Here is a 55,110-nt window from a genome sequence, read left to right on the forward strand (position 1 = left end):
GCTCTCGAGGGGGCGGGCGGGGGCGTTTGCCCCCGCCCGGCGGGCCGGCCCTAACGGGCCGCCCCGCCTAGCCCTGCCACTTCCTGTCGCGCAGGATGTAGGCGAAGCTGGGCTCGTTGCCGGCGTTGGGCAACTTGTACACGTCGGAGTCGGAGTACTCTTTGGCAAGCTCTCCCACCGTGATGCGGTTGCCGGTATAGAGGTTGTCATAGGAGCGGTCCACATCGTAACCGATGGCGGGCGCTTCGAAGCTCTCGATGCCCTTGTCCAGGTCGCCGAAGAAGCGGGCGCGGCCGCCGCACTGGATGACGCACTGGGGCAGGCCGCCGGCAGCGGTGATCTGGTCGCACAGAGTGCACTTCTCCACCACGCGCTCCTCCTCATTCAGATAGCGCACGCCGTAGGGGCAGGCCATGGCGCAGAACTGGCAGCCGATGCACTTCTCCTTGTCCACCTGCACGGTGCCGTCGGCCAGCTTGTGGCTGGCCTCGGTGGGGCACACGCTCACGCAGGCGGGGTTCTCGCAGTGCTGGCACTGCACCGGCAGGTAGTACATCTCCACGTCGTTGGTTTTGGCATAGCCGTCCTTCTTCACGGGGCCGATGCGCAGCACCTTGTTCCAGTAGCTGCCGATGGGCACGTTGTTCACGGCCTTGCAGGCCACCATGCAGGCGAGGCACCCGACGCAGCGGTTAAGGTCGGTGACGATAGCGTACTGGGTCATGGCTTAGGCCTCCTCTCGAATCTGGTAGTTGGGCAGCCAATCCTTCAGGCGCGGGTCGGAGGCATCGTAGATGATCTCGGTGCCGTCCTCGGGCGCGCAAGGCACCACCTTGCCGTCGGGACAGTTCTCCGGCGTTGCCTTGTAAATCTTCACCGGCACGCCGCGCATGTGCGAACTTCCGATGAACTTGTCCTGACCGTAGGGGTTCCAGATGCACTCGATGTTGGAGAGCAAGCAGCCATGGGTGGGTGCCGGCAGCTCCGGGAACCACCAAGCGTGCTCGGCGTTGGCCCAGCCGGGAGCGATGCCGTGGTAGAGGTCCACCACCTGGCGCACCTTGCCCCACTCGGTTTCGATCCAGGCCCAGTCGCCCTGCTCCAGCCCCAGCGCCTCGGCGTCGTCGGGGTTGAGCTCCAGGCGCGGCGCCGGCCACAGCTCGCGGCACCAGGGCAGTTGGCGATGCTCGCTGTGGAAGTACACCGGGATACGGCGGCCGGTGGTGAGGATGATCGGGTACTCCTCCAGGTCGATCTGGCCGCCCTGGGCAGAGCTGGCCGGCGGCTCGTAGTTGGGCATCATTTCCTTGATGACGTCGAACTTGCCGGGCTCGTACTCGTTGGCCATATCCAGGCACAGGGTTTCAAAGGCCATCGACCAGAACTGCACCAGGCCGTTGGGAGTGGGGCAGCCGAAGTTGTTCACCGGCTCGCCGGTGGCGGGGTCGGTGGACCAAGGGGCGGCGGTGCAGGCGTCCTTGCCCATGCGCATCCAGCCGGTTTCGAAGCGGCGGTAGGTGCCCCAGCGGTTCGGCTCGATTTCCTTGGCGTTGATCCAGCCGTTCTCCTGGAAATCATCGCGGAAGTCCTCCCAGTGCTCCCACTTGCAGCCGGGGTACTTGTCGCTGAAACCGGACACCTCGTTGTGGGCCTGGAACCAGTCCTCCAGGCGATCGTCGTGCAGGTATGCGCCCGGAGCATCGCCCTTAATGTTGGTCCAGGTGCCGTTAGGATTGCCCTTCTTCTCAAGCGCCTCGAAAATCAGGCGGTTGATGTCGTAGTCGAACTTGGTGTCGGCCGGAGGCTCGATGGCGCGCTGGGTGAGGCCGATGCCGCCGGAAGCGCCCTGGGATACGCGGATGCAGTTCAGCTCGGTCCAGTGCTGGCAGGGCAGGATGATGTCGGCCATCTCGGTGCCGGGATGGTGGAACATGTTGATGTCCACCCAGAAGTCCAGCTGCTGCAGGGCTTCCCAGGCCAGCGTGGCGTTGGACATGTTCATGAAGGAGCCAGACTCGTTAATGCCGCCGCGCAGACGGTACTCGCCGTTGCCCAGGCAGGCCTCCCAGATGAGGGTGGCGTCGGCCCATTCGCCGTAGTAGGGCAACATGGGGAATTTGCCTGCGCCGATCATCTTGCCATGCACTTCCCGCTTGTCGGGGATGTTCATGGGGTCTACGTCCACGTCCGACAGGTAGAACGGAGGGCACATAATCTCGCCGGTGAGGGCGCCCATGCCCTTCAGGGTGTATTTCACTTCCTCGGGCATGTTGGTGCCGGGAGCGGCAGTGGACTGCTCGTCCACCGGCGTACGGGACAGGCCGCGGTTGCCGGCGGGGCCGTCGAAGTTGCCGGAGGTGTACATGAGGTTGATCACCGCGCGCACCGTTTGGGTGCAGTTGCCAATCTGGTCGGGGGCGAGGTTCAGGTGAATGCCACCGTTACCGTAGTTCTGACCCTCGGGGCGGGTGAGCCATACCACGCAGGACTCCTCGATGAGCTGCGGGTCAAGGCCGGTAATCTCAGAGGCCCACTGGGGGGTGCAGTCCTTCACCGAGTTGGCAAGGTAGCTCCACACGGGGCGGGCGATGTGCTTGGTGCCGTCCGCCAGCGTCACCTCATGCTCGCCGAACAGGTCGAAGTCTATGCCGGCCTCTTCCAGCTCCCAGTAGGAAATGGGCGGCAGATAGCCCTCTTGGGACGTGCCCTCGTACACCACTTCCATCTGGTCGCGGGTGGGGGCCACGTGGTTGCAACCTTCCCATTGGGTAACGTCGGCGTCCCAGTACACCAGGCCGCCTTTGCCGTCGTTGGCCTTCTGGTTCCAGGCGTAGAACTTGTGGGGGCTGCCGCCCTCCACCAGGTCGCACTCCTTCAACAGACGGGTCTTCAGCTTAGTGCCGATGAAGTCTTGCAGCGGCGGCACCTGGATGGGGGACGTGAGGTCGAGGTACCGACCGCCCGTGGGCTCCATGTCCTCCACTACCAGCAGAGAGGCGTCGGTCCAGCGCTTCACAAACTCCCAGTCCACCAGGTCTTTCTCAATCATGATATGCTGCCAGGCGAGCGCCAGCGCCCCGTCGGTGCCGGGCTCGAGGTTCAGCCAGTAATCGGCCTCCTTGCCGGAACCGGACAGACGCGGGTCGACGCAGATGTGGGTCTCGGCAGCGGTCATGCGGTCCACCAGGTTGCGGCAGGAGTCGTCGTAGTTGGAGTTCTCCGGCGCGGTGCCCCACTGCACGTACACCCGTGGTCCGTCGCGCAGCGCCATCCACGGCGCGCCGTCAACGGAGGAAATCCAGCCCATCAGACGACGGGGGCCCTTGCAGATTTCCGAAGCCACGTGGGCATTGGGGGTTTGGAACAGCCACTTGTAGAACGCGTAGGGGCCGTACACCCACTGGCGCGACGTGCCGCACATGTTGAAGATGCACTCGCCGCCGTACTGATCGATCAGCTCTTGGAACTTAGTGCCGATGGTGTCCATGGCCTCGTCCCAGCTGATGCGCTGCCAACCGGGCTCTTCGCCCTTGGGGTTAGTGCGCTTCAGCGGATGGTAGATGCGGGACGGATGATAGGCCGCCTGAATGGAGCTCTGCGATTTGCCGCAGCAGTTGCCGGAGCTTTGGAACGACGACTGATCGCCCTCCACCTTCACCGCGCGCCCGTTCTCGACGGTCACCCACACGCCGCATTCCATCTTGCCGCAGCCGCGGCAGCAGGTGCGGACGCGCTTGATCTCGCCTCCGCGACTGGGGGCCTCGGCATCCTCGGCCAAGGCAACGTGAGGTGCCGCCGCAAGCGCCCCGGCAACCACAGTGGCAGCCGACAGCTTGGCGAAAGCGCGACGGGTTAGATTGAGTTTTCCCATTCCTCCTCCTTCTCTTTACACCTCTTACTAACAATGCGAAGAACTAGAAAGGCGGCCCGCGGACCGTGCCGTCTGCAGCAGAGACGTGAATCACCGGGATGCAAGAAAAACCGATGCGACTCTTTTTCCCTGCGCGCCGCGACCCCATATCGCGAACTCCCGAAACGTACTCCCCTTTTCTTCGCGTGGCATCAGAATGCCAAAACCGTCGCCATGGCGCATCATGCATTTTTGCTTGTTTGACGATTTTATTACAGAGACAGGGGAGCCCTTGCCTCATGCATTATTCATGATTTCCCCGCTAGAAGCCTCTTTTTTTTACATTTACCCGCGGCTACTTCCCGTCTGCGCCCGGAATGACACCTCGGCGCGCTATAATGCAGCAGTTACGTTCACTTAAAGCCAGGGGGGCTTCGCAACAATCATGGGGATGCGGGAAAAGGCGAAAGAGCGCCTGCAAGAGGTGCCGCTTATAAGCCTGTTCAATTTGCGTATGCTGGGCTTCGCCCTTATCCGCGCCTGGGTGTACCTCATGTTTTTGGGGGCGGCTACCAGCGTGGTGACGTGGAATGGCGACCCGCTGCCCCCGGCGGCGTTTTTAGGTTCCACCCTGTGCTTGTGCGCGCTTTTATTCTCCTGCGCCTTCATCCGCAAGTACAACGTGTTTATCACCGGCACCAAGGTCTTCCGCATCGCCGGACCCATCTGCACCTGCGTGGGCACCTTGTGCCTGGCCAGCGCCACCCTGCCCGATGCGCCCCAGGTGCCGCTGTGCGTTTTGGGCGCCGTCACTACCGGTATCGGGTCGGGCATCATCGATTTGGGCTACGGCGATTTGTACCGCGCCGTACAGCCCATGCGTACCACTCTCGAAGCGCCGCTGGCCTTCCTGTTGGCCGCCGTGGTCTACTTGGCGGTGCAGTTTCTGCCCCCCGTCGCCGATGTGCTCATCGTGGCGGCGCTGCCGGCCGTGAGCGGCTACATCCTGTTCGTGCACTTCCAGGTGTGGTCCCCCAAGCACGAGTTCGCCGTGCTGCCGTTCAAAATCCACCTGGGGGCCTTCTCGTGGAAGATCGGCGCCTGCGCCTGCCTCATCGGCATCGCCGACGGCGTGGTGCGGGCGGTGTTCCTATCCACCAGCGATACCACCGTGCAGGACTTCTACCGCTTTCCCCTGGTGTGGGCCGGCATCATCACCCTTGCGATCATATACGGCTGCGCACTTTTCTCCCGCGAGCGCGGCTTTAAGCCCATGTACCGCACCGTGATGTTCATCATGGCCATCTTCTTCATGCTGCTGCCGGTGTTCACCGGTCATTCGGAAATCGAAAGCATCATCGGCCTGGCCGGCTACGGCACCTTCAACGTGCTCATTTGGATTTTGCTGGCGGACATCACCTCCACCTACCGCCTTTCCGGCATCATGGTGTTCGGCATGGGCTGGGGCATGGTTACCCTGGGGGTGCTGCTGGGCACGCAGCTGGGGCAAATCGTGTGCCTGGGCGCCCCGTTCTCGCCGCAGCTGCTCAGCCTCATCGCGCTGCTGGCCACGGTGGCCATCCTCATTTCCTATATGTTCGTGTTCAGCGAGAGCGACCTGGAGTCCATGGCCACTTCCGAAGAGGAAGACGGCGGCAAGGCGGTGGCGGCGGGCCAGGGGCACCCCAGCGAAACCAGCGACGGCGTGCGGCGCCAGCGGTTCCAAGACCGCTGCAACGACGTAGCCTCGCAGTTTGGCCTCACCGAGCGGGAAACCGAGATCATGGTGCTATTCGCGAAGGGGCGCAGCGCCGCCCGCATTCAGGAGGAACTGTTCCTCTCCCGCGGCACTGTAAGCACCCACCTGCGCCATGTGTACCAGAAGCTGGATGTGCACTCCAAGCAAGAACTGCTCGACGTAATCGAGGGTACTGGATAGCTGACACATGACGTTATCCCCGTCCCCTGTCAGCCCCTAAGGCTCGCCTTCGCCGTACTTCGTAGGGCAGAGATTCTATCTCTGCCTAAACCATCAGCCGCACTTGCTCACCTGACCGAAGCGGCCCCCTCAACTCCTACAGGACAATCGCCACCACCAGGATGGCCACGCTCACGGCCAGGGCGATGTAATCGCGGGCGGCCAGCGGGTACTGTTTGAAGCCGCTGTCACGGGTGCGCAGGTGGAAGCCCCGCACCTCGGCGGCGATGGCGGCGCTGTTGGTTTTGCGCACCGAGCTCACCAGCAACGGCACGCACAAAGGCACCATCAGGCGAACCTTCTTCACCAGCGAACCATCGAACTCCACCCCGCGGGCGGTTTGCGCCTCCATGATGCCGGCCATGTTGTTCATGAACACGGGGATGAAGTGCACGGTGCTGGTGAAAGTGAAGGCGTACTTGTAGGGCACGTGCAGCTGCTTCACCGCCGAGTTGGTGATGTCGCTCATCTTGGTGACGTAGAACACCAAAAAAAGCGGGATGGAAGCGGTCATCAGCCGAATGATTACCGTGAGGGCCGCCAGCAGGCTGCCGGTACCGATGAAGCCCCAGGGCAGCGGCACCAGCTGGGCGCCGCGGGGGGTGGTGAGCAAAATGACCGCCGCCAGGATTACCGAAAACGCCAGCACCCCTTTGCAGAGCCCCACCGTTTCCCGCATCATGTGGCAGCTGGCGGCCAGCGCCAGGGCGGCGACGAACAGAAGCGCCAGAAACGCCAGATTAGTGGTGCAGAAGCAGGCGATGGCCAGAATCACTGCGCAGATCAGCTTCACCGACGGGTTCATGCGGTGCAGAAAACTGGTGCCGGGCACGTACTCCAAAAACTTCGCCATGGTTACCGACCCCCTTCCGCGGCGACACCCTCCAGGGCTTCCGCCAACTGTTCTACCGTGTTCGCATCCGCCACCGCGACCGGGCAATCAGGCACCTGCTGCTGCAGCCCCATGGCCACGGCTGTGGCCTGGGGCGGAATGACGGAGGCCCGCTTGAGCACCTCTTGGTTGCGCAGCACCTCGAAGGTGGGGCCGTCGGCTACCACGCGCCCATCGGTCATGGCTATCACGCGGCAGGCGAAATCCCCCACCACCTCCATGTCGTGGCACACCATCACAACGGTGGTTCCTTGAGCGTTCAGCTGGGCCACCGTTTCCATCACCTTCTGGCATTCGCGAAAGTCCAGGCCGGTAGTAGGTTCGTCCAGGATGACCGTGGGGGGCTTCAGCGCGATGATCGAGGCCAGCGCCAGCAGCTGCCGCGTGCCCCGGTTCAGCAGGTAGGGCTCGGCGTCGGAGTCGAAGCCGAAGCGGGCGATGATCTCGTCCACCTGCGCCTCGGCGTCGGGCCCTTGCTCCCCCAGCACCTGGAAGCCGAACAGCAGCTCTTCCCGCACGCTGTTGCAGCAGATTTGCCGGTCGGGGTTTTGAAACAGGAAGCCCACCTTGCGGGCGATTTGGCTGGTTTTCAGCTGGCTGGTGGGCACGCCGTCCACCAGCACCTCCCCCGCCGTGGGCTTCAGCAGCCCATTGGCCAGGCGCATGGTGGTGGATTTCCCCGCGCCGTTGGTGCCCACGAAAGCCACGAAATCGCCATCGCGGATGGTGAAGCTGACGTCCTTGAGCACCGCCAGCTCCCCATCGTAGGAAGCGCTCACATTCTTGAACTCGATCATATTCGCCCTTCTTTGTTCCAGCGTCCAGCACGCGTCCCAAATCCATCGGGTCGCGCACGTCTCCTCCCAACACGCGGCCGGAGACCTATCGGGCTGCGCCCCGTCTCCGACGAACACGCGACCGGAGGCCCGTCGGGCTGCGCCCGCCTCCGATGAACTCCCAACCGGGGTTCGTAGGGCAGAGATTCTATCTCTGCCTAACGGAGGGCCCGCATGCGTTTGCAACCCAGGCAGACATAGAATGTCTGCCCTACGAATCTACCTGCAATCCTTCGCCTTACGCCCCTGCTCCGGCAAGCACTTCGCGGCACACGTCTGTGGCGGCGGCCACGTTGCGCACGGCGGGGCCGTTGTAGAGGCCCGCCCCCTTCAGGCGGTTCACCAACGTGGTGGAGCGGGGGCAGTTCACCCCCAACGCCAACAGCTCGTCCGAATGGGCCAGCACCGTCTCGGGCGCATCGGCGAAGCGAATCTGCCCGTCGTCCACGATCACCAGCAAATCGGCGTACTCCGAAAGCAGCGCGATCTTCTGCTCCACCACCACAACCGTGGTGCCGTTTTCCCGCGCGTAGCGGGCCAGCAGCCGAAACACCGCCTCCGATGAAGCGGGGTCCAGCTCGGCGGTGGGCTCGTCCAGCACCAACGCTTTCGGCCGCAACGCGATGATGGAGGCCAGCGCCACTTTCTGCTTCTGACCGCCGGACAGGCTGTCGATGGGACGGTTCAGCAACTCGATGATGCCCATGGCCGCAAGCGCTTCGTGCACGCGACCGGGAATTTCCTCCTTCGGCACGCCGAAGTTCTCCAGGCCATAAAGGATTTCGTCTTCCACCACGGCGGACACCATCTGCGAATCGATGTCTTGGCACACCGACCCCACCAACGCCGAAAGGTCGGTGAGGGAGGCCTCCACCGTGTCCAGCCCCTCCACCGTCACGCTGCCGTAGAAGTCGCCGGGATAGCAGTGGGGAATGATGCCGTTGATGGCGTAGGTGAGGGTGGACTTGCCGCTGCCGGCCGCCCCGGTGATGCCGCAAAAGCAACCGTCCGGAATGGCCAGCGTGATGTCGCGCAGCACCGGCGCCACTCCTTCGCGGTACTGGAAACTGAAATCTTGGAACTGGATCATGATTGCCTTTCCTCTTTTTCGAGTGTGTCAAGGGGACGTTCACTTTTGACACATCGATTCTCGGTTCGAAAAAGAACGGACCAACGGATGTGTCAAAAGTGAACGTCCCCCTGACACCCCCGCCGTGTAAGGGTTAGCGCTTCAGCACCTTCTGCAGGGGCAGGGCCAACACCTGCACAAAGATGCAGTTGAAAGTGGCGGTACCCAGCACGATGGCCACGTAGGCGGCCAGGGCCACGAAGAAGTCGCCCCCCACCGAGATGACGTTGATGTAGGAGGACAGGGCCGCGAAGGTAAGGCCGGACACGCAGGTGGAGAGGAAAGTGGTCACCAGCGGGTTGAGGTCCAGCTTGCCGCCGATTTTCAGAGGCACGTGGATGAGGGCGCCGCACACCAGGGCCCCCAGCAGCTCGGAGGGAATGTTCAGCAGCGGCGTGGCGTTCAGCATGGGGATTTGGCACACCAAACCGGCGATGAGGCCGATGGCGGCCGACTGGGCCAGGTTCGGGCGAATGAGGATAATGGCCAGGCAATAGGCGGCGATGATGAAGTTCGGCTTCATGCCGAAGGCCCCCAGCAGGGTGCCCAGGGTGAGCTTCAGCACGGCGCCGGCCGCCAAAAGCACTGCTACCAAAATGAGGTCTTGCACCCCGAAGCCCTTTTTCTCCTGCTTGGCCACTTCCCGTTTGGCGGCGGCGGTGCGCGGTGCGCCCTTGGGGGCGGTTTCGGCGGCGTCCATCGCGATGGTGTTGTTCTCGGTCATGATCGGTCCTTTCTCGGGCTTTTGCCCTGTTCGCGCCCGCCGCGCGGGCTTCTTCCGTTTTATCAACGAGTACCGATCCACCGACCTACCTTTTGCGAGCTGGCCCCAAAAACAAAAAAAAATCTGCCCTTGGATAAAGGACAGATTTCTGAGATCTGCGGTGCCACCTTTATTGGCCTGCCGAAGCAGACCCCCTCGCGAACGTGCCATCACACGTTCTGCCTTTAACGCAGGCTCACGGTCCAGATACTCGGCCTTGCGGCCTTTCCCCTTTCCCTCGGCGACCCATTTATCATCCAGCGTTCCTGCAGAACTCCCAGCCTAGGTTCCGCTCTCTGTGAGTGCTTATGATGACTTGACTTTCGCCTCATCGGTTTGGAAGGTATTCAATTGATGGCGGTACTTTACGCATTGCCGGCGAAATGCGCAAGACCCAATTTGAGATTTTTTCCCAAATGGCAGTGATTCGGTAGGCTTTAGCGCGCTGGAGCGCCCAACTCTGAACAACGAGGGCAAGGCAACCACTCCGTATTCGTAGGGCAGAGATTCTATCTCTGCCTAACGGACAACCGGGACGTAGCCGCAACCGAGGCAGACATAGAATGTCTGCCCTACGAAAACCCACGAACCCGCCGCAGGCCAAGGAAGTCGCCTCACGTCCGCGCCACAGCCCGCAGGGAAGCCAGGCCACAGCTACCAAATGGTTTTTGTGGCGATGACGGGGATGCCGGTGGCGGCCACGTTTTCCAGCACCACGTCCCCCTCCTCCACCGGCGGTTGCACCTCAAGCTGGCGCAACTGCTGAACCACATCGGCCATCAGCGCCTTGGACACCGGTTGGGCCGTCTTCACGCTGAGGGGCTCCAGGCGGCCTTGCACCGGCACCACATAGGTGAGCATGCGCTCGGGGGCCGTGGCTTCGCGGCGGCCGTAATCGGCGCCGCGGCGGCAGCTTTGGCCCGCCACCGACAGCACTTCCCCATCCGGGGCCGCTTCCACCGTGAGCGGACAGCCCATAGGGCAGCAAATGCAGGTCAATTCCACGGTTGCCATTTAGGCCTCCTCTGCGATCAGGCGCACTTCCGCGCAACCGGCGGCCTCGTCAAGGGGCAGTTCCAGCTGCATCATTTCGGCCGGCACCGCCACCATAAAGGGCTTTTTCTTCAGAAGGCGCACCTCGCCAGTGGGCAGGAGCGCCTCCACCCGGATGCGCCCGTTGCGGAAGGGGCGCCCCACCCGCAGCGAGAACTTCACCGGACCGCCCTCGAAGGCGGCAGCACTTAGCCGCTGCGGCACCACGTAGCGCACGCCTTCGCCAGGGGAAACGTCCACTGCCGCGGCGGCCTCTCCAGTTTCATCTGCTCCAGCGCCCCCGACGGCCGGTACGCCCCCATCCCGGTTGGGCGCCCCCTTCGCCCACTGGGCAGCGGCAGCTCCGGCCACTTCGCCTTCCGCGGAAGCGAAATCCACCAGGTCGTGGATATGGAGGGCGTTGCCGCAGGCGAAAACGCCAGGCAGCGAGGTTTCCATCCGCTCGTTCACCAGCGCGCCGCCGGTGATGGGCGACAGCTGCACGCCGGCCGCATTCGCCAGTTTGTTTTCAGGAATGAGCCCCACCGAGAGCAGCAGCGTGTCGCACTCCACCCGCTGCTCGGTACCGGGGATGGGGGTGCGAGTGGCGGGGTCCACTTCCGCAACATACACCGCCGAGAGGCGTCCCTCCCCTTCCAGCCGCGTAACGGTGCGGCTGAGATGCAGCGGGATGCCGAAGTCGTCCAAGCACTGCACGATGTTGCGGCGCAGGCCAGAGGGGGTGTCCATCAGCTCGTACACCCCCAGCACTTCGGCCCCCTGCAGCGCCATGCGGCGGGCCATGACGAGGCCGATGTCGCCAGAGCCCAGCACCACCACGCGCTTGCCCGGCAAGCAACCCTGCAAGTTCATGAAGTTCTGGGCGGTGCCGGCGGAATACACTCCGGCGGGGCGACTGCCGACCATGTTCAAGGCCCCTTGGCCCCGCTCGCGGGAGCCAGTGGCCAGCACCAAGGCGGGGGCGCTGAGGCGCAGCGCACCGGCCGGCGTTACGGCCTGAACGGTTTTCAGGGAGCCGCATTCGAGGGCCAATGCCGTGGCCTCGGGAAACATCTCCACGCTACCCCGCTGACCCACGGCGGCAATCTCACGGGCGGCGTACTCGGGGCCGGTGAGCTCTTCTTTGAAATGGTGCAGCCCGAAGCCGCTGTGCACGCACTGCTTCAGGATGCCCCCCTGCTCCGCATCGCAATCAAGCAGGGCCACGGTAGCGCCTGCGTCGGCGGCCGAGCGCGCCGCCGCCAACCCGGCTGCGCCGCCGCCAAGCACAATCACATCGAACATGCGGGAGACGAGGACACCTTCGGGGCTTGCGTCCTCGGCAAACGCGGCGGCTTCGTTTCCTCCCTCCAAATCTCGGGCAGCCAGGGCCAGCGCCCGGCGATTCCCCTCCTCCAGAGCCCGGGCCGCCAACGTGCCATAGGCGGCGGGGGCAGAAGCGGTGAGGGGCGAACCCGTCAGCCGCTTGTCCAGCTGATCTGGAGCAATGGCCAGTTCGCGGCCAACGATTTCCGCTATTTCCGGCGTGCAGAAACCGCCGTGGCAGCCGCCCATCATGGCCCGGGTGCGCCACTTCAGAGCATCCAGCGAGAGCACCGGGATAGGGCCGTGCAGCGCGGCGGTTATCTCCGCCTCCGTGACCGAGCAGCAGCGGCACACCACATGGCCGCATGCGGGGTCTTCCGCCACCGCCCGCGCGCGCTGATCGGGCGTCATCTGGGAAAACGGCACCGGGCGCGGTGTTTCGAGCGCAGGTTCTTCCGGTCTTTCTTCGACCTCCAGCAGCTGGGCGATCTGGTTCACGATGTCCACTGCGATGGCCGGCGCGCTGGTAAGGCCCGGCGAATCCAGGCAAGCGATGTCGAAGAAGCCGGGGGCGTCGGCGGGCTGGCCAATGACGAAGTCGTAGCCGTTGGCGTTGGAGGCGCGCAGCCCCGCGAAGTTGGCGATGAGCCCGCGCAGCGTAAGGGCGGGCCAGGTAAGAGCGGCCTTCTTCGCCACTTCTTGCAAGCCCTCTGGCGCTGTGGAGAGGTCGGTTTTGCTGGACTGGGCCACAGCGGTGGGGCCCAGGATGAGGTTGCCGTGCACCGTGGGGGTTACCAGCACCCCTTTGCCGGCGGCGGTGGGGGCTTGGAACATGGTGCGCTGGAAGGTGGGGCCGAAATCGGTGCTCAGCAGCTCGTAGTCGCCGCGGCGGGGCACGATGGCGATTTTCTCGGCGCTCACCTGGTTGTGCATCTCGTCGGAAAACACGCCGGCGGCGTTCACCACGCAGCGGGCGCGCACTACCGCGCCGTCGGAGGTTTCCAGCCGGTAGCCGCCCTCTTCCTTGCCCACGCGCGCCACCGGATGGTTGAAACGGAACTCTACCCCCCGCTCGGCCGCCCATTCGGCGCAGCGGAGCGCCGCTTGGTATGGGTCGCAGATGGCCCCCGCCTCCACCAGCAGTGCGCCCGTGCACTGGGGGCTCAGGTTTGGCTCCAGCGCCCGGGCCTCTTCGCCGCTGATGAGGGACAGGCCCTCGATGCCGTTTTGCCTTCCCTGCTCTAGCAGCCGCCCAAGCACGTGATGGTTCTCTTCCGAGAAAGCCAGCACCATCGACCCGTTGCGTTGATAGGGAAAACCCAGCTCATCTGCCCAGTGGGGGAACAGGGCGGAGCCTTCGCGGTTGTAGCGGGCCTTCAGCGTGCCTGGCAGCGGATCATAGCCGGCGTGCACGATGCCGGAATTGGCACGGGTGGCCCCGCAGGCAATGTCGTTGCCCGCCTCCAGCACGCAGGCGCGCAGCTGGTAGCGGGCCAGCTGCCGCGCTACCGCGCACCCCGCGATGCCAGCGCCGATCACCGCCACGTCGTATGAGAGCCCGTCGGCCCCTTGCCCTTCGGAAACCATCGCATTCGCCCCGCTTCGGTAGGCAGATTCCAATTATGAGGAAAATACTAGCACAGCCGCGCCGCCGCCCCTCACACCACTGGCGAGAGCAGCCGATTCGTCATCGGCTGCGCGACTACACGCCACAAGATGGAGCAAAAAAAATCGAGGGCCCCGAAGGGCCCCCGTGCGTCGAAGAAATAGGCTTGCGCCCAACATTTACCCGATGCGAATCTGCGACGCATTCACAATATAACAGTTTTCGACGGCAACGGAAGAAACTGCTTCGAGAAGAGCGGCAAAATTATCGTAATCTCCGTAAAAGGCCAATCCCCAACCCCGAACGTGCTGCAGAAGACCAAACCAAACCCCACCGTTTAGCTGGGATAACGAGGTCCGTGCCACTACCAACGCCTATTCATCGGCTAGAACATCGAAGCATGATAAGAATCGATGGCCCTCACTAAAGACTGAAGCTTTGCCGCCTGGTAGTAACCCTTGCTCATTACGGCAACCAAATAGGGTCTGCCATCCGCCACAACGATACCGGCATCGTTGTAGGTCTCGGGATAAACCTCACCGCGGGTCATCCAGCCAGGTTTCGTGTAAGTCGCGTACTTGCCTCCCAGCGCATTGCGAATGAAGGACATCTGGGTCTTGGTAAACAAATTGCGTATCCATGAGCTTTGGGAGTTCGTATTCACGAAAAAGTAGTCGTAATTCCCCGCCCAAATCTTTGCCAGCTCCTTTGGGGAAACATGAGGGTAAGGTGCCGTCGTGTCAAATCGGGACCCGCAATAGCTTCCCTGGCTCATGAGGGGACCCGCCCCGTATTTCGCCCGAAGCGACCAATAGGGCTCATTCTCGGATGGCACGATACAGCTTTGAATTGTTGATTTCAGGGCGCTCACGGCACCTGGGCGAGTCCGAGCCACACCTACAACGTATGGGGACTTCACGCAGGAGGCAATCCACTCCGTACGATTTGCTTGATAGGAAATTCCCGAGCCCGTGCTGATATCAATCATCACGAACTCAACAGGCTTACCCGTAGCAGTAATTGCGTTTACCGCCTCACGAACTTTCTGAAGCGCCGCAGAAGAGCCCTTGACGGTTCCGAATGTTGACACCGAGCTCGAACCGCTCACGGCATCGATGGCCCTTATGAGACCCTGCTTGTTCAGGGGCCGAGCAGCTACCTTCCCGTTGGCGTCAAAACTGCACTTCACCCCATCGATGGTCTGAGTGCCGGTAGCCATCTTGCCGTTGGAGTTGAAATAGCTCCACTTCTTGTCGGCGTTCCACTGCAACCAGCCAGTGTGCATGCGGCCGTTGCCGTCGAAGTAGTAGGCAGCACCATTGATTTTCTGCTCCCACTTCACGGAACGCGCAGTTGAGGGGTTGAAGTAGTAGGTACGGCCGCCCAGCTTCTGCCAGCCCACGAGAGCACGACCACTGCCATCGAAGTAGCTCTTCGACTTATCGTTGTTCCAAGTGACCCAGCCGGTGACCATCTGGCCCTTGCCATTGAAGTAGTACAGCTTCCCGTTGATCCACTGCTCCCACTTTTTGGATTTGCAAGTTTTGGGGTCAAAATAGTAGGTGGTGCCGCCGACGCGCTGCAGCCCCTTAAAGGCCTTGCCGTTGCCGCCGAAGTAGCTCTTGGTGCCGTCGGCCTTCCAGGTGACCCAGCCGGTGACCATCTGGCACTTGCCGTTGAAGTAGTACAGGTTCCCGTTGATCCGCTGCTCCCACTTCTGGCTCTTCGCCGTCTTGGGATCGAAGTAGTAGGTGGAGCCGCTTATCTTCTGCAGGCCGGTGAGGGCCTTGCCGTTGCCGCCGAAGTAGCTCTTGGTGCCGTCGGCCTTCCAGGTGACCCAGCCGGTGACCATCTGGCACTTGCCGTTGAAGTAATAAAGGTTCCCGTTGATCCGCTGCTCCCACTTCACCGATTTGAAGGTCTTGGGGCTCATGTAGTAGGTGCTCGACCCCTGCTTCTGGAAGCCGCTGCGGGCCTTGCCGTCGCTGCCGAAGTAGCTCTTGGTGCCGTCGGCCTTCCAGGTCACCCAGCCGGTGACCATCTGGCACTTGCCGTTGAAGTAGTACAGGCTGCCGTCGATCCAGGTTTCCCATTTTGCGGCCCGCCCGTTGGCGTCGAAGTAGTAGCGCTTGCCACCAACGGATACCCATTCGTTGGTGGCGTAGCTGCCGTCCGACTTGCCATAGTGATAAGACGAACCGTAGGCGGACAGGCCGGGCACGGCTCGCTCGGGAACAGCTGCAGGCTCGGGATTCGGCGCCGCCGAGAAATTGGCAGTGCCATCCAGCTGAGGCGGCGCGACCGCGTCCTCCACCTCTGCCGGCGCCTCCACACGAGGGGCATCGGGAGCCTCTTCCAATGAGATTGAAAAAGCACAGTCCTCCTGCTGCTCCACGCCGGCGTTCTCGTCCTCAAGCGAAACCCGCACCAGGTAGAGCTGCCCGTCGATGGAAAGTGTCAAATCTCCGTCAGCATCAAACTCGGGCTCGAAGCCGGCCGCCTCCAGAAGCTCCTTGCACAGAGCCGCGCAATCTTCCAAATCGCCGCGCCCAAATTCGAGCACAGCCTCAACATCGGCCGCTTCTGCCTCCGCATCGTAAGCGCAGTTATCAGCAACCCAACCGCAGAGCCACTCGGCTTTTACCAGTCCAGCCAAATCGCCCTGCTCGTCGCAGAGGCGCAGCACCGCCTCGATCGTCCTGGGGCTCTCGTCCGCCGAAGATTCACCCGCATCACTCAAAAGCGGCGATTCAGCAGACCCCCCCCCATTTCCACTTTCAGCCGTACCCGACACCCCTTGAGCCAAAGCGGCACTCGGCACCATGGACAACACCAGCACAACCGCCAATGCAGCACGCCCCAGCGCGCAAGAAGACTTCGCCATCCGGTTCACTCCCCATCTCTCCCACAGGAAACTATCAATCTACCTGCGATAACGCATTATCACGTACGCAGAATACTGAATAGCGAAAGGGGATGCAATCAAAAACTGAGTGAGTGATTCCAAAAAACGTCCGAGGATATAGCTGAGCTCATTTCAGCCCAAAAGAAAGGGAGGGCCAATCGGCCCTCCCAAATGGAAACAAGAAAAATACCGGTTCTAGTATATGTAAATCTTCGAGCGGTAGGGGACGTTGTCGTACATCCATTTCGCGTTACCGATTTCTAGGCGCACACAGCCGTGGCTGTTGGCGACACCCAGACGTCCGTCAGGCAGTTTGGTCTTGCTACCCGGCAGGTCCGAAACCGAATGGAACAGGTAGTTCCCTTTGATTTGAGTGCAATACCAGCAGGTGTAGCCATCGCCAAACGAAAGACCCTTGCCACTCACCTTGTAGGTGTAAGCTTTTTTTCTTGGCCCCACCCAAACAATGACCGGTGTCGTCCAAGTGCGACCACTCGTTCACGCCGCCCCACCTCAGCCAACCAGTGTGCATGCGGCATTTGCCGTTAAAGCAGGATTGATTTCCGCTTGTAGTCTGGAGTCACTCCACAGAACGCTTGATCGAAGAATCTAGTCAATAGAGCCAGTAGGTAGAGTTACCCAATTTCTGGAAGATGGAAACCGGCCGCTCATCAGTTTCATAATAACTTTTAGACCCATCAACATTCCAAGTAAGCCATCCGATATGCGTTTGGTATTACTCGCTGGTTACTCTATCGCCCCAGCGAACCCAGATGCACCGGATGGAAGAATTCAGCATCTACGGCGCGACACATTGACCCTAACAGGGCGAAAGCCCACAAGCCTTAAACCATCTTCAAAATAACTGTTTCAATTTTCATAAAGGCGCTCTGGATGGGCCCTTCCAGAAAGCGCCTCGAAAAAAACGACCACACAATGCAGCAGGCCAAAAACGCATACATTGCAAAACGGCTGTCCGCAGGCACTCCGAGCCAATGAGCCACACACAGGAACACAAATAAAATCGGAATGTGCCACATATACATACTGTAGGCAATAGCTCCACTGCCGGAGAAAGCCTTACTACTAAACAGCTTTTGAACAGGTTCCGAGTAAAAGAATAGAACCACGCATGGAAACACAATAAAGTAAAGGGTATAAGCCAGGGAGCCAGAGCCTCCATTAGCCCATGAGGGCTTGAGCACATAGAGGAGCACATAAACGAGAACTACTCCCCCCGACACAAGCGTCAGTCTCCCCCCACACTCCTTAGACAAATACGCTGCAGGTTTATAAAGCAGGACTCCGACAAAGAAGGAAATCAGCCCCCTTGCAATGTAGCCATTGAAAAACGGAAAGGAAAGCCCGAACGACTCATTCAAAACAGACATCACTATTCCAAACTGCATTACAACAAAAAAGCCAATCGCTGGATTCGTCTTTATTCTGCGGCAAATCCTCACAGCAAAAAAGAAGTACACGTAGCAGAGCAAAAGTACACTTATATACCAAGTGGGATTATTAACCATGAGCGATGTATTGAGCCATCGGGCAATCCCCAGCAAGCTTGATGCCACGGTCCAAACAGAAAAGGGGAATCCTCCCAGCTCGAAAACCGTCCGATAAAGCAAGTTTGTCGCCAAGTAGGCAACGCCCGCCACAAGCAACATGGGAAGAAAACGGATGTATTTCTTCAAAAAGAATGGGGCAAAGGCCGTGCTACATTGAATGCGATCCACATAACGGAACGTCACGAAACCGGAGATTACAAAAAAGAGCTCAACAAGATAGCCCCAGTAAAAGGAGCCATAGCACCAGTTTACCCCAAAGGCAAAAGTCGCATGCGTTTCCTGTTGAAAATGATGGAAAAGAATGACAATGATGGCAAGGAACTTCAAGGCGTCCAGTGAGTAGACACGCCTGCTGCTAGCCTCTGCGCTATTTTTCATTTAGTCGTTCCCTTCGCATGGCTGACGAACTTGTGGCCTATTGTCGACCACTCTCTTCAAGACATACTGCGGTGCATTGTTGATGGTCATAAAAACACGTCCCAAGTATTCCCCAATAATACCGAGAAACAATATAATGAGACCAGAGCACGTCAGGACAGTCGCCATAAGAGACGGCCACCCGGCCTGCATCTGGGGATCCATCATGCGCATCGCAAAAATCACCACCGCAGATGCCAGGCCCACAATGCCCAGGCTTGCGCCGAAAACCGTCGCAAGCCGAAGGGGAACCATTGAGAAATTGAGAACAGTTGACCACAGCCGAATTAAGGACTTAAGGCTATAACCGGAAGACCCTTGCGTTCTTTCGAAATGGGTCACCTTAACATTGGCCATATTCGCAGTAGCGCGAAATAGCAGCCCCTGGATATACACATACGGACCGCAATATCGCACGACTTCATCTCTAACATGCCTACGAAACACTACAAAATTGCTCGAGTAAATGTCTTTCGGGCGACTTGTTAAAGCTCTCATCGACCAGGTTGCAAAGCGCGAACCCAGAAGACGCCACCACGCCTCTCGCTGCTGTTCCCATTCCGCAAAAACCACGTCGTAGCCCTCTTTCATCTTGCTCAAGAGCTTGAGGCATTGTGATGGATGTGTCTGCATATCGTCGTCCATGAGCATCACAATGTCTCCGCGTGTTTCACGCAGGCCCGCCATAATGGCATTGTGCTGACCCGAGTTCTTCGCACAATTGACCCCTACCACCTCCGCATCAGTAGCGCAGAGCCGCTCAATGGCATCAAAGGTTCCGTCAACGGAACCGTCGTTAACTAAAATGAACTCATATTCATAACCCGCCTCAACGAGTTCTTTTTTTGTGAGCTCAACCACTTCCTCAATCATGTCTTCCGAGTAATAACACGGAATCACAACAGAAACCAACACGAGCCTATACCCCTTTGCGCAATAGATGACTAGCGAGAAACCGGCTTTTGCAAATGTTAGTACATCACAGGCTTCAACATCGCAATAAACTGCAAGGGATTACTTCAACGGCGCAAGTAGCAATTGCCCATAAATCGGAAAACCATATTTGAGCACCAGTTCCGCAGTCGGTAAAGCCGATATAAGGGCCTTTTGGCTAAAGACAAAGCCCGTATACAGGGGCAATGCAGGAAGGTGCTGCTACAATTTACGGTTGCGTTTTCCGCTTCTTCAGAAAGGGGTTCCATGGATTTTTCCGCTATCGACCTCACATTTGATGTCTGCATCATGTCTGCTCTCCTTCTCGTGTCACAAGTAATCCGAACGCGAGTCAAGTTCCTTCAAAACTGGTTTATTCCTTCGGCGTTACTTGCTGGGTTCTTCGGAATCATCTTGGGGAAATTCTGCCTCAACTGGATTCCACTCAGCTCTCAAGCTTCCAGCTATGCTGGCATCCTTATTGCCGTCCTCTTTGCAACGATGTATCTAGGCCGCAGGAACGAAGGCTCCTTTAAGGATATGTTTCGCAGAGTCGGAGACACCTTCATGCTCAACGGAGCCGCAGAAATCCTTCAATACGGCGTTGCGCTCGTTTTAGGAGGCATCCTCATTGCCACCGTATTCCAAGGCGTGAATGAGTGGATCCCCATCCTCATGCCCGGCGGCTTTGTTGGCGGCCACGGAACAGCTGCCGCAATCGGTTCGGTGTTCGAAAAAGGAGGTTGGGCGGAAGGTCTTTCCGTCGCCCAGACCTTCGCCACCTTCGGACTCCTGGGGGGGTATTCTAAGCGGCATTATCTGCATCAATTACTGCGTCCGCAAAGGGTGGACAACCGAGATACGTGAAATCAAGGACATGCCCAAGGATTTTCGAGTCGGCCTCGTACCCGAGAAAGATCGCACCCCCATGGGCGACAACACAGTAAACCCGATGGCCATTGACCCTCTAGCATGGCATCTTGTCCTCGTTATGACTGCCGTTGGTGGTGCGTACCTGATTAACGAAGGTCTTCAGATCCTGTTTCCGCAGGTATCGGTACCGGTATACGGAATAGCGCTTGTTGTAGGCGTCATCCTCTTCGCCATTCTGAAGCTAATCAAACTCGATAGCTATGTTGATCAGAGAGTTGTGTCCCGTATCGGCAGCTGTGCTACAGATTACCTCGTTGCCTTCGGCGTCGCCACCATCAACATCAATGTGGTGCTTCAGTACTGGGCCATTATTTTGGTCTTGTGTCTTCTGGGGTTCCTCCTTGTAGCGTTCTATTTCTTCTTCTTCTCACGTCATCTTTTCTCTGATCATTGGGTAGAGCGCGGCATCTTTATCTGGGGATGGTCGACAGGCGTTATGAGCATTGCCGTCCTCCTTCTCCGCGTTGTTGACCCGGAATTCAAAACCACAGTTCTTGAGGACTCTGGGTTTGCATGGATTTTCGTTTCCTTTATAGATGTTGCGGTGGTAACATTTGCCCCCATGCTCGTCATGCAGGGCTGGGGGATAGCCACTGGCGCCATTCTCTGCCTAATAGCTTTAGCGATGCTAGGTGCCACCGCCTTAATGTACGGATGGTGCAACAGAGCCGGCCAGAAGGTGTTCCTAAAGAGAAACTAGCCCCGTGCGTCGTCTACGTCATCTCATACTTAGCACCAAAAAACGCCGCTTATAGCGGCGTTTTTTATGATCCTACATGCCCATTGAGTATATGATTATTCCCAAAACAATAAGAGACAACGCGGCAATCTTTTTCCAGGAAAGCTTTTCCTTGAAAATAACCACCCCAAAAAATGTGATGTAAAGGTAAGCTGTCGCCTCAAGAATGGCCCCCATAGAAAGAGGCACGACCTTATACGAGAAAATGGTCATGAGCGTCGCTCCGAAAAACATCGCATAAGCAGTGATGACCCAGGGGTTTAGGTATTCCCGCACTGCAGAGTGGTACTCTCTCGATGCCGCCTTTTTCAGGAGAACCTGGGAAACCGAGGACACAAAAACCCCGACGAGGTAGATACCAACATAGAACTCAAGCATCGGCGCCCTCCCCCCCAACATCTGGGCTCCCATGCCGACCCCGAACAAGCCACTTGTCACCATCCACAGGGTCGCTCGGCTTTTCTTCCTTTCCGTCTATCCAAGCGTAGAGCACTACGCCGACAATCACCATTACTGCCCCAATGAGGTTAAGGAATGAAATCTGTTCCCCGAAGGCGGCCCATCCCCAGAACATCCCCCACACCACGGTTACTGCCTTGTTCGCAAATGCTAATGAAAGCGAAAGGCGCTTAAGTATCTGCTGCCACCCAATAGCGTAGATGCCGAGGATGAGCAGCATTCCGGCATAAAGGCAGACAAACGGCAAACTAAAGAAGGGCTCCTTTGATGCGCCTTTGCTGAACAAACCCGATAGGGAGTAAACAAAGAGAAGCAGATGAAGGGCAATCAGCGTTTTGGCCCTGGGGCTTTTTTTCTTAGCGAAGCTCATTTTCTGCTATTTTTTCTCCAGCCGAAAAAGTAGCTCTTTACCATCGGGGTCCAGAACGGAGACTTGGTCAATAATCTCACTGCTCAACCTGTCGACTACCTCACGGTTGGGGGCGGCAAGATAATAGCGGGCCACATAGGGTTTGGCTCCGGGGCCGTGAGTTATATTGTCACCCGGGCGATAATAGGCTTGGTAAGCCACTACGCCATCCAACCTGCTCAACTCGTCCATCTTGCCCACATCGGCAACCTCACCATCGTATCCATGAAAGTAGAGTCCAGCTGCAATGGTGCCAAAATTCGAGTCATGCGTCGCTATACGGCTCTTCGCTCGATCAGGATCATAAACGCTATCCAGGAGAAGACTCTCGATATGAAGCCCACTTCCCAATGTCACGAGTTCATGCTCGTAGCCAAAAATCCTTCCCGCCGCTTCGCATACCGAAATGCCGCGGTTCTCATCATAGAACGCTTGGATGCATAGCGGGCCGTCATTAAGCCCCACATAGCCAGCGATTTTGGTGGCAATTTCCTCGAATTCACCTTTCAACTTGGACGACAGGTCACTCACATAGACAACACGGGTGACTTGAGGGATATCCCCCTCTCGGAACGTCTCTTTTTCTCGGTCGGCAATACTCAGCACATGGGCCTTTTTATCGGCCACCCACGTAATGACGTTGAACTCTCTTCCGCTGTTATACTCTTCCGCCATCAAATAGTCGAAGTTCGACCGAGAAACGGATTGACCAAAGCCCTTTTGCACATCATCAATAGAACCTGCGACAAATATCCCATGAGACCCATACCCATTTACTGGCTTAATCACACAAGGAAACTCCATGTCCTCCAGGTCTTTCGCCAACGTCTCCCGATGAACTTTCCTGAATTTGGGGGAATCGATTCCCAAATCGGAAAACATCTTCTTCATTAGCGGCTTTTCCCTTAGATAAACCTCGCCTTCTGGCTTAATGTAACAGCGAAGACCGGCAGCATCGGCGATATTGGCCAGACACTCTGCCAACAAATCAGAGAAAGAAGCGATTATGCCATCAGCTTCCTCCTGCTTGCAGATATTCACAATCTCATCCGTGTGGCGTACGTCTTCGAGGTAGGCCTTGTCAGCATGAAGCTTCGCTGGCCCATCCTCGTACCCATCCACCACAATGGTATAGTAGCCGCGGCTCTTAGCATGCTCTACCAGGTCAACGAACTCATCCATTGAACCGAGAATCACCAGTCTATGCTGCTTTTCAGCCATTTTGCTCCTCGCTCCCCAATCGATTATTGCCCTAGCGCTTTATACTTATCCTCAGTGACCCGCTTTGCATCCGCCCACCACGCCGGATTGTTCCGATACCATTCTATAGTTTCCGCTAACCCCTCCGAAAAACTCGTATGCAAGGGCTCCCACCCAAGCTCCTTTCGAAGCTTGGACGAGTCAATTGCATATCGCCGATCATGCCCCGGACGATCCTTCACCCAATCGAAATCGTCAGGATTACTGCCCATCGCCGTCAAAATCGCCTGGAGTACGTCGATATTGCTCCTTTCTCCATCGGCTCCAATTAGGTAAGTCTCCCCCAGCCTCCCCTTTTCAAGAATAGTCCATACAGCAGAGGAGTGATCCTCCGTGTGAATCCAATCGCGAATGTTTTTACCGTCGCCATAGAGTTTGGGGCGTAAACCTGAAATGATATTCGTTACTTGGCGGGGAATGAACTTTTCAATATGCTGACGCGGACCGTAATTGTTTGAACAGTTCGAGATGGTGATCGGAACCCCATACGTCCTATGCCACGCCCTTACCAAGTGGTCCGAAGCCGCCTTACTCGAGCTATATGGGCTTGAGGGCTTATATGGAGAATCCTCCGTAAACCGCGCTGGATCATCAAGTGCAAGGTCTCCGTAGACCTCGTCCGTAGAAACATGATGAAACCGCATTCCATGCTTTCTAGCGGCCTCCAAAAGCGTGAATGTCCCATACACGTTCGTTTTCAAGAAGGGAGATGGGTCGGAAATGGAGTTGTCGTTGTGGCTTTCTGCGGCAAAATGCACACACGCATCGGCTTCAGCAAAAAGGCTATCAACTAAATCCGCATCGCAGATGTCTCCGTGGACAAAGGTCATTCGGTCCGGGTCGCAGCCCTCAAGGTTTTCCAGATTTCCCGCATAGGTCAAAGCATCAAGGACGGACACACGAACCGCCGGCTTATTGTCCAGAACCCAATGCACAAAATTCGACCCTATGAAACCGGCCCCGCCCGTAACTACGATGTGCTCGATGCTTTCCGACATCTCAACCTCCTGTATTATCGACGGATTCTGTCTTCCGCCACGCGGAAAAGATGCTGGCCATAAGGGGACTTAGCATGACGCTCTGCTGCCTCAATTAGGGTTTCCCTGTCAATCCAGCCATTGCCGTAGGCAATCTCTTCCAACGCGGCAATTTGTAGGCCTTGGTTCTCCTCAACGGCTCTAACAAACTCAGATGCACGAAACAGGCTGGGAATCGTACCCGTATCTAACCAAGCCGACCCTCGGTGCAGCACTTGCACATCCAGGCAGCCGTCCTCCAGATACATGCGGTTCACATCCGTTATCTCCAGCTCTCCTCGTTCAGATGGCTTTACCGCTTTTGCAAACTCAACAGCACGCCTATCATAAAAGTACAAACCGGTGACAGCATAATTTGACTTCGGATGCAGGGGCTTCTCCTCAATTGACAGAGCATGGCCCTCCTTGTCAAACTCCACCACGCCGAAACGCTCTGGATCCTCAACGTAATAGCCAAACACCGTAGCTCCACATTCTCTCTCCGCGGCACGCTTAAGCGACGCAGAAAGACCGCCACCATAGAATATGTTATCGCCGAGAATCAGAGCACAGCTATCTCCGTCAAGAAACTCTTCACCTATTATGAGCGCCTGGGCCAAACCATCCGGAGAAGGCTGTTCGGCATAACGGAGATTAAGACCGAATGACACCCCGTCCTTTAGCAGTTCCTTAAAATTTGGAAGATCGGCCGGGGTAGAGATAAGGAGGATATCGCGTATTCCCGCAAGCATCAAAATAGAGAGCGGGTAATAAATCATCGGCTTATCATAAACTGGAAGTAACTGCTTAGAAGTTACTTTCGTCAGAGGATACAAGCGGGTGCCCGAACCACCCGCCAAGATGATGCCCTTCAAACTCTACTCACCTTCTCCAAAATAATCATACACAGCACGAACCACCGCTTCTCTGTCCTCATCCGACATCCCGTAATAAAGAGGAAGCCTTACAAGTCTCTCGTAGGTGGCAGTAGTGAAATTGTCCTCGCCATTATAGCGACCGAATCTTTGGCCAGCTGGCGCACTGTGCAAAGGCACATAATGGAAAGCAGATCCAACCCCCTTCTCTTTTAGAAAGGAAATGAAACTTGTCCTCTCCTCTAAATCCGAAAGTAACACATAATACATATGAGCATTGTGCGAACATCCATCAGGAATGATTGGAAGTTCCAAACGCCCTTTTTCACAAAGCGAAGAAAGGGCCCCATCGTAATAATCCCAGGTTGCCATTCGGTTAGCGAAAATCTTCTCCATTGACTGCAATTGGCCCCACAGGTAAGCAGCATTCATATCGCTGGGGAGAAAACTGGATCCTTCGTCTACCCATGTGTACTTATCCACTTGGCCCCTCAGGAAGTTAGATCGATTGGTGCCTTTTTCACGAATAACATCAGCGCGTTCCCGGAAGCGTGGATTATTGACACTAATCGCGCCTCCTTCGCCCATTGAATAATTCTTTGTCTCGTGAAAACTAAAGCACCCGATATCCCCAATTGTACCCAAATGCCTCCCCCTGTATAAACTTGAGACCCCTTGAGCAGCATCCTCAACCACCAGCAGATCGTACTTGCCGGCAATGCGAAGTATCTCGTCCATGTCACAAGCTACGCCCGCGTAATGCACGGGAACTACCACTTTCGTCCTTTCGGTTATTGCGGCTTCAATTGCCTCTGGGTCGATATTTTTCGTTTCCGGAAGGATGTCGACAAAAACCAAGGAGGCACCTTCCCGCAAAAAAGCCGTAGCAGTGGAAGAGAATGTATAACTCGGAAGAATCACCTCATCGCCAGGTTCAAGCTCGCACAGCATCGCAGCCATCTCCAAGGCAGTAGTGCCGCTGGTGGTAAGAAGCATCTTTTCCGAATGAAGCTTGTCCTCCAGCCACCGTTGACACATTTTTGTATAAGGTCCGTCACCGCAAATCTTGCGGTTCTTCTCAACGGCATCCCTCACGTACTCAAGCTCGGTACCAACATAGGGGGGGACATTGAAAGGAATCATTTTAGTCTATCTCCTTTTGCCATACGTACCACTCCTTCTGCGTCTTGGGCAGACGACAAGCATAGCAAACACAAGCACTCCGATTGCCGTAAGCACAACACCCAACTTGAAGCCTGGGGTCACATAAGAGAAAACAACCTCATGTGCGTCATCGTTAAGGACCATTCCCATGAACCAACCGTTTACTTTTTGGATGGGGGTTTCCACGCCATCGACATAAGCCGTCCAACCTTGGTCATAGGGAATTGACACGAATAGATATCTCTCTCCATCCCCGTCTTTTCCAGCCGCAGCGACATCAATATCCATGCGGTTAGTCTTAAACTCAATCGATGCATCATTCTCGACCTGAAGCTTCTTCAGGTTGTCCTCTATAGATTTCATCTCTTGGGACGCTACGAAAAAATCATTGTAGCTATAGACACCTGTCTTTTGAAAAGTGACCAGGTAAGACGTAACCGGTGTTTTCGCGAATCCCATGTTTAAAACCCAGTTTTCCCAACCACCAAATTGGATACTACCGGGCGTCAGGATAGTAAAACTTCTCTTTGCTTCCATCGACTCCGCCGTTATTTTGCTTGATGTAGCACCCGAGGAATTAATCAGATCCTCGTAACTTGAAAAATCGCCATTATCAAACCGTCTTTTTGCCGCCGCCGCGTTTTGCGCAGTCGTTGGTCGAAAAACTACACCCTCGAAGCAAACGTAATTCTCCGAATCTTTCTGGCCCTTGACATCAATTCGCATAGTAGCGCCATCTTCAAGTACAACAATCTTTCCATCATAAACGGCAAGGTCCTTTTCCTCGCTTATTTTAGGATTCTCGCTTTTCGTCTCAACCACGGGCTGCAAGTCGGATTCTTGCATACCTGCCAGAACAGCAGCCTCTGTTAAAGCCTCCTGCTTTTCTATAATATTCAGTTTCCTGTAGTCGTCTTCAGAAATTGCACTTTGGTATGTAAAAGCCAGGGGGAGCGCATATTCGGTCTCATACAAAGTGTAGTTGTCGCCAAACTTATTCGTTCCAAGATCAATGTACTCATGATACCCATATGGGGGCATCTGCGCTCCAGTCCGCGCAGCATAATACTTTGCCCCAAGAATGGCGTCTAGCGCAAAGCGATTATCTACACCCAAGAAAATATAGTTCGATCCCCCATCAGAGATTCCCATCTCCTGACGAAAATAGTCGAGATTCGAGTTATACATACTAGAAAACGCATCCATACCTTTATATCCCACAGAGAAACCGAGGTTCCTCATTGTATGAGGAGTATGAGGCCTGTCGATACGGTAGTCCAGGTCAATCTCGCTAAGGTCATCTAAGAGGGGAATCTCTGTGGTATAGGCATTAACATCTCCCGCAATAATAAAGCCGGAGACATGATCGGCAGCCTTATGGGTGTTGCTAAATGCGGCCGGCAGGCCACAGGACAGAATTACGAGAAGAGACAGCAGCGCAAGGGGAACGCGCTTGAGCATCGCACATCTCCCAGAGACGAACCTCTGAACAGAGGGATATGCGCACAGCGAAGCAAGGGCAATGACATAGATGGCTAGCGCAATCTTTGCAGGAAGGTTGATCCTCCCCCAACAGCCCATTATGCACCAGAGCAAAAACGCAGCATTCATCCCCAAAAAGATCAACCATTCTTTTTTGTTGAACCTCTTCAAAAGGGGCAAAACAACAACGAGCGCAAATGCAGCTACAAAGCAAAATGCAAATTGCCACCGATCAGTGGAATAGCCGAACCCGTTGAAAGCCGAGCCTACAAAATCACTCAGGAGGCCAAAGATGCAGAACGCCAAAGATGCGCACAGGAACCCTCTATCCCCCCTGGGAGCCCTCCTGAAGCCTGCAATGGCGGCAAGAATAGCCAAAACACCTATAGCACCAATGTGACGCGCCGCCTTCGGAACAATACCCCAAATCAGGCTCATTCCAAGAGTCTCACAATACCACTGTGAATTAAATAAAGAGACAGCCCTCTCTACTCCAATGCGGCTCAGGGAGAGGAGTCCCAGGAAGTTTGGAACAGACGCAATGCCGGCCAAAATAAATGCCAAGAGGAGAAGCGCGATGAACTTAGTTACCAACAGAAGAAAATCTCCCGCGGATCGCTCTCTCGGATAAAAGAAATAGTTTGCAAGGCAGTAGAAAAATAGGAGGATGCAGACCATATAGGACCAATAAACCGAAAAAGCAAACAGGAAGCCCATTGAAAGAACAAGGAGAGCAGGGCTTTTCTTGGCAAAAACCTTATCTGCGCCAAGGAGAACTAATGGAAAAACAATTGCAACGCAAATAAAGTAAGGGTGGTAAAACAGACCCAGAGAAACCACGAACCCGGAGAGGACATAACACAATGCTCCGGCAAGAACAAATCCCTTTTTCTTCCCACGACTAAAGCAGAATATCGAAAAAGTAACCGCAGCTAAATAATAGTGGGCGAAAATGGTAATTTCATATAGGTACTCAGCATATTCACGCGGACAAAAAGCCGAAACCCAGTTCAGGGGATCAAAGAAAAAATTGGCCAAAGCAACCGGGATGTCATAGCCAAATCCTAAATCATAAGAAAACTGAGGGACAACAAACTGCCCGGAAAGCAGCGAGAAGAACACTTCCCTTATCCATTCGCCCGTATAAACGAAGAAATTGAAATAGAGCTTAACGCCGTCAACGCTCCATACAAAGGAGCGCCCCTTCAAGATAACCGGAAGAAAGACAATCAGAAATGAGACCAGACAAGCAAGGAAAAGATAAATGAAATATTTTCTTTTCTCTGATGTCAGCCCTAGCGGCTGGGCCAGGCCATTCGTTACAGCGGTTCTTGGCAAAATGCGACCCTCAATCTACACTTCCTTGTACCATTACTTCAAACAACGGAGGGTCATCTGTTCAGACGGCCCTCCGCCTCAACCATATCACCCACATCAATAAATATAGATTTTGCTACGATACGGCACGTTGTCGTACATCCACTTTGCGTTGCTAATCTCCAACCGCACACAGCCGTGGCTGTTGGCGACACCCAGACGTCCGTCAAGCAGTTTGGTCTTGCTACCCGGCAGGTACGACACCGAATGGAACAGGTAGTTCCCTTTGATTTGAGTGTAATACCAGCAGGTGTAGCCGTTACCGAACGAGAGGCCCTTACCGCTCACCTTGTAAGTACCGGTTATGGTGGGGCTGGTGGGCTTGCCCACACAGCACAACCAGTACTTGTCCAGGCGCCAGTTGCCCTTGGAACCGCGGAAGATGCCCACGTGACGGGTATCGCGGTCCACCAGAATCAGCCAACTGGTGTCGCTGCTGAATTGCTGAGCCTTGTCAATCATGCGCTGCTGTGCCGCGGGGATAGTAACGGGCTTAGTTTTAGTGCGACCGTTTGAGTCGAACTTGTAGGTGTAGCCGTTGATCTTTTGGGTGCCGCCCAAACGACGACCATTGCCGTCGAAGTACGACCATTCGTTCACGCCGTTCCATTTCAGCCAACCGGTGTGCATGCGGCACTTGCCGTTGAAGTAATAGTAGTACCGACCAATCTTCTGCTGCCATTTCACGGCGCGCTGGGTTTTGGGATCGATGTAATAGTACGCGCCACCCGACTTCACCCAGTCAGAATTCACCATCTTGCCGTCACTGCCAAAAACGCTCACAGTGCCATCAGCTTTCCAGGTAACCGGGCCGGTCACCATGTGGCCGCTGCCGTTGAAATAGTAATCAGAGCCGTTGATTCGCTGCTCCCACTTCACCGAATGGGCATTAGCAGGGTTGAAATAGTAGGTCTTGCCGCCCAGCTTCTGGAATCCGGTCAACGCTTGCCCGTTGGCCCCAAAATAGCTCTTGGACTTGTCGGCGTTCCAGGTGAGCCATCCGGTGTGCATCTGGTACTTGCCGTTGAAGTAGTACCATTTGCCATCGATCTTCTGCTCCCAGCGCACCGACTTGAAGGTCTTGGGGCTGAAGTAATAGGTTTTGCCGTTCACCTTCTGGAAACCAGAGCGAGCCTTGCCGTCCGCACCGAAATAGCTCTTGGAACCATCGGCATTCCAGGTGAGCATACCACCGGTATACATCTGGTATTTCCCGTTGAAGTAATACAGGTTACCGTTAATGATCTGCTCCCACTTCACCGACTTGAAGGTTTTGGGGCTCAGATAGTAGGTGTACTTGCCCTGCTTCATAAAACCGCTTTGGGCCTGGCCGTTGCTGCCGAAATAGCTCTTGGAGCCGTCGGCGTTCCAGGTTACCCAGCCGGTCACCATCTGGTATTTGCCGTTGAAGTAGTAGAACTTCCCATCGATCCACTGCTCCCACTTCACGGTTTTGCCGCTTTCGGGGCTGTAGTAATAAGTCTTGCCGGAAATGGTCTTAAATCCGGTGAACGCAGGGGCTTTGCCATCGGACTGCGCCACGAACTCGCTCTGGGAACCATCGCCCCACGTGCGAGCGCCGGACTCCATCTGGCCGTTGGCGCTGAACAGGTAAAGCTTGCCGTCCACCTTCTGGATGCCATTGCGCAGGGCCTGGGTATTGGCGCCGAAGTAGTACCACTTGCCATCCACCTTCTGCCAAGCGTTCGCAACAGCCGCGCCGTCATCGCCGACGAAAGTGATGGAAGAACCCTCAACCTTGAGGCCCGGTTGAGGCGCCTCCGGCGCATCGTCCTTACCATTGTCGACATCGGTGGCGCCATCGGGACCCTCGTCAGCAACGTCGGCGTTGTCATCGCCGGCGCCAGCGCCCTCGCCGTCAGTGTCGGCGTCGGTGTCAGCACCGTCACCAGATACGGAGCCGGCATCTGTACCGTCTCCCTCGCCCTCGGCAACAACCAGCCCATCGTTCTCTTCCCCAGGAGTCGCGGGTGTCGTTTCCTGGCCTTCCACCTCTTCCTGCTGAACGTCCGATACGGGCAAAATACCCGCATCGGGCTCACCAAAGGCATAAACTCCCAACAGCATAACAGAGGCCACCGAAGCGGTGGCCACCATGGCGCCCAACTTCAGCTTTCCGGAAAGCCAGTCTTTCTTTGATTTCCCAGTCACAATACGTCCCTTCTCCTATTGTGCGTAATTGGGTGAAAGTATACCCCTATTGGCCCCCATAGGTCAGCTGACTTGGGAAATTGCAGCGAAGGTCGGTCGGGGCTTCCTAAAAGAAAAGGGGCGCCCATCCCTGGGAGCGCCCCTCACAGCCCGTCAATACACAATGTTGCCCTACGAGTATTGGGGCATCATGAAATTAAGGCCCGACTGGGGCTGGGTTACACCGCAATAGGCGTAAATCTCGGCCATCATCTTCGCAATCGAGCTTGCCCAGTTTTTATCAGTGGCATACTGATGCACCGCCGTACCCTTGAAAGAGGGATAATTCCAGCGCATCTTGTACAAAGTATCCTGATAGTAAGAAGCATTGCGCAGATAATTACGCGAAATCCAATCGGCCGCTCCAGCAATCGCCTTGTCGGGAGTGTTCCAACCGTTCTGGATGGCCAACGAACGACCGCCGCTCAGGGGACTGCTGTCGTAGGCCCCAATGCCATAGAAATTGTAGTATGTGCCCTTGGGGTAAACCTTGTTGTTGATTTTGGTGGTGCCATTGTAGTAATAGCCTTGGGCCAAAGTGGAGGTACCCCAGCCGCTTTCCAAGATGGCGTGGGCAAGCAGATACACCTCGTTTACGCCATAGAGCTTAGCGGCATTGATGAACGCCTGACCTTTCCCTCGCAACAAGCTGCTAGGCCTGCTCGCGGTGTTTTTCGCAATGTAGTTGTCGAGCATAGCCGCCGTAGTGAAACCGGAGTAGCCATCAGTTAAGACGGCAAATTGGTAAAATCCGGCAGATCCAATAGGGCTGTTGGCAGGGTTCATAGCGGCGGTGATTTGAGCTTGGGTGTATCCCAGGGAAGACGGGGAAGCCTTCTTCTGGGCGGCCGCGAAAGTGTTCAGGCTAAAGCCGGTCGAAGCAGTAAATACACTGTATTCGCCGCTTACGAGAGAGGCATCAGCACCGAAAGCGTACTTTTTGCCATCGATCATCTGGATGCCCGTGAGCGCTTTGAACGTTTTGGGGTCGAAGTAGTATTGCTTCTTGTCGATGGACTGCCACCCCGTCAGCGCCTTTCCGTCGGCCGCGAAGTAGCTCTTGGTTTTGTCGGAATTCCAAGTGAGCCAGCCTGTGTGCATCTGATAGGAGCTGTTGAAGTAGTACAGGCTGCCGTTAATCCACTGTTCCCACTTTTTGGCCTTGTAGGTACTGGGGTCAAAATAGTAGGTGGAGCCGCTGATCTTATTGAAGCCGGAATACGCGCGACCATCCGAGCCAAAGTAACTCTTGGTGCCGTCGGCCTTCCAGGTAACCCAGCCGGTGATCATGCGGCAATTGCTGTCAAAATAGTAGAAAGCCCCGTTTATCTTCTGCTCCCACTTCTTTGCCTTGCAGGTATTGGGATCGAAGTAATAGGTATATCCGCCAATTTTGTTGAAGCCCTTAAAGGCCTTGCCATCTACTCCGAAATAGCTCTTAGTGCCGTCGGCGTTCCACGTCACCCAGCCGGTGACCATCTGGCCCTTGCCGTTGAAGTAGTACAGGTTCCCGTTGATCCACTGTTCCCACTTCTGGCTCTTCGCCGTCTTGGGGTCGAAGTAGTAGGTGGCCCCGCTTATCTTCTGCAGCCCCTTGAGGGCCTTGCCGTTACTGCCGAAGTAGCTCTTTGTGCCGTCCGCCTTCCAGGTGACCCAGCCGGTGACCATCTGGCCCTTGCCGTTGAAGTAGTACAGGTTCCCGTTGAGGACCTGCTCCCACTTCTGGCTCTTCGCCGTCTTGGGGTCGAAGTAGTAGGTGGCTCCGCTTATCTTCTGCAGGCCGGTGAGGGCCTTGCCGTTGCTGCCGAAGTAGCTCTTGGTGCCGTCGGCCTTCCAGGTGACCCAGCCTGTGACCATCTGGCCCTTGCCGTTGAAGTAGTACAGGCTGCCGTCGATCCACTGCTCCCACTTCACCGACTTGAAGGTCTTGGGGCTCATGTAGGAGGTGCTCGACCCCTGCTTCTGGAAGCCGCTGCGGGCCTTGCCGTCGCTGCCGAAGTAGCTCTTGGTGCCGTCGGCGCTCCAGGTCACCCAGCCGGTGACCATCTTGTAGGAGCCGTTGAAGTAGTACAGGTTGCCGTTGATCCACTGCTCCCACTTTTGCGAGCGGCCCGTCTTGGGGCTGAAATAGTAGGTTGCGCCGCCAATCTTCTGCAAGCCCAGCAGTGCCTTGCCGTCGCCACTGAAGTAGCTCAGCGACTTATCGTTGTTCCAGGTAATCCACCCAGTTTGCATTTCGCCCTTGCTATTGAAGTAATACAGGGATCCGTCAATCCACTGTTCCCATTTCACTGGCACACCATTGGCACCGTAGTAATACCACTTCCCGTTGTTCTTCACCCAGGTATTCTTCAGGCCCACCTCGTTGAAGGAGAAGTTCATGTCGACGGAGCCGTTGATGCCGTTCACCGTGCCCTTGCTGCTGAACTGCCACAGACCGTAGTTGAAGGACACTTGCGGCTTCTCAAAATTGCCCCACTGGGCCACCCAGCGATCCCAGCTGCTGTTGTTGAACTGAGGGGCAGTGAGCTTCTTGCTCCACCACGTGGGATTGGAGTAAATGCCCACGCGGTAGCCCTTGGCAGTGATGGCATTGCAGAAGGTTTCAGCAATAGAACCCAGCTGCGAAGGGCTCAGTGCACCCTGGGTGTCGTCCTCCATGTCGTAGTAAACCGGCAGCGCCAGCGAAGACGGAGTGAGCCCCGCCGCGTTTAGCAGGCGAATCACGTGGTTCGCCTCGCTCTGGGCGCTGCCCGTAGTGCCAGTGGCCTTAGTGGCGTAAGAGTACAGGTACACGCCGATGGCGATGCCATTGGCACGGGCGCCCTCAACATTACGGAAGAAGTATTTGTCATCTTGGGCGGTGTAGTCACTGCCATAGCCCACGCGAATGATGGCGAATTTGACGCCGTCAGCCTTCACCTTGGCCCAGTCGATAACGCCTTGGTGCTCAGACACGTCAATGCCCACAGCTTTGGAGCCGGACACTGTTTTGGTGATCTTCTTGCCCGAGCTATCAATATAAACGTATTTGTTTTGTCCATAGGATTTATCCCAGGTGGGATAAGCGGCGGCACGGGCATCGCCGCCCACGTCGAAAGTGGACGCCTGCAGCTCATCGATGGGAACACCGTCAACATAGCGGAAGCTGTTCTCAGGCCCCTCTAGGGCACCTTCCTCTTCGTCGGCGTCCTGGGGCTCCTCATCGGGGTCCTCGGCCTCGGCCTCCTCGGCTACGGGCTCAGTCTCCGGGACTTCGTCGGGCTCGGTGCCCGCCGCAACGCCCATTGGTGCATCCGCGGGGTCGGACGAGTCGGAAACGCCGTCAATGGCGTCGTTGACCGTTGGTTGGTCGGAGGCTTCCCCCTCGTCCGCAATGGGCGCGGCCTCGGCGTTCGCCCCACTGTCGACCGCATTGTCCACCGTATCCGTGGGAGTTGCGGTACCGGAATCGGATACCCCGCCCACCAGCGAATCCGCCGAGACGAAGCCACCCGATGCCTGCTCGGCAACGGCGGCCGCAGTGTCCTTGGCGATGGGCGCAAACCCAATCACCAGCGCGACAGTGAGGAAAACTTTCAATGCCTTGTCGCTGAAAATTACCTTGTTCTGAGCCTTAGCGTGTTTACCTGGTCTGTTTGGCCCCATCACAACCTCCTGGGTGCGTCCGTCAAAGCATCGCCTAGTAGGCGAAACTGCATGGTAACACGGCTGAAAGGAAGTCGTCACCCGAAAAATGGAGATATTCCGTTACAGGCAGTCTTGGTTTCGGCGTGTTTCACCAGGTAATCGCTGCATACGCCCCGAATCAACCCTGCACCAGCAGCGCTAAATATCCATCATGCATCGCAGAAGAGTGAGAGCGGAAAGGGTGAAACCGTCGTCGATTTGGCCGTCAGCGATAAGCTCATCTAACTCGGCTGGGGATACTATTATGCAACTGTCGATTTCTTCATAGCCCACATCGGGGTTCGGTGCGGGCACATCGCATGCAAACACTTCGATACGGCCTCCCGAGAGGCCGCTATCGGCCACCATCGACCCCAGGTGCTTCATGGGCCCCAGGGGCCACACTTTCAGTTCCTCAAAAAGTTCCTTTTCGGCGTTATCGCAGGCAGAGACGCCCGGCTCTCCGTAACCGCGCGGGAAGCACAGCTGGTAGTCGCGCAGGGCATGGCGGAATTGGCGCAGCAGCACGAAGTCCCCTTCGAAGCGCGGCACAATCACAACGGCATTCTTGGCCGCAGGCACTACGCGCTCATAAGCAAAACGCCTCCCTTGCCCGTCTTCCACCAGGTCAACCAGCAACTGGTTATAGGGACTGCTGTAGGCGATGCCAATGGGCCGCCCTTCCGCACTCGCCTCGTACTGCAGCACCGCCGCCCGATCCGTCACGATCCGAAGAGCCGCGGGGCCCTCTGAGTCGGGCGGCCCAGTTGGGCTGTCCGACTCGACAACCGCAAGATACTTCTCCCACGAAGATTGACGCTTCGAACTCGCGGGGGCAAAGCCAAATGTATCCTCCCAAGCGGATGGCGCCACAGCCACCGCATTGCCAGCTTCGCCGAAGCGCGCCCGCGCGCAGGGATTAACGTAAGCAACGGGTTCGACACTCCCCTCTTTGCCAAATTTGCTCAGGTCGCGAAGCGAACTGAGCGCCTCGGCGGCGCTGTCAACAATGCCCGGCATCTCCAGCTTGGACTCAAAGAGCCAGCCCACGTAAGCGAAAATACCCACACCGATGAAACTGGCCGCCAAGCTGGGAAGCCCCATCATTAGCGTGCCCGGCAGCGAATCAAAGCTCGTTTCCCAAATCAGGCCGCTTGGGCCAACGCCCACGCTCAGGCAAGACAATATGGGCAAAGCCACGAAAAAGAGGGCAGCCAGGAAAACGATCAGCGCCTTTCCCGCCCGCGGACCCCCTTTTGAGCGCGAGAAGATTGCCACACCTATGAGGAATACGAAGATGGATGCGATGCTGCCCTGATCGGAAACCAAATCGCCAACGGTATCGTTGGCGATGTTCAGCCACCCTACGAGCATGTCTTGAATCAGCGAGACGATTACTTCCACAAAGCCCAGGATGACCGCATAGAGCAACATGACGAGCACATTGCGCCAGAGAGCTTTCGTAACCCGTGCGCGCCATGCATCCTTTTGTTCGCGCTCTTGGGCTTCGTAAGGCAGCACGAGCTTGGCTGCAGCGGCAGCGGCCGGCTCCCCTGCCGCTGTCTTAATAGATGCGCGGCGGATGCGCAAGGCGTGCTGCCAGTCCGCAAGGGAAGGGGCATCCGCAGCCGAGGAGGACTCGTCCGGTTCCTCCTCGGCAAGCCAGGGATAGCGATGCCCCAACGTCGCGTATCTTTCCCGATAATCCTTGATGCGTTGCTGCGCCTCATCTGCAATGCTCTCCAGATTTGCGGGCACATAGTGGGCAGAAACCCCGAGCACGCTGGCCTCTGTTGTGAGGTTGTAACACAGATCAACCAGCTGTAGGGCCTCCTCCGCTACGCGCCGATCGGACGCTTCATCCGCGCTGCCCGCTTCGGCGACCAGCGCTTTCAGGTGGCGATAATAAGCAGAGCGCGCTTGCCGGTCGGCTGGAGCCAAGCTGGCCCGTACGCCGTCGATCACATCTCATGCCTCCGCGCTCGCCCCTCTCGAAGAGCCCTCGCGGACCAGACGGAGCGCGTCCTCCAGAGCGGGGCGAGCCTCCAGATTGACATCCACGTAAGACAACGGCGAATTGCTGATGGCCAGCATCAAGTCTACCAGGCGCTTCGCCTCAGCCACAGCCTCCCGATACCGGCGGACGTCCATGACCTCCCCCGGCTCGCACAGGGCCGACAATTCGGCATCATCCGCCACTAGAAGCGAATCCAAATAGGCAGTATCGCTGTTCCGGAGAGCTCGGTAAATGCCGTCGCGCATACGCTCGCGCGCCTCAATGTTCAGCACGGCGGGAATGTTCCAACCCGACAAAACGAACTTCCCATGCGAACCGGCAGCGGAGGGACGCAGGTTGTCCTGAAGGTATTGAGAAGCCGTGCGTTTGTCGCCAAACCGGGAAATCTTGATAGCACCGCACAGCATGAGGCCCTTAATGGCGGCCAGCATCTCCTCGCTCTCCATGGCCAACCCCAAGAAAGCGCGAGAATCTGCCAGCTGGTTGAAGGTGAGCACGACAGTGTTGCCGTTTAGGACAATCTCCTCATACAGCGCCCGCCGCGCCACCGCCACCTCCTGCGAAGAAGTGCGCACGGAATCGAGTTCGTGCAGGTATACCAGCTTATCCATAAGGGCCTTCCGGGTTGAGAGAACAAATCAGCCCGTCTATTGTAAAGCGCATCGCGACTTACTGGCGAGACGCGACCGGCAAGCGCCTAGCGCGAACTACCCGGTTATCCGCTAGCCCATGCGCTCCTCAACATACTGCCTAAATCCGGGGAGGTCTATGGAGTAGTAGCCCTGCCCCACCTCGCCGAGAACGCCCGCGACCAAGAGCCGTTCTTTATACTTCGAGGCGTAATTGCTTCGCACCCCCATTCTGGCGGCAATATCCGCCAGGTTGCTGCATTACCCATCTTCCACCATTGCCTCCAAAAAGCGGATATCTCCTCGGGACAGCTCGCGATAGGTGGACGCCAGCACGCCATCGCGTAGCTCTTGAAGTGCCTGTCTTGCACCCCTTTCGACATGGCACTCGTTTATCACCTCACCGGCCGCTTGCTCCCAGGTCCAATAGCCCACAAGCTGCAGCATGTAGGGATACCCCCTCAATGGCCGAAACTGCCGCCGAAACCGCAGCATCGTCAATTTGGGCGCCGGAGTCTTGGAGCGTCCGACGGAACGCGATTTCTATGTCGCCGTCGGCCACCCGCCCCAAATGGTACTGACGAGCGCGCCGGAGAAAAGACACCGACTCGTTCGATACCAACTGCGCAACGTTCGAAGGGAGGCCCGCCATAACAAGGGCAACGTTCCTGTCTTCCCCCACAAAATGCTGGTACACCGTGGCCAATTGCCGCATCTCGTCGACATCTGGACGTGCCTCATCAACCGTGATGAGAAGTCCAACTTCCAGCTCCGCCAAACGGTCGAGGACATCGTTCATCCGGGTGCGCCAGTTCTCGCGAACGCCCTCCGCCCGCTCGAACTCAACCGCAATCCCCTGGCCCACGCTCAGGGACTTGAGCCTTGCCCCCACGCCCTTTTCTATAAGGTGCTCCGCCGACTCCCAGGTCCTCTCAACAATGTCCTCGAGCATGCCCTCGCCTGCCGACACGCGCGCCGTTACCCAGCCGCGCGACAACGCCTCCCGGGCGATAGAGGCAAGAGGCGCGGTCTTCCCCGTGCCACGAGGTCCGACTAGAATCGAAGTCAGATTCGGATCATCCGGACCGTTTTCAAGGGCCCCCTACATAGAGGCCAAGATGTTTGCGCGTCCAGCGAAGTGGGCAGGAACGCGCCCGAATGTAAGGGCAAAGAGGTTCTTGGCCACCGCTCGGCCCTCCTTAGCGATGAAGCATGTTTTGCACTTTTCGCAAGCTTTCGCATCTTTCGCCGAAGCGCAAGCAACGACCATGCTTCGCCAGCGCGAACGCAAACCTCACAGAGCCCCTTAACGGTCATCTCGCTGGAGAAAACCACGGTTCCCGCCACCACCTCGAATCTCTTGCTGCATCGCCCTTTACTTGGGCCACATCGAATGCCCTACCTCGACCAAGCATCCAAAGCCGCCCGAGCAGCACGTTCTCGCTCATCGCGGCCTCAAAGGCCGCTCTCTCCGACTTCTTCAGCGGCTCCTCCTCCAGGTCGGGAAGGAGCCTTTAACAGGTCGGCGCGACGGCCCCCCAGCGCACCACGCCCTCCTCCTACGCGATCAGCGCAAGCTCGACCACGCCCCTGTCGTACATTCGGGCTCCTTCCGGGACCACGCCTTTGTCCGCGCCTCCAAGGCGGCAAGACCAACCCCCATGGGACCCGACTTCGGGCCGCGCTAAGCGAGCGGCTTTTAACCACAGAACATCAAACTCGCCGCCGACCAATGCTCCTGTGTGTTCTACCGCATTATCGCAACCGACCCTCACCCCACTGCTAAACCGTTCCCGACCTGGCTCCTAAGGCCCCACCCATCGTAATCCTCCACGATAAGCACAAAGTCATCAGCCCTTTCTGCAAACAAAGACGCCTCGGCGCTATTCACTGGGAACAAAACGGCTTTCCCATCGCATATTTCACCTCGGCAAAACGTAAACGAGGATGCACCACGTTGTGAGAAGGAAAGTGAACCGACCCATTCGCCATCGGATTTCTTCGTCAGATATGCAATCTTAATGCATAGGTCGCAAGCACCTATGTTGGCCAAGGACACATTGGCCACATATCGACCGTCATCCGAATACGAGATGTAGAAGTTATAGGACACTCTTTTTTCATAAGGTCGCTTTACCGCATACAACGATATGCATATTGCCACAATGCCGTTAAACAGCGACAAGAGAGACAATGCGGCTGAACAAAAACCTGGATTGTTATTGCACCATACGACAATTGCCTCCACGGCCATCCCCTCCTTGTTTCGAAGCAGCATAACCCCAGTCGCGGCGGCATCCCCTTGGACTCCCGCCGGCTAGTTAAAGCCGTCCCCCTTAGTCGCTAGCCAGAAGAGCAGATCGGCCCTCGCCTCGTCGATGCCTAGGTATCCAAACCCATATAAACGCGAGGCTTGGAGTACATGAGGCAGCCCCTTCTTCGGGACGCTCCGCTTCCGGACGTCTCCGAATGCACCACAGGCGCTTTTGCGCAATGCTGCCCCAGACAACGAGCGACCTTATCCCAGCAGGTCATCTGCGCTATCGGTGGATTTCGCAACCTGCAGTGGTACACCCACAATGCCAGATATTTTTTGCGCACAAGCCTGCTCTACCTCTTGAAGCTCTGAGACGAGCCCCAACAGGGCATCATGCGACACGCCACCTAAGCCGTCTCTGGCGATAAGGCGCTCAACGATTCTGCCCGGCTCGTCAACCATGAGAAGCATCGAGCTGAGATCCATTTGCTCAAACACTCCTTCTGGCACCTGGAAGAAAGAGCCGTCTCCACGCCTTAAGACAAAATGGCCGTCTAAGATGCCGCCCTCCGTAAACCAATTGGTTGCTTTCAGAGCCTTGATAAGAACGTCTTGATTGCTGCATAAATCTGCGGAAGGCTTACTTTTCCAATCGCTGATTAACGCGCTCGACGAGTATGCACTGCACCCGAGATCGACCGCAAGCCTTTCGGCTAGAGTCGTTTTTCCAACACCATGCACTCCGCCAATAAATACCCTTGACTTGCTTTTCGTGTCCCCGAGGCTAAGCAATCTCCTCGAAGCCTCATCGGAAAGATACTGGAATGATTGCGGCGGGCGTTCAACGCCCAGCTCCTGGAGCGGAACTTCCTCTGTTAGAGGCTCCGGACTGTCTAAGCGGTATGCCACGGCTTTCGATTTTCCCTTGAAGTATTCTTCAAAATACTCATAGGATATACCGGCATCGTCTCTCGTCTCTTTCCAAATATCGTCAGGACTGCCCTCCAGAATCGAAACGACCCGCGCAAATCCAGTTACCGCCTTTGCAGGTAAAGTTTCGTAAAGCGCCAGATAGTCAATCGGACGTGCTGGTTTTCGCGTGCGAAACTCGTATTTCTTCTTCCCTGCATATATTTTTTTTGCATGCACACTGTAAATCGAAATAACAGCCGCATTGGTCATTGTCCGGCCTCCAAGATTAATCGATACTGCTCGTCCGTTATGCGCCGGATAGTCCTAAGCACCGCGAGATCCATCGCCTTCATCTTTTCGAGAGATACTGGGGAGTCCAAGTATCGCACAAGATCGAAGCATATCGTCAAGAGACGCCCACCCGAACCGGCCATCATGCTGGCAATCTGCGCCTCGCGGTAGACAGACCGATTTCTGACCTTAGACAGGATTAAATCAACGTCATTGCTGCGCAATATACCTACCGCCACCCCAATAGCCTGTACTTCTTGACGATCCTCACTTCTATAGAATAGCAAAATATCTCCTGGCTCAATCTGATTGGTAGGCGCTTTGCATAGATACGCCTTCCTTATCGTATTGCTTTCCGGCTCGTACATGGTAGGCATGTCCCTAAAAAGACCTTGACTGAAAGCTGCTATATCCGGAAAAAGAAGCTCGTGGTAATGAGGCTGAATAGGAACTAGGAACTTGTTTACCGTCACATCATCCCTGTAGGATGGGTATAGTGTTTGCTCATACTCCAATTTCTCTAAGGCCAAATGCTCCGGAAGAACTGGGCGAATATATTTACCAATCACCCTATCCCCTTTATAATGCCCTTTCTTTTCAAATCCAAAATCAAGCGCAAGCTCAACAAGTTGAGGCTGTTTATCTTCTCTTACCGTAAAGTATACGTAGCTCGCTCCCCATGCAGCAGCAACTAAGAAGGCCTGATGGAATAACCTTTCGCCAATCTTGGAGCCCTGCAGCTTCGCATCAACCTTAAAGGTGCAAAATTTAACGATGTCCCCCTCCGGCTCAAAACCACAGTCATCGATTATTCTTTTGCCCTCATGTTTATAAATGCATAAGGCCCTTAGTTCACCATCCTCCTTGATAAAGGAACACTCGCGCTGCTCCCGAGAACGCCTTTCTAGCCAGGAGTTGAAATCAGGATAATCGGTTCGGAGGGAATCGAAAAACGCGTCGTCTGGATCGAGCTCGCTGCAGGTTCCATTCCTGACGCAAGCGAGGCTAGGAGGCTTTAGCGAGTTGTCTGCCATTTCGCAAAACTCGTCCAGAGTGTAGACGCTCTCTTCTACGCCAGCCTGACTTGCTTTTCGATGCATACGTCTATCATCTGTAACCAGATAATCAACATAAGGGTTTACCACGCACGCCAAAAGGTTGTTATCGACTACATCATTTTCTGATCCATGCGTCCAACCCAGTCCGTCGAAATAGGCCGCATCGCAATGGGGCGTCGATTCAAGTACACGATACCTCTTCACGCGAGAAGACAGAATCTGCTTTCTGCGCTCATCTTTATCTCGCTTGATATCCTCAAACTGCATTGGATGGATATAGAAGGCAAAATCATTGGTTCTCTTAAGCATCTCGGTATACTTCTCCAAAAGAACCGCGTTTGGGTCTTCTATCGCGATAAGGGCGTTTGTGTCCAGCAAGACCGTCTTCGTCGCATCCACCCCCTCTCGTCAAATAATCTCAATGCAATATTCTAGACCCAATAAACCAGAAAGTTATCGAGATATCCCAATTTCAAAAACGCACCTCGATAGTCAGCAAGTATATTTTGGCATCTTTGCCGAGAATAGGCAGGATTGCCCCAACAAGCATCAGACGAAGCGAAGCCGCTGCATCCCCACAAGCGTCTTCGCTCGTCCCTATTTTTGCGCGCCAGCGCATACCCAGCCGAACGGTCAAAGGTAATAATCCATTTCCATCAGACTAAACCCTCACGGACAATAATGCTTTTGAAGACGCCTACGATCTCCACGAACGATTCGTTTTAACGAAGATAGCTATTCTTGAATCCCACGAATATATCTTCATATCTGAAGCATCACAGCACCTTGTCAACGCGCTTATCGTAAGGCACATACTTTTCTGGCCAGTGACGAGCGGGGCATTTAGGCGCAAACAGGTAATACCCGCAAACTCCGCCGTCCCCTCATCTGGGCAATCACATCGTCTTCAACAATACCGAAATCACCCTGCCTCCTCGCCCACGCCTGATGCAATCGTCAAACGGCCATCGTGCGCCTACGACAAGAAAAAGCTTTAAGCGTGACCCGCCCCCAGCCCTTCGCATCGCTGCTTCTCGCCACAACAAAGCCGAGGCTCCCCAAAACAGCTTCGTTTGCCCCCCGAAGCTGACAGCCCGATTCAACGCAACATCATCTCCCCCGAAAGCCATATCCTCTTCGCAAGCGCCAGATTTAAGGGTATCGTGTTCCATAAAGTAGCAAAAGAGCAGCTTTTGAGCCGCAGGGAAAGCGGCTATCCCCTAGAATCGTAGTTACCGCAACAGGCGTTTCGCAGAAAGGAGACGACCTCAATGGACGTTCTGCACGAAGAAATGAACGTCCGATCCTCAACTTCATGGCCCGGAGGCCGTCGGAGGACGCGCCCGACACCCTTATAACGCAACCCGCTGATCGCGGACTTCGGCCCCAAAGATTCCCCTTAGCACCGCCGGCAGTACGCCTTGTTTCTGGGCCTCGTAGGGCTTGCCGGCAAGGATGAGGCCCTCCACCTTCAGTCGGCTCAGGTCCTCGGGGGCCATCTCGTAGGGGTTCTCGGACAGGACGCACATGTCCGCCACCTTGCCAGCCCCCAGCGAGCCGCGCTCCCCCTCGTCGAACGTCACCCATGCGCCGTTGTAGGTGCACATGCGCAGAGCCTCCCGCACTGTGAGGCTCTGGCCGGGCACGCTGTGGTTGCACGCTCGCTGCATCCACAGCACCGGATCGGGGTCGGTGCAAGGGGCGTCGCTGCCCGCCGAGAGCACGATGCCGGCGTCCGCGAACGTCCGCAGCGGGTTCAGCCGGGCCGCCCGCTCCTCCCCCAAGATCTCGCCCAAGTACGAATCGGGCTCCTGCGGCCAATCGATGAAGCTCGTCTGCACCGGCAGATGAATGCCGTATTCGGCGCAGATGGCAATCCCCTCTTCAGTGGGCAGGCAGGCGTGAATGATGCCGTGCCTGTGGTCCTCGCGCGGGAAATCCTCCAGCGCCGCCTTGAGGGCCCGCGCCGCCTGGTCGAAGGCGGCATCGCCAATCGCGTGCAGCTCAATCTGCAGCCCTGCCCGGTTGGCCTCCTTGCAGAACTCCGTCACCTTCTCGTCGGAGTAGTACAGCACGCCCTGCCCGCCCGCGGCGTCGACGTAAGGCTCCTTCAAAGCCGCATCGTGACTGCCGAAACAGCCGTCCAGGGCGCACTCGAAGCACCCGCCGATGCGCGGGAGCTTGCGCTTCGTGGCCACCGACACGTCCATCGACTGGGGAAACACCCGCACCTGGAATCCGCTTTGGGCGCTCCTTCCCAGCCACTTCTCCAGACTGATGTCCAAATTACCCGCAAAGCCCACACCGCTCACGCTGTGCACCATGCCGATGCCGCGGCCGGCAAGGAAATCCATCGCCTTCTGCACATTGCCCACCAGCTCGGGTATGGAAAGGCTGCCAGTGATGTAGTCGCTCACGGCGAAGAAGGCCTCCTGGTTCATCTCGCCAGTGTCGGGGTGGTAGCCCCGCAGCCCCTCAACCTTGCCTTTCACTTTTTCGAGCAGCAGGGTGTTCACCACGCAGGCGTGCCCGTCGTACTTCACCATGAACACCGGCTTGTCCGGACACGCCCGGTCAAGCTCCTCGCGTGAGAGCAGCCTCCCCTCTTCAACCGAGTACGGCGAAGCCCCGAACGCCACAAGGATCTTCGACCCGCATCTCCCCGCGAACTCGGACACCATCTCAATGATTTCCCGATTCGAGCGGGCTGCCATCACGTTCAGCCCCGCGTTGAATGTGGCGAAGGAGGCAAGGTGCTCGTGAGTGTCCACGAAAGCCGGGCAAAGGACGCGTCCATCTAAACGCTCCACGGGCGCGTCAGCGTATTCAGCGGGCAGGCCATCGCCCACGAACAGGATGCGACCACCGTCCTCCACCAAATAGCGAGCGACCGAGTCGTCAGCATCCACCGTTAAAATGTCGCCTTCGTAAACCTTCATTGTCTACCTTTCGCCATCGCAACCAGCAATGCCGTCGCAAGCTCCTACAAACCACCCAGTGTGCGATACGCCTCATCCACTTCTTGCAACTCGCGGAAAGAGTCTATCTCCGCCACGTCGTTGAAGGAGCATTCCCTCACATGCACCTTATATTCTTCAGGCCTACGATCAAGCGCCACATCATCCCAGAAGATCTGCTTCGCCCCTTCATCCTGGTTGAATACGGCAGGAATGTCCCTCGAAAGTCGGCCGCCATCCTTTGCAGTCCAGTAGGACACCCCCACCATCTGCCAACACGGCTCCTCGGACCCTTTGGCAATGCGAGTAATCCTCCTCTCGCCATCAACGGAGAAGCACCAATCTTCCGTTTGGTCCACAGGAATAGCCAGATAGTTAGAGCGATATTGGTATTTTGTTATTAGCTCGGGCGAGCGCAAAAGCAAATCGCTTTCGAACACATACGCATTTTGGAAGAAGTCTTTTGCCTGCAGGGCAGATGAGATGTTATTCGTTGAGTCGTAAATTGGATTATCTAAAAACTTAATAGACGGATACTTGGATTTCAGCTGGTCAAATGCGTCTTTAAGATACCCACGAACAATGTATATCTCCTCAATTCCTACTGCCGTAACGGCATCCAGAAGGCGATCAATGATTCGCTCGCCCCAAACACGCACAAGGGGCTTGGGAGTGTTAATGGTGATGGGCAACATGCGACTTCCGAAGCCTGCAGCGAAAAAAATCGCCCGCCGTGCTCTATAGGGCTCCAAGGCCGCGAGCCCCTTTACAGTGATACCACCTTCGTTTACAAGGCCCTCCTCCGCAAGCTCCGCAACCACGGCGCCATCCTGCTCCGAGACCCGGCCCCCAGCCTCCAAGGCAACAAGGACATCGAACTCCCCTCGCGAAAGCTCCGCAGGAGCCGAGGGGCGACCGTCAACCAAGCCCGCCGCTGCACGGCCAAAATCCTTAGCTGCCTTGTACCAAATACGCATCCAGTTTCCCGTAGAACTGCCAGCCTGCTCCTTAAACAGAGCCCACACATACCAGTACCACCCCACAACTGCAGTGCAGGCGACCAGGTGAGCCTTCTCTTCCTCCGTCGCCTCTCTTCCAAAATACAAAGGTAATATCTCCAACGCCTGGGAAACCGAATAACCCGACCCCTGAGCAACAAAATTGCCCAGGTCACAGCCATAATCTCCCATAGCGGCATATTCCCAGTCGATAAGGCACACCTCACCATCCCCGACCAGGATGTTGGGGCCATAAAAATCATTGTGGCAGAGTACAGGCTGTCCCGCGCCCGAATATACGAACCCGGCTATCCCGTCAACAACCTCTTTCAGCTCGTAGAAGTCAGCCGGAAAATGAAATCCCTCGGACTCCAACTGAGCCAACAGCCGATTCGCCTCGTCGTAAAAGTCGAACGACCAGGGAGACTCAACGCCGCCATCGTGGAGCTGACGCAACGCCCTTAAGGCCATCTCCACATGCTGCCTGTTGCTATACGAAAACGGCTCCCTGGTCTCGTATAGCCGAGAGATCTTCCAGCCACTAGATGCATCCTCGTAAACAAACGTCGAATCAAGCCCCAGCTCGGCAGCGGCATTCAGGGCAAACGCCTCTGCTTGGCGATTAATTATCTCACCGGTTCCAACACCAGGATGGCGGTATACGAAGTTATCTCCCTTACAGGAAAACACCACGGAAAGGTTTGTTATCCCCTCTTGCAAAGGGCGAACGCCACCTATATCCAATCGAGAGCAATGGAGCACGCTGCAAATATTGTCCAGAATCGCCGAATCGACGTTCTCCAGAAAAGCAGAATCAAATGAGCAGAGGTCCTCCATCCGGTCGAACTCCCGAATGGCAGAAGGAGGAACCCGCCTCGTCCTGAGGGTAAAATCCTCTATGTGGGCAAGCAGTATGCGCTCCCAAAGAGCCCCGGCGGTTTCAGGGCGGTTGTACTCCTCTGAGATATACGCGAGCAACTTCCTTCCAGACTCTGCATCAATAAAAGATGGTCCCAGGAGATACCAGCTCTTCCCCGCAGCCGCCTGCTTGCACCCCTTAACACGCCCCTGCCCATCCAGCTCTACCGCCGTGCCCGATTGGCTGTCTTCAAGCAATACGGCCATGCACTCAAGAGAGTACTCCCATGCATGGAATGGATTCTCGGGATAGAACTGGTCGGAACAGCATACATAGGAACCGAGTATTCTCTCCCCCGCCAAAAACACCGAGGAATGATTGTTGCGCTCCCTGTAATCACAGGCCTCAAGCAGCTCAACGCCAAACTCGTCTTCGAGGTAGAACAGCTGCTCTTTCATGTGACCAACCACAACAGTGATGCGCTCGATTCCAACTTCTTGCAGCTGGCGAATCATTCGCTCTATCAGCACTTCGCCATGCACTGTGAAAAGCGGCTTGGGGTGCTCGTACGAAAGAGGAGCCAAACGCGCCGAAAGACCCGCAGCCAAAATCACCGCACCTTGCACTCGATACCCTTTGAGCGTCTTGACCCCCAGAGGAGTTAGCTTGTTGTCGGCATCCAGGAGTCCCTCGCCACGAAGAACGCCCACTGTTTTATTGACGGCGCCGAGCGAAATCCCCGTAACCCGCGATACCAGCCTTTGCGAAGAACCAGGCTCTTCAGCGAAGGCGCGTAAAACCGAAAATGACTGATGCGCAATTATCTTCAACACCTCCAGCGTTCACCGCAATATACAATTGGCGAAAAATGAACACTGGAAATATACACCATCCTATGCCGGTTTTCACCTGAAGTAAGGGGACATCTGAAAAATGCAGATGCAAATGCGCAGACGCCCCCTACGGCGTCTGCGACGTGGGGGGCGGCGAGATGCCACTGCCGAAAATCTACCGGTACTCGTACCTTCGGAATTTCACCTCACCAGCCACGGGATAATCCTTCACCACATAGCTGTCGGTCCTCTCGAAGCCGTTCTTCAGGAATATTCTCTGGGAGGCCACATTGTCGTCACGTATCTGGGCATACACCACTTTGCCCAACTCTACCGCATGCGGTTTGATAAGCCTGATGGCCTCAGTTCCAAGACCGCGGCCCAGCCAGTCTTCCGCCAGGCTAATACCAACCTCCACCCCATCCGACAGGTTGGATAGCATAAGCCAGCCCGCGGTTGATTCTCCAGCCTTGAGCATGTAGATCTTCCTCGACCCCTCTTGCGCTAGGTCAACCGTCCCAAGACGCTCCATGAAAATACCTCTGATGGCATCTTTGTCAGGAGCCGACGTGTATCCCATCCAATAGATATCCGGCTTTCCGCATCGAATCGCATAGTAAGCCTCAAAGTCTTCGGCCGTGCAGGGAACAAGGGCAACAGCCCTCTCATCCACGCTACTCAACTCGCACCTCTATCTTACGCAAGGCCTCCTCGCAGCACTGCACCGCCTCGTCACGGCTTTCGCCCCGAGCAACCACATATCCAAATCGGCAAGAATTATCCTGGCTTTCGCCAAACTCGTCACCAACAGAGCACATCGCTCGCGCCAGAGCAACGCCGTCGATTTTGGCAGCGGCATCAAAGCCTTCAATCGACACCACCCTCCCCGGCACGCTGGGGATAAATCGTATGGCGCTGTATGTGCCGCCATATATGACCGGCAAAACAACTCGCTCACCAAAAGCAAGTCTGATTGCAATTTCCTGCAGATTCAGACCAGTTGAGAGGCTAATCAAATACTGCTGGATACCATCGCCACCCATTCGCGCGCCAATCTCAACCATTTTTGGGCCAGCATCGGTGACAATAATCTCTGCATGCGCAAACCCGTTCATGATTCCCATAGCGAGCGCCGCTGCACAAGCCACACGCCCGATTTCTTCAATAGTCTCAGGAGGGAGAACCGACGGCTGGGAATGGCCAACTTCGACGAAGTTCGGCGACCCAGATGTTACCTTGTCGGTAACCTGCAGCACCATTGGACAGCCCTCTAGCACTAAAACCTCAACGCTCACCTCGGGGCCCATCATGTACTCTTCCAGGAGGATCTCACCACTATCGCTCGCCCGCATGCTTCCCGTAACAGCATCCAGAAGCTCCTTTTCCGAATGCGCCACCCTAATCCCCTTGCTGCTCGACATATCAACAGGCTTGGAAATCACCGGATAATCCATTCGGGGCAATTTGCCCAACGCCTCGAGGCTACTCAAGCGAACAAACCGCGGGTGCGGAATGCCAGCTTCCTCGAATGCCAGTGCCATCTCGTACTTATCTGTTGCCCTTCTAGCCGCTTCTTTATCAAGGCCCGGTAGTCCAAGAGCAGCACACACCTCGGCAGCTGCAGGCACAGCCACATCAGAAGCGCCGGCAGTGGCGCCATCTGGAAGGTACCCTTTTGCAAAAGACACGATTTGCGAAAGATCTTTCAGACTGCACTGGAAGTAATCGTCAGCATACTCAACGGCCGGAGCCGTGCTCCTGCAATCAACAACACAGGTTCTTATGCCCATCTTTTTCGCCTGGACAACCAAAGGAATCTGGAACTCGGAAGCGCCCAGAATCATAATTTTCTTCATCGCATTTCCTCACTTGGACATCGGAGACAATCGTAGGCTTCTGCCTCCTGAGCACATCAAACCGTCATCGCAACTCAATTAACCCGAGACCGCTCGCTCCCCACTCAGCAACTCGGAACCCAAGCAACCAGCGAGTGCGTGATGCGTTTTTCGACAGGTGGGATGATCATATAGTCGCCATAACCGCCCCTCAGAGCAGTGTCCCAATCGGCGATAACAGGGAATTCTCTTCCCTCGAAACTCATCTTAACCATTGGACCCTCGGCGCCAAACTTGAAACGACCCTGGTAGGAGTTGTACGAAAACGTTAGGTTGACGGCAAATGGCGTCCCATCAATCGCATAGGTCCTCGCGTTCTCGTTGATTTCTCGCGCAAGGCTAAGCGGAGTCCTGTAGAAGAACAAAACCTTAAATAGCGCTTTAACGAACTTCCTCTTAAACCCAACTGCCGATGAAACAGGGGATGTCTTTGCCGTAAATATCAAATTGAGGCGTTTTGCCTTAGAGCAGAGCCGTCGCGCCGCGCCATCATCATCTGGGACACCATCCAGAGGGAACAAATCGACCCACAAATGCCCCGGCTCAACAACGCCCCTCTCAAGTGTCCTCACTTCTGGGTCGCACGCCTTAATTATGGGAGAATCCGCTAGACCGAGCCCTCTTACTCCCTCCAAGATTAACCCCGTCTCCGCCTCAAACGTTTCAACCATCCCAATCAAGCGGTCGTATGAGGCCCGAGGGACAAAGAGATCTATGTCATCATCCCAAGGGATGAAGCCACCGTGGCGCACCGCCCCGATCAGCGATCCGTAGCACAATGAATAGGGGATACCGTATCGTTCAAAAAAGTCCGCAGCTCGACAGAGGATGGAAAACTCCCTCCTCTGAATCTGCTCAAGAGATAGATATGCCTCCATACGACGACTCCTAATTTCGTAATGACTGTCATCATTCAGTATGACTGCGAATGCGGCCGCGGGCAATGGTCACACAATTTAGCGGCCACAAATTGGCCCAACCACAGGCCCTCCGAAAATCAAAGCGCCATCCTCGATAACGAGCAGCTAAACAAACTTCCGGAATTGCCGTAGCTTCCTTCGAGCGCCGTATAGCGTTATATAGACACAATCCTTTTCTTTCGTAGAATTACTTCCATGCAAACAGCCTGCTGCAAACATTTAGGAGACTCCACCGTCTTGGCACAAAAGCCCGCCAGTGCTTCATCGCTCTAGAACTGCTCATAAACAAACTCAGGCGGATTACCGAAGCCGGAAAAGCCGAAGAACCATACGAGCACGGCAATGCATGCAAATGCGCCGACGAACCACAATAGGGCCTCAATGACCGGATGACGCCGAAGCCAAGAGAGAGCCTTTGCCCCGAATCCACCACCGTCACTGCCCCCCATTAAGCACCTCTTTCCCAGCGCCTTCCGCTTCGATCATTTCTTCTTCAGCCTCCTCGGCGATATGCTCCGCCCCTGTTTCGTCGCCATACTCTGGGAAAGATGGGCTCTTCTCATCGAGTACGCTTTCTCCGGAGTAGAAGGAAACCAGCGCCCTGTCGATTTGCGCCCACCCCTTCCAAGCCATGTGCATTACGTCTCTCAGATAATATAAATCATAATCATAATATGATAAGTCTAGATAGTCGACACCAGCCTCGTCCAAGAAGCCTCGCATACGCTCATAAAGGACCTCTCGACTCTTTTGGTCGTACTGCGTTGTATCGTAATATTGCCCTTTTGCAGGCTCGATAATGAGGAGGGGCTCTATGTTCAAGTCCTTGCAGACATTTAAAAATAAGGCGAGATCTCCGAACTCCTCATCGCTCCAGCGGGAAAAGCTTTCAAAATCTTTTTTTTGGTTCTCTTCAAACCATCTCTCCGCGTATTCACTGTAGTACCAGTCGTTTATGCCCACGTCGTTATTCGTGCAGGCTGCTTTACCCTGGGACTCAACCTTATCAAAAAAAGCAGCCCAATCAAATTCAAGCTCGAGCGCGGAGGAAGAAGAATCACGCTGGCAGCTATTGTCGATGGCATCTGCAAGCTGCTGTCTCCTTTCCTTTTCAGGCAGCAAGCCCCGAAGGAAACGATTCATCTCACCTATCAGCGTAGTCGAAGACAAGTCCTCTACCGTCTGCGAAGATACGCCCAGTTCCTCAACGCGACGACAAATCCCCGCCTTCGTAGCGCTTGAAAGGCCTGGGTTCATCAGGCACTCTTGAAGAGCTTCGTCCGAGAAGCTGTTCAAGAAGGCTTCGGGAGTGCAACCGCCTTCATAAAACCAGCAATTACCCAGAAGTAGTGCGATTTTCCTCCCAGGGATTACGCCTTCCTCGTCAAGAGCACCAGTCATGATTGCGCTCCACAGAGATTGATAGCCCGCTCCCCCTATGCACATTACTCTGAATCCGAAATTATGCTCCTCAAAAAAATGTACGGGATACGCCGAATCTTCAATCGACTGAGTTAACTCCGAAGAACCCAGCAGAAACTTAACATCTTCACCCCTCTCAGCCCTCGCCTCAACCATTTCCGCAAGGACAGAGGGCGACCCCCAAAGCGCACTATCAGGCCGAGGAGAAACTGGCTTTTCACGAGCCCGCTGAAGAAGCTGGGTGTTCGACGGAGACGCTGCGAACCAAACCGCACCGATTCCCACTGCAACCGCAAGCGCACATAGTACCGCAATAAGCCTTCGCACTCTAAATCCGCGCTTCCACTTGAGCGATAATCTTATTCACAGAATTCATCTCTTCACGCTCAACTGCCGTTGGGGCAATCTCCACGCCAAATTCCTCTTCAATTGCCACAAGCAGCTCTATTGCCGCCATAGAGTCAAGCAGTCCAGCCGCGAACAGGTCTATGTCCCTCTCTTCCCGAATTACATCGTCATCGCAAATCTCTGCCACCAGATCCAACATGCGATCTTCAACTGCACTAGCCATGAATAATTCCTCCTATCACCATATGAAGCTGACCCGAAAAGATAGCCATACCAAACATCACCAGATTAATGGTTGTCACCCACTGGAGAACCTTATACCAACGTTTTTGCCTGTGCCTCTTATGGAAGGCAGATTTCTTCTGATACACATCCGTTGCGCTCATGAGTACGCCGTAATATAGGCCGTAAGCAAGATAATCCACCGTAATCCCATGCCAAGCGCCCATCAGCATAAAATTACACATGTACCCCGCGCATGCCCGCTGCATACGGTCGGCGAACAGCTTTTTTCGCGTAGCATGCTTTACAACACGCATAAAGACGAAGTCGCGGAGCCACGCTGAGAGCGTCATGTGCCATCGATCCCAAAACTCCCTCACGTCGAGGGCAAGAAATGGAGCCCGAAAATTACGCGGCGTTTTAATGCCAAAGCAATAACTTGCCCCCATTGCCATCATAGAGTAGCCGGCGAAATCAAAAAACAGATAAAACCCGTACATATAAGCATCTTTAACCTGAGCAAGCGCCTCATGCCAGACAGATCCACCACCTAGGGGCTCGGGAGTAAAGTAGCTGAAAAACACGGTTCCGAGCACCTTCTGATACACCGCCCCTATAAGGATCAGCATAATGCCGCTCGCTAAAAGATTTGCATACTCCCCTGTAGAATAAATCCTGTTTGCATCATCGGTAAACCGACGGCTTCTATCTATAGGACCAGAGGTAAACGGCGCAAAGAACACCAGAAAATAGAGATAGTCCACGAAGGTCATCTCAGCAATGACACCATCGCGGATCTCGATTATGACCTGCACCGCCTTAAAAGTAACGTAGGAAATACCCAAAAAGCCCATGAGGTTCTGGTCAAAGACGGCACCGACCTTATAGACAACGAGGGGCAGGACAACAAATGCAATGCCAAGCCGATACCTCAACATGGACTGCTGCCCTCTTTGCCAGCTTCTCAAAACCCAGAACGTTACCGTGCAGGAGATGCAAAGAAAAGTCACGAAAGCCGCAATACCCTCGGGGGTTTCGCCGAACAACAGTAACAAAAAAACAACCGAGGCAGCTAGTCCATAGTATTTAATGCGATGGCCTGTGAGTCCTAAAATTGACGCAGGTACAACAGCTACGGCGAGAATGAGGTAAAAGGCCGGATCAACGTAGAAGTTTAAAGAACCCATACTCGCCTACGCCAAGGCCTTCCGGTCTATCTTGCCGTTGTTATTTAGAGGAAACTCCCGATGAAAGACCATCTTTTTGGGAATCATATACTCGGGCACGATAGAGGAAAGCTGCTTTTTCAGGGCAATCGCAGTACTTAAATCGCCTTCCAAAGAGGAATCCTCAAGCATCACATGGGCAACAAGGTGCACCACCCTGCCATCACGCTCTTTAGGAAGAACCACCGCCTCCTTAATGGCCGGCAAGCGAGTGAGCGCCTGCTCCACATCCCCAAGCTCAACCCGAAAGCCGTTGATCTTAACTTGGAAATCCAGGCGTCCAAGGCAATAGAGACGACCTTCTTCGTCCACAAAGCCTTTATCACCCGTGCGATAACAGCGAGCAGACAATCCGCCATCAAGATTGATTTCCCCAAATACGCGCTCAGTGAGGTCGGGGCGGCCATAGTAGCCCGCCGAAACAGTAGCCCCCGCAAGGTAAATCTCTCCCAGCTCCCCACAGCCCAAAATTTCACCGGAGTCCACATCTCTGATTATCGCCTTCATCTCAGGATTCATGGTCCCTACCGGAAGAGGACTGATCTCGTGCGCCATCTGCTCGTCAATCAAAATATCACTCACAGCCTGCGTTTCGGTAGGTCCATAAGTGTTGTAAACCTTCGCCCCAGGAAAACGTTCAAGCATCTTGAGGGCCGTCGCATTGCGAAACACCTCGCCGCAAAGTACGAAAGTATCCAGCTTCGGAAGGAGCTCTGCATTGAATAATGGGTCGGCGAGGCACATTTCCACATACGACGGAGTTGAGATCCAGACCGTCATATCGCTTCGAGATAGCGCCTCGAAAGAAGCCTTCATGCTGGATTCCTCCTCGGCTTCTAACGCATACAGCGTATAGCCAGCCGCCAAGCCCGGGATAAGATCAAACAGGCTCACGTCAAACGTGTACGGAACACGGTTAAAACTCACCCCATCCTCCCTCAAAGGAAAGAAGCGTGAAAAGTATCTGAGAAAAGCATCGGCGCAGCGGGAAGGCATCTGGACCCCCTTGGGGCGACCAGTGCTACCAGAAGTGAACAGCAAATAAAACGGTGTATCATCTTTTATCCAACAAGAAGGATCAATCCGGCCACCGAGCCCGGCTATTTCCGATACCACCCCTTCAGGGAGGACCCCCGCCGTTAAGTCTTCATCGCCGGTAAAACCACAATCGGATAAATCGAGAACGAGCGGCTTTCCAATTTGATCCAAGATATCGTTGACGCGATCCGCGGGATATGCGACGTCTATAGGGGAATACGTGAGACCAGCCTTGATGGCCGCAACAAACGAAACGAGCATCAGCGCCGACTTGTGCCCGTATACCACTACAGGCTTTCCGACAGGGGCATTGTCTAGAAGATACGCGGCCAAGCTATCTGATTTATCCCAAAGCTCCGCATAGCTTACTGAGTTGGCCTCAGAAGACCCCCCCCC

Annotated in this window: 40 protein-coding genes; 3 read left to right on the forward strand and 37 right to left on the reverse strand. The window is 55.8% G+C overall.

Translation table 11 applies throughout. The features are described from left to right. Window positions 1-67: 67 nt before the first annotated feature. Window positions 68-724, reverse strand: coding sequence for a 4Fe-4S dicluster domain-containing protein (locus DMP11_RS07960; protein ID WP_123185965.1), 657 nt, complete (start codon window positions 722-724; stop codon window positions 68-70). 3 nt (window positions 725-727) lie between these two features. After that, window positions 728-3,871: a molybdopterin-containing oxidoreductase family protein gene (locus DMP11_RS07965; RefSeq protein ID WP_123185966.1), complete on the reverse strand. Its 3,144-nt coding sequence runs from the start codon at window positions 3,869-3,871 to the stop codon at window positions 728-730. A gap of 424 nt (window positions 3,872-4,295) precedes the next feature. On the opposite strand from DMP11_RS07965, the gene DMP11_RS07970 reads away from it, so the two are divergent. Next, a complete protein-coding gene (locus DMP11_RS07970; RefSeq protein WP_123185967.1) occupies window positions 4,296-5,789 on the forward strand; it encodes a response regulator transcription factor in 1,494 nt (497 codons plus the stop codon). Between the two features lie 136 nt (window positions 5,790-5,925). On the opposite strand, the gene DMP11_RS07975 is transcribed toward DMP11_RS07970, so the two are convergent. The 10 genes from DMP11_RS07975 to DMP11_RS08020 form a co-directional block, all read right to left on the reverse strand. Continuing rightward, complete coding sequence (locus tag DMP11_RS07975; RefSeq protein WP_123185968.1) at window positions 5,926-6,681, reverse strand: energy-coupling factor transporter transmembrane component T family protein; 756 nt, start codon at window positions 6,679-6,681, stop codon at window positions 5,926-5,928. A gap of 2 nt (window positions 6,682-6,683) precedes the next feature. Further along, entirely contained in the window at window positions 6,684-7,517 is an 834-nt protein-coding gene (locus DMP11_RS07980) for an energy-coupling factor ABC transporter ATP-binding protein (protein WP_123185969.1), read from the reverse strand. 277 nt (window positions 7,518-7,794) lie between these two features. Continuing rightward, window positions 7,795-8,646 carry an energy-coupling factor ABC transporter ATP-binding protein gene (locus tag DMP11_RS07985; RefSeq protein WP_123185970.1) on the reverse strand — a complete coding sequence of 284 codons (852 nt, stop codon included), beginning with the start codon at window positions 8,644-8,646 and terminating at the stop codon, window positions 7,795-7,797. A 133-nt stretch (window positions 8,647-8,779) separates the two neighbouring features. Continuing rightward, window positions 8,780-9,409 (reverse strand): hypothetical protein, encoded by a 630-nt coding sequence (locus DMP11_RS07990; protein ID WP_214647030.1) that lies wholly within the window; start codon window positions 9,407-9,409, stop codon window positions 8,780-8,782. A gap of 693 nt (window positions 9,410-10,102) precedes the next feature. Continuing rightward, window positions 10,103-10,462 carry a DUF1667 domain-containing protein gene (locus tag DMP11_RS07995; RefSeq protein ID WP_123185971.1) on the reverse strand — a complete coding sequence of 120 codons (360 nt, stop codon included), beginning with the start codon at window positions 10,460-10,462 and terminating at the stop codon, window positions 10,103-10,105. Continuing rightward, window positions 10,463-13,393, reverse strand: coding sequence for an FAD-dependent oxidoreductase (locus DMP11_RS08000; protein WP_123185972.1), 2,931 nt, complete (start codon window positions 13,391-13,393; stop codon window positions 10,463-10,465). Window positions 13,394-13,797: 404 nt separating this feature from the next. Then, window positions 13,798-16,296: a serine hydrolase gene (locus DMP11_RS08005; RefSeq protein WP_123185973.1), complete on the reverse strand. Its 2,499-nt coding sequence runs from the start codon at window positions 16,294-16,296 to the stop codon at window positions 13,798-13,800. 216 nt (window positions 16,297-16,512) lie between these two features. Further along, on the reverse strand, window positions 16,513-16,776 hold the full coding sequence (locus DMP11_RS10710) for a L,D-transpeptidase (protein ID WP_371826721.1): 264 nt from the start codon (window positions 16,774-16,776) through the stop codon (window positions 16,513-16,515). Between the two features lie 386 nt (window positions 16,777-17,162). Beyond that, window positions 17,163-18,266, reverse strand: a complete 1,104-nt coding sequence (locus DMP11_RS08015) for an acyltransferase family protein (RefSeq protein ID WP_123185975.1) — start codon at window positions 18,264-18,266, stop codon at window positions 17,163-17,165. Next, entirely contained in the window at window positions 18,267-19,220 is a 954-nt protein-coding gene (locus DMP11_RS08020) for a glycosyltransferase family 2 protein (RefSeq protein ID WP_123185976.1), read from the reverse strand. A 285-nt stretch (window positions 19,221-19,505) separates the two neighbouring features. On the opposite strand from DMP11_RS08020, the gene DMP11_RS08025 reads away from it, so the two are divergent. Both DMP11_RS08025 and DMP11_RS08030 read left to right on the forward strand, forming a co-directional pair. Then, window positions 19,506-20,105, forward strand: a complete 600-nt coding sequence (locus tag DMP11_RS08025) for a sodium/glutamate symporter (RefSeq protein WP_123185977.1) — start codon at window positions 19,506-19,508, stop codon at window positions 20,103-20,105. 61 nt (window positions 20,106-20,166) lie between these two features. Next, window positions 20,167-20,871, forward strand: a complete 705-nt coding sequence (locus DMP11_RS08030; RefSeq protein WP_148041115.1) for a sodium/glutamate symporter family protein — start codon at window positions 20,167-20,169, stop codon at window positions 20,869-20,871. 72 nt (window positions 20,872-20,943) lie between these two features. Here the strand turns inward: DMP11_RS08030 and DMP11_RS08035 are convergent, their stop codons facing one another. From DMP11_RS08035 to DMP11_RS08155, 25 genes are all read right to left on the reverse strand, one after another. Further along, window positions 20,944-21,288: a DMT family transporter gene (locus DMP11_RS08035; protein WP_123186003.1), complete on the reverse strand. Its 345-nt coding sequence runs from the start codon at window positions 21,286-21,288 to the stop codon at window positions 20,944-20,946. Continuing rightward, window positions 21,281-21,739, reverse strand: a complete 459-nt coding sequence (locus DMP11_RS08040; protein ID WP_183621474.1) for a DMT family transporter — start codon at window positions 21,737-21,739, stop codon at window positions 21,281-21,283. The genes DMP11_RS08035 and DMP11_RS08040 overlap by 8 nt, the downstream gene beginning before the upstream one ends. A gap of 6 nt (window positions 21,740-21,745) precedes the next feature. After that, a complete protein-coding gene (locus DMP11_RS08045; RefSeq protein WP_123185979.1) occupies window positions 21,746-22,999 on the reverse strand; it encodes an ATP-grasp domain-containing protein in 1,254 nt (417 codons plus the stop codon). 23 nt (window positions 23,000-23,022) lie between these two features. Further along, window positions 23,023-24,036: a dTDP-glucose 4,6-dehydratase gene (gene rfbB / locus DMP11_RS08050; RefSeq protein WP_123185980.1), complete on the reverse strand. Its 1,014-nt coding sequence runs from the start codon at window positions 24,034-24,036 to the stop codon at window positions 23,023-23,025. 14 nt (window positions 24,037-24,050) lie between these two features. Continuing rightward, window positions 24,051-24,929 carry a glucose-1-phosphate thymidylyltransferase RfbA gene (rfbA, locus tag DMP11_RS08055; RefSeq protein WP_123185981.1) on the reverse strand — a complete coding sequence of 293 codons (879 nt, stop codon included), beginning with the start codon at window positions 24,927-24,929 and terminating at the stop codon, window positions 24,051-24,053. Between the two features lie 3 nt (window positions 24,930-24,932). Then, entirely contained in the window at window positions 24,933-26,072 is a 1,140-nt protein-coding gene (gene rffA / locus DMP11_RS08060; RefSeq protein ID WP_123185982.1) for a dTDP-4-amino-4,6-dideoxygalactose transaminase, read from the reverse strand. A 6-nt stretch (window positions 26,073-26,078) separates the two neighbouring features. Continuing rightward, on the reverse strand, window positions 26,079-28,913 hold the full coding sequence (locus DMP11_RS08065; RefSeq protein ID WP_161555336.1) for a YfhO family protein: 2,835 nt from the start codon (window positions 28,911-28,913) through the stop codon (window positions 26,079-26,081). 96 nt (window positions 28,914-29,009) lie between these two features. After that, complete coding sequence (locus DMP11_RS08070; protein WP_123185984.1) at window positions 29,010-31,124, reverse strand: L,D-transpeptidase family protein; 2,115 nt, start codon at window positions 31,122-31,124, stop codon at window positions 29,010-29,012. Between the two features lie 171 nt (window positions 31,125-31,295). Beyond that, a complete protein-coding gene (locus tag DMP11_RS08075) occupies window positions 31,296-34,745 on the reverse strand; it encodes a GH25 family lysozyme (RefSeq protein ID WP_161555337.1) in 3,450 nt (1,149 codons plus the stop codon). A 246-nt stretch (window positions 34,746-34,991) separates the two neighbouring features. Then, window positions 34,992-36,797 (reverse strand): NUDIX hydrolase, encoded by a 1,806-nt coding sequence (locus DMP11_RS08080; protein WP_123185986.1) that lies wholly within the window; start codon window positions 36,795-36,797, stop codon window positions 34,992-34,994. 3 nt (window positions 36,798-36,800) lie between these two features. Next, window positions 36,801-37,460 carry a hypothetical protein gene (locus DMP11_RS08085; protein ID WP_123185987.1) on the reverse strand — a complete coding sequence of 220 codons (660 nt, stop codon included), beginning with the start codon at window positions 37,458-37,460 and terminating at the stop codon, window positions 36,801-36,803. Window positions 37,461-37,878: 418 nt separating this feature from the next. Continuing rightward, window positions 37,879-38,430, reverse strand: coding sequence for a hypothetical protein (locus DMP11_RS08090; RefSeq protein WP_123185988.1), 552 nt, complete (start codon window positions 38,428-38,430; stop codon window positions 37,879-37,881). An 819-nt stretch (window positions 38,431-39,249) separates the two neighbouring features. Then, window positions 39,250-39,726, reverse strand: a complete 477-nt coding sequence (locus tag DMP11_RS08095) for a hypothetical protein (protein WP_148041116.1) — start codon at window positions 39,724-39,726, stop codon at window positions 39,250-39,252. Between the two features lie 270 nt (window positions 39,727-39,996). Then, window positions 39,997-40,917 (reverse strand): AAA family ATPase, encoded by a 921-nt coding sequence (locus tag DMP11_RS08100; protein WP_123185990.1) that lies wholly within the window; start codon window positions 40,915-40,917, stop codon window positions 39,997-39,999. Continuing rightward, window positions 40,914-42,374, reverse strand: a complete 1,461-nt coding sequence (locus tag DMP11_RS08105; protein WP_148041117.1) for a GNAT family N-acetyltransferase — start codon at window positions 42,372-42,374, stop codon at window positions 40,914-40,916. The genes DMP11_RS08100 and DMP11_RS08105 overlap by 4 nt, the downstream gene beginning before the upstream one ends. Before the next feature lie 974 nt (window positions 42,375-43,348). Then, a complete protein-coding gene (locus DMP11_RS08110) occupies window positions 43,349-44,935 on the reverse strand; it encodes an amidohydrolase (protein WP_123185992.1) in 1,587 nt (528 codons plus the stop codon). Between the two features lie 44 nt (window positions 44,936-44,979). After that, window positions 44,980-47,643 carry an NTP transferase domain-containing protein gene (locus tag DMP11_RS08115; RefSeq protein WP_123185993.1) on the reverse strand — a complete coding sequence of 888 codons (2,664 nt, stop codon included), beginning with the start codon at window positions 47,641-47,643 and terminating at the stop codon, window positions 44,980-44,982. Window positions 47,644-47,818: 175 nt separating this feature from the next. Beyond that, the gene (locus tag DMP11_RS08120; RefSeq protein WP_235869433.1) at window positions 47,819-48,316 is read right to left on the reverse strand and encodes a GNAT family N-acetyltransferase; all 498 of its coding nucleotides are present in this window, start codon (window positions 48,314-48,316) and stop codon (window positions 47,819-47,821) included. A 1-nt stretch (window position 48,317) separates the two neighbouring features. Beyond that, window positions 48,318-49,499 (reverse strand): ATP-grasp domain-containing protein, encoded by a 1,182-nt coding sequence (locus DMP11_RS08125; protein WP_123185995.1) that lies wholly within the window; start codon window positions 49,497-49,499, stop codon window positions 48,318-48,320. Between the two features lie 104 nt (window positions 49,500-49,603). Continuing rightward, complete coding sequence (locus DMP11_RS08130) at window positions 49,604-50,416, reverse strand: LicD family protein (protein ID WP_123185996.1); 813 nt, start codon at window positions 50,414-50,416, stop codon at window positions 49,604-49,606. A 311-nt stretch (window positions 50,417-50,727) separates the two neighbouring features. Further along, on the reverse strand, window positions 50,728-50,907 hold the full coding sequence (locus tag DMP11_RS08135) for a hypothetical protein (protein ID WP_123185997.1): 180 nt from the start codon (window positions 50,905-50,907) through the stop codon (window positions 50,728-50,730). After that, window positions 50,894-52,207 (reverse strand): D-alanyl-lipoteichoic acid biosynthesis protein DltD, encoded by a 1,314-nt coding sequence (gene dltD / locus DMP11_RS08140; protein ID WP_328590237.1) that lies wholly within the window; start codon window positions 52,205-52,207, stop codon window positions 50,894-50,896. Before dltD ends, DMP11_RS08135 begins: the two co-directional genes overlap by 14 nt. 1 nt (window position 52,208) lies before the next feature. Next, window positions 52,209-52,451, reverse strand: coding sequence for a D-alanine--poly(phosphoribitol) ligase subunit DltC (gene dltC, locus DMP11_RS08145; RefSeq protein ID WP_123185999.1), 243 nt, complete (start codon window positions 52,449-52,451; stop codon window positions 52,209-52,211). After that, on the reverse strand, window positions 52,444-53,637 hold the full coding sequence (gene dltB / locus DMP11_RS08150) for a D-alanyl-lipoteichoic acid biosynthesis protein DltB (RefSeq protein ID WP_123186000.1): 1,194 nt from the start codon (window positions 53,635-53,637) through the stop codon (window positions 52,444-52,446). The genes dltC and dltB overlap by 8 nt, the downstream gene beginning before the upstream one ends. A 6-nt stretch (window positions 53,638-53,643) precedes the next feature. After that, a partial coding sequence (locus tag DMP11_RS08155) for an amino acid adenylation domain-containing protein (protein WP_148041119.1) occupies window positions 53,644-55,110 on the reverse strand: 1,467 nt, incomplete at its 5' end.

This window comes from Parvibacter caecicola (assembly GCF_003725335.1).
GTDB lineage: Bacteria > Actinomycetota > Coriobacteriia > Coriobacteriales > Eggerthellaceae > Parvibacter > Parvibacter caecicola.

Bases quoted from the DNA above. Each gene is read 5' to 3' on its own strand.
- DMP11_RS07960 (WP_123185965.1), bottom strand. From the start codon at position 724: ATGACCCAGTACGCTATCGTCACCGACCTTAACCGCTGCGTCGGGTGC.
- DMP11_RS07965 (WP_123185966.1), bottom strand. From the start codon at position 3,871: ATGGGAAAACTCAATCTAACCCGTCGCGCTTTCGCCAAGCTGTCGGCT.
- DMP11_RS07970 (WP_123185967.1), top strand. From the start codon at position 4,296: ATGGGGATGCGGGAAAAGGCGAAAGAGCGCCTGCAAGAGGTGCCGCTT.
- DMP11_RS07975 (WP_123185968.1), bottom strand. From the start codon at position 6,681: ATGGCGAAGTTTTTGGAGTACGTGCCCGGCACCAGTTTTCTGCACCGC.
- DMP11_RS07980 (WP_123185969.1), bottom strand. From the start codon at position 7,517: ATGATCGAGTTCAAGAATGTGAGCGCTTCCTACGATGGGGAGCTGGCG.
- DMP11_RS07985 (WP_123185970.1), bottom strand. From the start codon at position 8,646: ATGATCCAGTTCCAAGATTTCAGTTTCCAGTACCGCGAAGGAGTGGCG.
- DMP11_RS07990 (WP_214647030.1), bottom strand. From the start codon at position 9,409: ATGACCGAGAACAACACCATCGCGATGGACGCCGCCGAAACCGCCCCC.
- DMP11_RS07995 (WP_123185971.1), bottom strand. From the start codon at position 10,462: ATGGCAACCGTGGAATTGACCTGCATTTGCTGCCCTATGGGCTGTCCG.
- DMP11_RS08000 (WP_123185972.1), bottom strand. From the start codon at position 13,393: ATGGTTTCCGAAGGGCAAGGGGCCGACGGGCTCTCATACGACGTGGCG.
- DMP11_RS08005 (WP_123185973.1), bottom strand. From the start codon at position 16,296: ATGGCGAAGTCTTCTTGCGCGCTGGGGCGTGCTGCATTGGCGGTTGTG.
- DMP11_RS08015 (WP_123185975.1), bottom strand. From the start codon at position 18,266: ATGAAAAATAGCGCAGAGGCTAGCAGCAGGCGTGTCTACTCACTGGAC.
- DMP11_RS08025 (WP_123185977.1), top strand. From the start codon at position 19,506: ATGGATTTTTCCGCTATCGACCTCACATTTGATGTCTGCATCATGTCT.
- DMP11_RS08030 (WP_148041115.1), top strand. From the start codon at position 20,167: ATGGGCGACAACACAGTAAACCCGATGGCCATTGACCCTCTAGCATGG.
- DMP11_RS08035 (WP_123186003.1), bottom strand. From the start codon at position 21,288: ATGCTTGAGTTCTATGTTGGTATCTACCTCGTCGGGGTTTTTGTGTCC.
- DMP11_RS08040 (WP_183621474.1), bottom strand. From the start codon at position 21,739: ATGAGCTTCGCTAAGAAAAAAAGCCCCAGGGCCAAAACGCTGATTGCC.
- DMP11_RS08045 (WP_123185979.1), bottom strand. From the start codon at position 22,999: ATGGCTGAAAAGCAGCATAGACTGGTGATTCTCGGTTCAATGGATGAG.
- rfbB (WP_123185980.1), bottom strand. From the start codon at position 24,036: ATGTCGGAAAGCATCGAGCACATCGTAGTTACGGGCGGGGCCGGTTTC.
- rffA (WP_123185982.1), bottom strand. From the start codon at position 26,072: ATGATTCCTTTCAATGTCCCCCCCTATGTTGGTACCGAGCTTGAGTAC.
- DMP11_RS08085 (WP_123185987.1), bottom strand. From the start codon at position 37,460: ATGGATAAGCTGGTATACCTGCACGAACTCGATTCCGTGCGCACTTCT.
- DMP11_RS08090 (WP_123185988.1), bottom strand. From the start codon at position 38,430: ATGCTCGAGGACATTGTTGAGAGGACCTGGGAGTCGGCGGAGCACCTT.
- DMP11_RS08100 (WP_123185990.1), bottom strand. From the start codon at position 40,917: ATGACCAATGCGGCTGTTATTTCGATTTACAGTGTGCATGCAAAAAAA.
- DMP11_RS08110 (WP_123185992.1), bottom strand. From the start codon at position 44,935: ATGAAGGTTTACGAAGGCGACATTTTAACGGTGGATGCTGACGACTCG.
- DMP11_RS08125 (WP_123185995.1), bottom strand. From the start codon at position 49,499: ATGAAGAAAATTATGATTCTGGGCGCTTCCGAGTTCCAGATTCCTTTG.
- DMP11_RS08130 (WP_123185996.1), bottom strand. From the start codon at position 50,416: ATGGAGGCATATCTATCTCTTGAGCAGATTCAGAGGAGGGAGTTTTCC.
- DMP11_RS08135 (WP_123185997.1), bottom strand. From the start codon at position 50,907: ATGGGGGGCAGTGACGGTGGTGGATTCGGGGCAAAGGCTCTCTCTTGG.
- dltC (WP_123185999.1), bottom strand. From the start codon at position 52,451: ATGGCTAGTGCAGTTGAAGATCGCATGTTGGATCTGGTGGCAGAGATT.
- dltB (WP_123186000.1), bottom strand. From the start codon at position 53,637: ATGGGTTCTTTAAACTTCTACGTTGATCCGGCCTTTTACCTCATTCTC.